Origin of the sequence: Curtobacterium salicis, from assembly GCF_011759505.1 — a bacterium.
GTDB lineage: Bacteria > Actinomycetota > Actinomycetes > Actinomycetales > Microbacteriaceae > Curtobacterium > Curtobacterium salicis.
In genome coordinates this window covers 230,687-286,681 of record NZ_JAAOYO010000003.1, presented here as the reverse complement: position 1 = coordinate 286,681, position 55,995 = coordinate 230,687, and the positions used below count along the sequence as shown (strand labels likewise).

Below are 55,995 nucleotides of genomic sequence, written 5' to 3'. Positions count from 1 at the left end.
CGAGATCCTGCGCGTGGTCGCGTAGCCAGGGGGACGAACACATGACCGACTCCGTGTACGACCTGACCCCCGCCGGTGACGAACCCGTCGCCGGCTGGCACCCCGGCAGCCCCGGACAAGAGGTCGGCGGCCGCCGTGCCGCGCGCCTCGCCCAGGCCGCGCAGCAGCCCCCGGTGACGGCTCCGTCCGCGACCGGCGTCCCCCGGGCCACGCCGTCCCTGCCCGCCGTGCCGGTCTACGACCTCAGCGACGACCTCGCCGGGTGGCCGACGCCGAGCGGTGCGCCCGTCGCCGTCCCGGTCGCGCAGCCGCAGGCCGTGCCGGCCACCCCGCCGGCCGCGGTCCCGCCCTCGACGGCGAGCTACGGCTACGAGGCGACCGAACGGCTGCCGGTGCCGCCTGCGGTCGCGACCACGAGCCTCCCGGCGGCCGCCCCGACGATCCGGATGGCCGCCCCGACCGGCAGCGCCGAGATCAACTTCACGCGCCACGCGCGCGAGGACGCGGACGCCGACCTCGTCACCGCGCTGGCGCAGGTCGTCTACCAGGGTGCGTCCGACCTGCACGTCACTGCCGACGCGCCGCCCACCGTCCGCGTCGACGGCTCGCTCCGGCCCGCCGTGCCGGGAGGTCCGTGGGCGCGCAACAAGGTCATCGCCGCACTCAAGACGCTCATGTCCGTCGAGCAGGCCGCCCAGTTCGACCAGGAGCAGGAACTCGACTTCGCGTACTCGCTGTCGCCGGAGTTCCGCTTCCGCGTGAACTACTACCAGCAGCGCGGCAACTGGGGCGCCGCCTTCCGCATCATCCCCACGAAGATCAAGACCCTCAAGCAGCTCGGCATCCCGGAGTACGTGGGGGACTTCGCCAAGCTGCCGCGCGGCCTCGTGCTCGTCACCGGACCCACCGGTTCCGGCAAGTCGACCACCCTGGCCGCGCTGATCGACCTGGTCAACGAGACCCGGGCTGACCACATCGTGACGGTCGAGGACCCGATCGAGTTCATGCACGAGCACAAGAAGGCGATCATCAACCAGCGTGAGGTGGGCGCGGACACACACTCGTTCGCCCGAGCGCTGAAGCACGTGCTGCGCCAGGACCCCGACGTCATCCTCATCGGTGAGCTCCGCGACCTCGAGACGATCTCCGTCGCCCTGACCGCCGCCGAGACCGGCCACCTGGTCTTCGCCACCCTGCACACGCAGAGCGCGCCCGGCACGATCGACCGTGTCATCGACGTGTTCCCGCCGCACCAGCAGGGACAGATCCGTACGCAGCTCGCCGCCACCCTCGAAGGCGTCGTCTGCCAGACGCTCGTCCCCAAGGCCAACGGCACCGGACGGATCGTGTCGACCGAGATCATGAAGACCACGCCCGCCATCGGCAACCTCATCCGCGAGGGCAAGACGTACCAGATCACCTCGGCCATGCAGGCCGGGCGCGACTCGGGGATGCACACGATGGACCAGGACCTGGCCGAACTCGTCAACGTCGGCACCATCACCCGCAAGGCGGCACTCGAGAAGGTGCACGACCTCGAGGGCTTCGACCGGCTCGTCCAGCGTGTCGAGTCGCCGTCCGACGCCTCCGCCGACGCCATCGCCGCGAGCGGGATCGACTTCGGCGACAAGTTCTCCGGAGGCTACTGATGTCCCTCGCATTCGACTACCGCGGCCGCGACGGCGCCGGCAAACTCGTCAAGGGCCGGGTCGACGCCGCCTCGGAAGGTGCCGTCGTCCAGCGTCTCCGCGGCATGGGCGTCTCACCGATCGCCATCACCGAGGCGAAGGCCGGCACCGGGCTGCAGACCGAGATCAAGATCCCGGGCTTCGAGAAGGGCGTGGGGCTCAAGGACCTGGCGATCATGTCGCGGCAGGCCTCGACGATGTTGTCGTCCGGGCTGTCGTTGCTGCGCGCCTTGTCGATCCTGGCCGACCAGACCGAGAACAAGAAGCTCAAGGACATCCTGGGCAAGGTGCGCGACGAGGTCGAGCAGGGCGTCTCGTTCTCCGACGCCGTCGGCAAGTACCCGGTCGACTTCCCGCCGATCATGATCAACATGATCCGCGCGGGCGAGACCGGCGGGTTCCTCGACCAGGCCATGGACTCGATCGCGACGAACTTCGAGAAGGAGCACAAGCTCCGGTCGACGATCAAGTCGGCGATGACCTACCCGGTCGTGGTGCTCTGCATGTCGCTGGCATCCGTCGTGATCATGCTCGTCTTCATCGTGCCGATCTTCCAGGACATGTTCTCGAGCCTCGGCGGGCAGCTGCCGCTGCCGACGATGATCCTGGTGCAGCTGTCGCACGCGATGCGATGGGGAGCGCCGGTCCTCGCCGTCGTCATCGCCGTCGGGTGGTTCTGGTACCGGGCGAACAAGAACACCGATCGTTTCCGCGCATTCCGTGATCCGATCATGCTGCGTCTGCCGATCTTCGGTTCATTGACGAAGAAGATCGTCATCGCGCGGTTCGCGCGGAACTTCTCGAACATGATCGGGGCCGGCGTGCCCATTCTGCAGGCATTGAAGATCGTCGGCGAAGTGTCGAACAACTTCGTCGTGCAGAAAGCCCTCGACCGCGTTTCCGAAAGCGTGCGGAAAGGCGAATCCATCGCCGAACCCCTGGCGCAGGAGAAAGTGTTCCCGACGATGGTGGCGCAGATGGTCGCGGTCGGTGAAGACGCCGGATCGCTGGAGACCATGCTCGAGAAGATCGCCGTGTTCTACGACTCGGAAGTGGAATCCACCACCGAGGCGCTGACCTCGCTGATCGAACCACTCCTCATCGCGTTCCTCGGTGTCGTGGTCGGCGGCATGATCATCGCGCTGTACCTGCCGATCTTCCAGATCACATCACTCGTGCACTGAGTAGAACTCGTGTTCAACACCCCCTCCACGGGGGTGTTCTGCCGTTTTCTGCCCCCGATTCTGGGGGTGTTTCACTCAGGGGTTGGCCCCCGTTCTCGGGATTCCGACGGAGAAACGCGCCCAATACGCTGATGACCGGCGACGAGCACAAGCCGGAACCACACCACCCCACCATTTCCCGGATGAAGGAACAACAATGTACTTCCGTCTCATGGGCAAGCTTGACGCTCGCCGCAAGGGTCTCCTCAACGAGAACGAGAAGGGCTTCACCCTGATCGAACTCCTGGTCGTCGTGATCATCATCGGCATCCTCGCCGCGATCGCGATCCCCGTGTACCTCAACGTGCAGAACAACGCGAAGGACGCCTCGGTCAAGTCCGACCTCGCGAACGCGAAGACCGCCGTCATCGCCTACCAGACCGACAACAACGGCAAGCTGCCGGCGGCGACGGACTTCACCTCGGCGACCCTTGGCCAGTACGGCTACACGCAGAGCGACGGCAACACCCTGACGTACAAGGGTGTCAGCACCACCGCCTTCTGCATCGCCGGAGTCGGCGCGACGACCACGAGCTACAAGATCACGGAGTCAGTGGCGGCCATCAAGGGCACGTGCTGATCTCCTAGCGCGAGTCAAAGGGCGGTTCGTCTCGGACGAGCCGCCCTTTCAGTCGAAACGCATCATTCATTGAGGTGGTGACCATGGTCAAGCGTTTGCAGCGGCTGCTGCGCCCGGCCGAGCTCGCGCAACGTGAGGCGGGCTTCAGCATCATCGAGGTGATGGTCGCGATGATGGTCTTCGCCGTCATGTCGGTCGGCATCGCCTACGGCATCGCCAACACCCTCCAGCTCACGCAGACGAGCCGCGGTCGCGAGACCGCCGTGGCCCTGGCCTCGCAGGACATCGACATGCTGCGCCAGACCGCGGCGGCGTCGACGACCGGGATCTTCGACGTCGTCAGCGCGCGCGGGGACGACAACTCCTCCACCATCGGCGGGATGAAGTACCAGGTCGACCGGAAGGTGGCCTGGGTCCAGAGCGACGGCGCGAGCGGCGCGTGCGGCACGTCCAACGGCAAGCTCGCGTACAAGAGCGTCGTCGAGACGGTGTCGTGGCCGAATCCCCGCGGCGGCTCGAGCTCGACGTCCGTGACCTCCGCCATCGCTCCCAGCGACGCCGTCACCGACCCCGGCTACGGGACCATCATCATCTCGGTGGCCGATGCGTCGGGCGCTCCGTACCCCGGCGTCTCCATCAGCGTCACGCCGGTCGGGGGCGGGACGGGGTCGGCGCTGACGAAGAGCCCGCTGCCCACGGACGCCCAGGGCTGCTCCTACGCGGTCAACGTGGTGCAGGGCGACTACACGGTCACCGCGAACACGCCCGGTGGCATCGACACCGACCAGCAGCAACCCTCGAAGCAGTCGCCGATCTCGGTCACCGCCGGGGCCAGTGCGCCGGTGCCGTTCGTCTACGACCAGGCGAGCACGATGCGGTTCCAGTACGCACCGACGTACAACGCCACCGTGCCGACGAACATGGTGACCACGCTGTCCAGCTCCGTCGGCGGTCTCGATCCGGTGTCGCCGTGGGACACGACCAGCAAGACCCTGCAGATCACCTCGACGACGAACCCGCGCCCCTCCGCGGCGGTGTTCCCCTTCACGTCCGGGTACACCGTCCTGGCCGGTCCGTACTCGAACAGCCTCGACGGCACGAAGAACTGCCTGAGCCCCAGCCCCGCGTCGTGGACGACCCCGAACCCGACGGGCGACGTCGGCGTGGGCACGCCGGTGGTACCGGCACCGGCGGGCACCCCCGCGGATGCGCCGGTGATGATGGGCGTCGCCACCGTCAAGGGCGTCAAGGGCCGCTACCTCACCGCCGTGTCGTCGTCGACCCCGGGCCCGGGGGACCCCGGGTGCGCGGCGGGCATGACGATGAAGTTCCCGGTCGCCGGTGCCGACGTGGCCACCATCGCGTTGCCGTTCGGCACGTGGACCATCTCGTCCGGAACGACCTTCGGGTCGACGACGAGGAACGAGATCGCCTCGAACGCCTCGAACGTCGCCCCCGTCACCAACGGCTCCGTCAACCGGAAGACCGCCCTGGTGGTCATCAGCTACGACAACACCCTGACCCTCGACCCCCGGGGGCAGATCCGATGACGCGGTTCCTCCGCCGACTGCACCGCGGTCAGTCCGGCATCAGCCTCAGCGAGCTCCTCGTGTCGATGAGCGTCGCCTCCATCATCATCATCGCCGTCGGTGGGTTCTTCGTGGCCACGCTCCGTGCGGGCTCGACGAACTCGACGTCCGACCAGAACTCGCGGGTCGCGTCGAGCGTCATGAACTCCGTCACGCGCTACGTGCACGCCGCCAGCCTGCTGCCGAAGGCCGACGGGTCGTCGGTGCCGGCCGTCGTCGAGGCCACCCCCACGAAGCTCACCTTCACCGCGTTCATCAACCTCGACGGGAACACGACGGACAAGCCGGTGCTGGTCCGTTACTCGATCAACAGTGCCCAGCGGATCGTGTTCGACCAGTGGGACGGCACGGCGACGAACGGCTTCTACTCCTTCCCGGCGCCCACGCAGACGCCGACCAGGAGCTTGGTGGTCGGTGGCCCGATCGCGTCCCCGACCAGTGACGGGGACGCGCTCTTCACGTACCTCGGTGCCGACGGGAAGGCCGTGGCCACTCCCGCGTCCGGCATCGTCCCGGCGACCGGTCTCGGGACGATCCGGGCGGTCCAGGTGAACCTGGAACTCGGGTCGACCACGGCCGGCAAGCCCGCGAACACGCACCTCCAGAACACCCTGTACCTGTTCAACGTCGTCTACGGCACGTCGGTCGGAACGACGCCGTGATCCGCCGGCTGATCCGGGCACTCCGGCGGACGCACGAGGACGAGCGCGGTGTCGTCCTCGCCAACGTGCTGATCTTCGGCACGGTGATGATGCTCCTCGTCGCGACGATGATCGCCGTCTCGACCTCCGGCGCCGTGAAGTCCGCCGCCGACCGCAACTTCCAGAACGCCATGGCGGCCGCGTACGCAGGCCTCGCCGACTACCAGGCGAAGCTGTCGAACGACAACGGGTACGCGCTGTACGGCAACGCGAACGCCCAGTTCAGCAAGGCGACCGGGTCCTCGTTCACCGGCAACGACTCGAACATCGCCTTCACCAACACCGGGTCGCAGTGGGCGCCGGTGGTCGGTTCATCCGACCAGTCCTTCCGCTACGAGGTCGACAACTCGGACTACTCGGCGAAGGGCGTGCTCCGTGTCCGCGTCACCGGGAAGTCCGGTGCGAGCGTGCGCTCCCTCGTCGCGAACCTCAAGGGCGACGGGTTCATCAACTACCTGTACTTCACCAACTACGAGTCGTCGAACCCCGCGTTGACGGGATCGTCGTGCACGACGGCGTACCAGTGGCAGACCGGTGTCAGCGGCAAGTGCTCGCCGGTGCAGTTCGCCGGCAGTGACGTCCTGAACGGCCCGATCCGCACGAACGACGTGTTCACCGCGGCGTGCTCGACCACCTTCACGGGCTCGGTCGAACAGCACGACGCGACCGTGCGGTCCTCCGGCGGCGGCTGCAGCGGGGTGTTCAAGGGCGGAGCGCCGTCCATCGTGCCCTACCTCGGACTCCCCGCGCTGAACTCCAACATGTCGCAGGAGACCCGCACCGACATCCCTGCGACGGTCCCGCGGCCAGGGTGCCTCTACACCGGTCCGACCCGTGTCTCCTTCCTGGGGAACGGGAACATGACGGTGTGGTCGCCGTGGTCGAAGGCGACGCAGGTCAAGGTCTCGAGCTCGACCGGGGAGGTCGTGAAGAGCGACGACATCGCGAAGGCGGCGTCGCTCTGCGGGACCATCGACGCACTGCAGAGCGCGGCGGGTGCCACCATCCCGACCCTGCCCGCGAACCTGATGTACGTGCAGGACATCCCGTCGGCGGCGAACAACGTGAACACCTGGCCGTCCGGCACGATCCCGTCGAAGTACTCGAACACGTACTGCTCCACCGCCGTCACCGTCCAGGGCGGGAAGGTGTCGACCAAGTCGAACCAGCCGTTCAGCAACGGTCAGGGCTTCCCGGCCGCGAACGAGTGGATCAACACCGGCTCTTCGAACAACTACCGCACCGGCTCGGTGTCGGACACGTACTCCTGCACCGCTGGCGACCTCTTCGTGAGCGGGGGTTTCTCCGGGGCGATGACGATGGTCGCGTCGGGAACCATCTGGGTGACCGGGGACATCACGTACGGCGACCCGACGAACGACATCCTCGGCCTCGTCGGGCAGAACGCGGTCGAGATCTACAACCCTGCGCAGTGCTCCGCGTACCCGACGTCGTCCGGAACGGTCGACTACTCGCGCTGCACCAGCGGCGGAGTCGGCCTCCTCAACCGCGGCTACGGCGCCAAGATCACCATCAGTGCCGCGATCGCCAGCAACGCGGGCACGTTCTGGAACCAGAACTACGACATCGGCTCGCAGCTCGGCGTCCTCAAGGTCATCGGCTCGATCGCGCAGAACTGGCGTGGTGCGGTCGCGACGACCGGTGGCACCGGTTTCGTCAAGAACTACGTGTACGACCAGCGCCTCCTCACCACGGCTCCGCCGAAGTTCCTCCAGCCGGTGTCGACCTCGTACGGCGTCACGACCCAGGTCGAGGTCCAGTCCGCGTACAAGACCGACGGCTCGTGTGCCACGACCACGACCGGGGTGTGCCGATGACCGCGGCCACGACGGACCTCACGCCGCTCGTCGTCGTCTTCAGCGGGATCCTCGGCATCGTCATCGGCTCGTTCCTCAACGTCGTCGTCTACCGGGTGCCCGCCGGCCGATCCGTGGTGGCCCCCGCGAGCGCCTGCCCGCAGTGCGGCCACGCCATCCGCCGTCGGGACAACGTCCCGGTCCTGTCGTGGTTGGTCCTCCGCGGTCGCTGCCGTGACTGCGGGGCGCCGATCTCGGTGCGCTACCCGGCTGTCGAACTGGGCACCGGCCTGCTCTTCGCCCTGGTCGCCGTCGTCGCGTCCCCAGCGACGACCACCACCGCGCGGGACACCACGGGGGCGGTGCTCGTGTTCGTCGGGCTCCTCTTCCTGATGGCCGTGAGCGTCGCGCTGGCGTTGATCGACCTGGACACCCACACGTTGCCGAACGCGATCGTGTACCCGGCTGCCGCCGTGCTCGTCGTCGTGCTCCTCGGTGCCTCCGTCGCGCACGGTGACCTCTTCCCGTTCCTGCGTGGTCTCATCGGCGCAGCCGTCCTGGGGGGCGCCTACCTGGTCCTCGCTCTCGCCGTGCCCGGCGGGATGGGGCTCGGCGACGTGAAGTTGGCCGTCGTCCTCGGACTCGTGCTCGCGTACCTCGGATGGGGACCCCTCGCAGTGGGAGCTTTCGGCGCGTTCCTCGTCGGCGGTACGGTCGCGATCGTCCTCCTCGCGCTCGGTCGTGTGCAGCGGCGGGGCGGGATCCCCTTCGGGCCGTCGATGCTCGTCGGAGCGTGGCTCGGGATCGCCTTCGGAGCGCCGCTCTGGCAGGGCTACCTGGGGCTCCTGGGCCTCGCCTGACCGCTTCGACACTGACTCCCTGACCCGACCGAACCACACCAGAACCGAGAGCAGCAGCATGAGCAAGAGCATCGTGGGCGTCGACATCGCCGGATCGTCGATCCGTGCAGTCGAGGTGGCTGACGCGGACCGTGCGCGACCGACCCTGGTCCGGTTCGCCGAGGTGCCGACACCGGAGGGTGCCGTCAGCCGCGGCGAGGTCCTCGAACCGAACACGGTGGCGGCAGCGCTCCGGCAGCTCTGGAGCATCGGGCGGTTCCGGTCGAAGAACGTGGTGCTCGGGATGGGCAACCAGCGTGTTCTGTCCCGCGACCTCACGGTCCCGCAGGCGCCGCTCGCGCAGATCCGCGAGAGCCTGCCGTTCCAGGTGCAGGACATGCTCCCCGTGCCCGTCGGTGACGCGATCCTCGACTTCTACCCGACGTCCGAGAGCCAGAGCGAGAACGGCCCCGTGGTGCACGGCCTGCTCATCGCCGCGATCAAGGACGCCGTCCTCGCGAACGTCCGCGCGGTCCAGTTGGCCGGGCTGAACCCGGTCGGCGTGGACCTCATCCCCTTCGCCCTGACGCGGGTGCTGGTCGGCCGCCAAGGGCGTCCGGGAACCGTGGCGCTCGTCCAGCTGGGTGCCGACACCACCAGCGTCGTGCTCGCGACGAACGGCATCCCCCAGTTCGTGCGCATCATCCCGAGTGGCGGGAACGACATCACCAAGGCGCTGTCGGGGCGGATCGAGATCCCGTTCGACCAGGCGGAGGCGGTCAAGCGGCACCTCGGCCTGGGCCCCGGCGGGCGGACGGTCGACGACGCGCGTGCCGTCGCGGCGACCCATGACGCGGCCAGTGAACTCATCGCGAGCCTCCGGAACACGATCAACTACTTCGCCAACACCCGGCCGGCGGAACCGGTCACCCAGATCGTCCTCGTCGGTGGTGGGGCGCGGCTCCTCGGGTTCCCCGAGGCCCTGGCGGAGCAGACACGCATCCCCGTCGACCTCGGCAGTGCCTTCGCGGGGGTGGCGACGGCACGGTCCCTCCGGCCGGAGGACGTCGCCGACCACGGTGACGCGATCTGTGTCGCCTTCGGACTCGCAGTCGGGAGCAGAGCAGCATGACCAGCGCGCAGAACAGACCGATGACCCTGCCGTTCTCCAAGCGGGCGGGGCGCGCGCGGTCGCGGCCGACCGACGACGCGACCAGGCCCGTCCGGCAGGACGTCCCGAAGAAGCGGCCGGCCGTGTCCGGGCCGCCGATCCGGGAACCCCGTGTCAACCTGTTGCCGATCGAGGTGCACGTCGATCGGCGGGAGCGGACGACAGCTCGTCGTGCCTGGATGGGTGTCCTCGTGGCCCTCGCCGTGGTCGTCCTCGCGACCGGGGCTGCCATCGCCCACCAGCTCGACTCCGCGTCGTCCCTCTCCGCTGCGCAGGAGGCGACGTCGTCCCTGCTCGCGCAGCAGCAGCGGTACTCCGAGGTGCGGAGCGCGGAGGCCGACACCAAGGTCCTCCAGTCGGCCCAGGCCGTCGGCGGATCGACCGAGATCGACTGGGACTCGGCCCTGTCCGGCATCCGCGGGGCGCTCCCCGAGGGCGTCAGCATCTCGGCGATGACGATCGACTCCGCCAGTCCGACCCAGGCCTTCGAGCAGTCGAGCGTGCCGCTCCAGGGCCAGCGCGTCGCGACGCTCTCGCTCACCGTGCGGACTGCGACGATCCCCTCGGTCCCGGACTGGAACGACCGACTGTCCGCCCTCCCGGGTTACGCCGACTCGACGATCGCGTCGATCTCCCTGAACGCAGACACCGGTGAGTACAGCGCGGTGGTGCAGGTCAACCTGGACGCCGACGCGTACGACGGCAAGTACACGAAGGCGGACGACTGATGAACAAGAACAAGCTCTCGCTCGTCATCGCGCTCGTGATGACGGTCGCCGTGCTCGCCGGCGGGTGGTTCCTCGGTGTCCAGCCACAGCTCGCTCAGGCTGCCGCCAACGGCACCCAGCAGGAGACGATCGACAGCACGAACCGGACGAACCAGCTGGAGCTCGCCCGGTTGGCCAAGGCGGCCGACTCGCTGAGCACGACGAAGTCCGAACTCGCGACACTGCGGGCTTCCGTTCCCGCGACCATGGACACGACGCCCTTCCTCAAGGCACTGGACGGCTACGCGTCGGCTGCCGGGGTCGTCGTCACGACGATCACCCTCGGCGATGCCGCACCCTACGAGGCGCCGGCCGCCGCCGCTGCTCCGTCGGACGCGTCCTCGGCGACGCCCTCGGCGACACCGAGTGCGACCCCCAGCCCGACCAGCAGCCCGTCGGCCACCCCGGCCGTCCCCAGCGCGCCCGCACCCCTCACCGACGCGGCGATCACGGGCACGGACTTCACGGTGATCCCGGTCACCGTCGCCGTCACCGGCTCCTACGACCAGGCACTCGCCTTCACGAAGTCCGTCCAGACCGGTGAGCGTCTGTTCCTCGTGAACCGCATCGCGGCCACTGACGTCGACGAGAGCGGTCCTCCGATGACGAGCCAGGCGTGGTCACTGTCCGGATCCGTGTACGTCCTCAGGGGCACCTCGGACGACGCCGGCAAGTAGCCGGACGGACCGTCCCCACCACCCCCGCACCGGGGCCACCCCGCCACGCCGCTCGCACTTCCGTCGCGCCGTCGGAGCCGCCTACGATGCTGCTCGGGCCCGCGCTCGCGGCCGCCCATCTCCCTCTCGGACGCCCCTCGAAACGGGGGCTCCTCGTCGTGCCCGGAGTCGCGCGTGTTCGTCGGTGTCATCGAGTTCCTCGGCTGGTTCGGAGCTGTAACCGTTTTGGCAGGTTACCTGCTCTTCTCGCTCGGGAAGCTCCCGAACGGGCCCGTCTACCAGCTCGTCAACCTCGTCGGAGGCGTGTCCGTGGCCGTGAACGTCGCCGCGCACCACGCCGTGCCGTCGACGATCGTCAACGCGATCTGGGCGGGCGTCGCGGCGGTCGTCCTGGTGCGGATGCTCGGACGTCGCCGCCGTCCGGACGAGCCCGCCGTCCTGTCAAGTGGGCACATCGAGCCTCCGACCACGACCGCGGTCCTTCCGGTGGTCGGCCCGGCGCTGCGCGACCACGAGACCGTCACGGCGAAGCCTGACGAGGCCGACACAGCCGGAACCGTGGAACCGGCACCGAGCCTCCAGGACGTGTCCGGAGCGGCCGCGGACGCCCCCGCGCCGATGACGGAGACCGTGCCCGTCATCACCGCGACCATCGCGCTCGCGCTGGTGCGTGCCGCCGCCGAGCAGCACGCCACACAGCAACACGCGACGCAGCAGCACGCCACACAGCAGCGTCTGGACACCGCCGCCGAGCCGGAACGCGCCGACGCCCCGTAGTCCCGCCGCCGCCCGTCAGAGGGGGAGCGCTACGATCGGCGCATGTCCCGGTGGTTCGTGGCGACGATGACGTCCGTCCTCTTCATCGCGCTCGTCATCGCCGTGGCGGGCTTCGAAGCGCTGCTCGCCGACGTCGAGGCGATCCGTCAGCCCGACGCGACCCCGTACCTCGGTCCTGCGATGGTCGTCGGCGCAGCGATCGTGGTGTTCCTCGCCACCGCGATGGGCGCGCGCGAGGGCAACCCCGGAGTCACCGGCCTGGTCGCCGCCGCGACGACGTACCTCGTGATGCTCGGCGTGGGTGCGGTCGGCTACGCGCTGGTGCGCTCGGACGCCGCTGAGCTGCTCGTCTTCCCCGCCGGGTACTCCCTCAGCCCGTTCGTGGTCGGCGCGGTCGTCGTCGCGCTGCTGACCGTCGTCGCCGGCATCTCCGCGGTGCGGTGGCAGGCGACGCATCCACAGACACCGCAGCAGCCGCCGGTCCGTCCACAGGACTGACGGGAGGCGCGGGTCGCCCCCGCCCCGGCCGGTACCATCCCAGGGACACGCGTGACCGACACGCCTGCGCGTGATCGAGCTGAACTCGTGTTCGGAAGTGGGGGACCGATGACCGACGGAGCTGACCGCGCGCCCGGTTGGGAGTCGGTGCCGGACGCGGACTCGCTGCACGGCGATCGCGGACTCCCGCCGGCGATGACCGCGACGGTCGGCACCGCTCCCGGCCGCGATGCGACCTCGCGTCGTCGCCCGCGGCGCCGGACGGCGGTCGTCGGACTGGTGGCTGGCATCACCGCGTCGGTGCTCCTGCTCGTGGTTGCCGGCATCGGGTGGACGACCGGATCGGACGACCACTCGGCGGAACGCCCCGTGCAGTCGTTCCTCCGGGACGTCGAGGACGGACACCTCGCCGACGCCCTCGAGACCGCGGGCATCCACCGGGGGCACGACGACGTCCTGCTCACGGATGCGGTGTACGCGCGTGCCGGGGACAGGATCACGGCGCACCGGATCACATCGGTCGAGCAGGGGTCGGACCGTGCCGTCGTCCGCGCGGTGGTCACCCAGGCCGGTCGGGGCGTCCCCGCGACGTTCGAGCTCGAGCGCACCGGGACCGACTGGGGGGTCTTCCCGGTGTGGTCCCTGCGGCCGCCGGCGCTCGGCTCCGTCCAGGTCGCGGTGCAGGGGCCGCCCCGCAGCACCGTCCAGGTCGCGGGTGCGGACGTGCGGACCGACGCCGGCGGCGCGGCAGAACTGCGGGCCTTCCCGGGGTCCTACGGCGTGCACCTCAGCGGTGGCGAGTGGTTCACGGCGGAGGACACCCGCGCCGCGGTGCCCGGCTTCGGCGCTCCCGCCACGCCGGTCGTGGTCACGACGACGCTGACCGACGCCGGGTCGCGGGCGGCGTCCGCGGCCGTGGACGCATGGGTCGACGGCTGCGTCGCGTCGGCGCTGCCTGCCCCGGCCGGCTGCAGCTTCTCCGCCTCGGGCGAGGACCCGGCGAGCACGTGGACGGACCAGAAGTGGACGCTCGGCGCCCGACCGTCCGTGGTGATCGGTGGCTGGGCGTCGAAGGGCTGGGCCGTCCAGACCCGTTCGCCCGGCTCGGCGACCTTCACCGCCAGGTTCTCCGGACCGACGGGCCAGGGCACGGCGACCGCCGGTCCGATCGACGTCAACGCCTCCGGCTGGATCACGACGTTCGGTGCGGACGGTGCGACGTTCGTGCCGGCCGTCGCCAACGGGCAGAGCGACTCCGGTTCGTGACACGGTGACGCGGGGTCTCGCCCTGAGCGGACAGGCGCCGACGGGCCTACCACGGATTGATTTCGCCCGTCACGACGGCTAGGCTCTCCTGGGTGTGCGCCTTCGGGCGCGCCCAGATCCTGCAGGCCCACGGCCTCCTGATCACTCCATCCCCCATCTCCCTCCGCCGTCAGGCGTTGGTCCGCGTGGGATGAGGAAGCCGGCGGACCGCGTCGGCCAGAGAGCACGAGCGAAGAACCAGGAGAACAGTTGCCTACCATCCAGCAGCTCGTTCGCAAGGGTCGTACGCCGAAGGTCGTCAAGACCAAGGCGCCGGCACTGAAGGCGAACCCCCAGCAGCGTGGCGTGTGCACCCGCGTCTACACCACCACCCCGAAGAAGCCGAACTCGGCACTGCGCAAGGTCGCTCGTGTCAAGCTCTCCAACGGCACCGAGGTCACGGCCTACATCCCCGGTGAGGGCCACAACCTGCAGGAGCACTCGATGGTGCTCGTCCGCGGCGGTCGTGTGAAGGACCTCCCGGGTGTGCGCTACAAGATCATCCGCGGTGCCCTGGACACCCAGGCCGTCAAGAACCGTAAGCAGGCTCGTAGCCGCTACGGTGCGAAGAAGGGTTGAGTTAGATGCCTCGTAAGGGTCCCGCCCCGAAGCGTCCCGTCGTCGCCGATCCGGTCTACGGCGCTCCCGTCGTCAGCCAGCTCGTCAACAAGATCCTCCTCGACGGCAAGAAGGGCCTCGCCGAGCGCATCGTCTACGACGCGCTCGAAGGTGTCTCGTCGAAGAACGGCCAGGACGCCGTCGTCACGCTGAAGAAGGCGCTCGACAACGTCCGTCCGACCCTCGAGGTCCGGAGCCGCCGCGTCGGTGGCTCGACCTACCAGGTCCCGGTCGAGGTCAAGCCGCACCGCGCGAACACCCTCGCGCTCCGCTGGCTCACCTCGTACGCCAAGGGCCGTCGCGAGAAGACGATGACCGAGCGTCTCATGAACGAGATCCTCGACGCGTCGAACGGTCTCGGTGCCGCGGTCAAGCGCCGCGAGGACACCCACAAGATGGCCGAGTCGAACAAGGCCTTCGCGCACTACCGCTGGTAGTCATCCGGCACCGTCCGGGTGCCTCGGCCAAGAGCCCAGGCACCCGGACGGCCGCCACCCTCTCCTACAACTCTCCCGGAGGAACCTGTGGCACAGGACGTGCTCACCGACCTGAACAAGGTCCGCAACATCGGCATCATGGCGCACATCGATGCCGGCAAGACCACGACGACCGAGCGCATCCTGTTCTACACGGGCATCACGCACAAGATCGGTGAGGTCCACGACGGCGCTGCCACGATGGACTGGATGGCGCAGGAGCAGGAACGCGGCATCACGATCACGTCGGCCGCCACCACCTGCTTCTGGGACAACAACCAGATCAACATCATCGACACCCCGGGTCACGTGGACTTCACGGTCGAGGTGGAGCGTTCGCTCCGCGTCCTCGACGGTGCGGTCGCCGTCTTCGACGGCAAGGAGGGCGTCGAGCCCCAGTCCGAGACCGTGTGGCGTCAGGCGGACAAGTACAACGTCCCGCGCATCTGCTTCGTCAACAAGATGGACAAGCTCGGTGCCGACTTCTACTACACCGTCGACACCATCGTGAACCGCCTCGGCGCGGAGCCCCTCGTGCTCCAGCTGCCGATCGGTTCCGAGAGCTCCTTCGAGGGCATCGTCGACCTGGTCGAGATGCGTGCACTGACGTGGCGCGGTGACGCCAAGGGTGACGTCGAGATGGGTGCGAAGTACACCATCGAGGAGATCCCGGCCGACCTGGCCGACCGTGCCGCCGAGTACCGCGAGAAGCTCATCGAGCGCGTGGCCGAGGCGGACGACGTCCTCATGGAGCGCTTCCTCGACGGTGACACCGACTTCTCGGTCGCCGAGATCAAGGCGGCCATCCGTGCCCTCACGGTGAGCAGCACGCTCTACCCGATCCTCTGTGGCTCGGCGTTCAAGAACCGTGGCGTGCAGCCGATGCTCGACGCGGTCATCGACTACCTCCCGTCGCCCCTCGACGTCCCGCCGATGATCGGCCACGACGTCAAGGACGAAGAGAAGGAGATCATCCGCAAGCCGGAGTCGTCCGAGCCCTTCTCGGCGCTCGCGTTCAAGGTCGCGGTGCACCCGTTCTTCGGTCGCCTCACCTACGTCCGCGTGTACTCCGGTCACATCGACTCCGGTGCCCAGGTCATCAACTCGACCAAGGGCAAGAAGGAGCGCATCGGCAAGATCTTCCAGATGCACTCCAACAAGGAGAACCCGGTCGACTCGGTGACCGCCGGTCACATCTACGCGGTCATCGGCCTCAAGGACACGACCACGGGTGACACCCTGTGCGACCCGTCGAACCAGGTCGTCCTCGAGTCGATGACGTTCCCGGAGCCGGTCATCGAGGTCGCCATCGAGCCGAACACGAAGGCCGACCAGGAGAAGCTCTCCGTCGCCATCCAGAAGCTCGCTGAAGAAGACCCGACGTTCCGCGTCGAGCAGAACGCCGAGACCGGTCAGACGACGATCAAGGGCATGGGCGAGCTCCACCTCGACATCCTCGTCGACCGCATGAAGCGCGAGTTCAAGGTCGAGGCGAACGTCGGTAAGCCGCAGGTGGCCTACCGCGAGACCCTGACCAAGGTCGTCGAGCGCTACGACTACACCCACAAGAAGCAGACCGGTGGTTCCGGTCAGTTCGCCAAGGTGCAGATCGCGCTCGAGCCGATGCCCGTCACCGCCGAGAAGGTGTACGAGTTCGTGAACGGCGTGACCGGTGGTCGCGTCCCCCGCGAGTACATCCCCTCGGTCGACGCCGGCATCCAGGACGCGATGCAGGTCGGCGTGCTCGCCGGCTTCCCGACCGTCGGTGTCAAGGCGACCCTCAAGGACGGCGCGGCGCACGACGTCGACTCGTCCGAGATGGCGTTCAAGATCGCCGGCTCGATCGCGTACAAGGAAGCCGCCCGCAAGGCCGGTCCCGTGCTCCTCGAGCCGATCATGGCCGTCGAGGTCCGTACGCCCGAGGAGTACATGGGCGACGTCATCGGCGACCTGAACTCGCGTCGTGGCCAGATCTCCGAGATGACGGATGCTTCCGGCGTCAAGGTGGTCCGTGCAAGCGTCCCGCTGTCCGAGATGTTCGGCTACGTGGGCGACCTGCGCTCCAAGACCTCTGGTCGTGCTGTCTTCTCCATGGTGTTCGAGACCTACAACGAGGTCCCGCGCAACGTGGCTGACGAGATCATCCAGAAGAGCACCGGGGCCTGACGCTCCCGCGTCATCCCCAGGCGAGGGTGCCCGGCGACGGGCCCCTCGCCACCAAGTAAAGTAGAGACACACACACCGCGCGCCAACAGCGCAGGGCCGACCAAGGTCCTGTCGGGGGCGACGCACCCGAGTCCTGAGGAGGACCCACAGTGGCCAAGGCCAAGTTCGAGCGGACCAAGCCGCACGTCAACATCGGAACCATCGGTCACGTCGACCACGGCAAGACCACGCTCACGGCGGCGATCACCAAGGTTCTGCACGACCAGTACCCGGACCTCAACGAGGCCCGCGACTTCGCGCAGATCGACAACGCTCCCGAAGAGCGCCAGCGCGGCATCACGATCAACATCTCGCACGTCGAGTACCAGACGGAGAAGCGCCACTACGCGCACGTCGACGCTCCTGGTCACGCTGACTACGTGAAGAACATGATCACCGGTGCGGCCCAGATGGACGGCGCGATCCTCGTGGTCGCCGCCACCGACGGCCCGATGCCCCAGACGCGTGAGCACGTGCTGCTCGCCCGCCAGGTCGGCGTCCCGTACATCGTCGTCGCGCTGAACAAGGCCGACATGGTGGACGACGAGGAGATCCTGGAGCTCGTCGAGCTCGAGGTCCGCGAGCTCCTCGGCTCGCAGGAGTTCGACGAGGACGCACCCGTCGTGCAGGTCTCGGCGCTCAAGGCGCTCGAGGGCGACGAGAAGTGGGTCAAGTCCGTCCAGGACCTGATGGCCGCCGTCGACGAGAGCGTTCCGGACCCGGTGCGCGCCACCGACCAGCCGTTCCTGATGCCGATCGAGGACGTCTTCACGATCACCGGTCGTGGCACCGTCGTCACCGGTCGCGTCGAGCGTGGCGAGCTGGACCTCAACTCCGAGGTCGAGATCGTCGGCATCAAGGCGACCCAGAAGACCACGGTCACGGGCATCGAGATGTTCCGCAAGCTGCTGGACAAGGCAGTCGCCGGTGACAACACCGGTCTGCTCATCCGTGGCCTCAAGCGCGAAGACGTCGAGCGCGGCCAGGTCGTCGTGAAGCCGGGTTCGGTCACGCCGCACACCGAGTTCACCGCGAACGCGTACATCCTGAACAAGGAAGAGGGCGGTCGTCACAACCCGTTCTACGCGAACTACCGTCCGCAGTTCTACTTCCGCACCACCGACGTCACCGGCGTCATCACGCTGCCCGAGGGCACCGAGATGGTCATGCCCGGTGACACGGTCGCCATGACGGTCGAGCTGATCCAGCCGATCGCCATGGAAGAGGGCCTCCGCTTCGCCATCCGTGAGGGTGGTCGTACGGTCGGCGCCGGCACGGTCGAGAAGATCATCAAGTAACTCCGGTTGCCTGCGTCAGCGGGGTCGGACCTTCGGGTCCGGCCCCGCTTTCGTCTGTCCCGAGGACGGTGGTCCACCACGCGCACCGGGGGACGTTCCTGCTCCGTCAGGCAGCCCCGATGGTGTTGCATCGGGGACGTGACACGTCTTCGCCGCTCCTCGACCAAGGGTCGTGGGTACCACCGCATCCGGAGCGGGAAGGGCTTCACCTACCGCGACCCCCATGGCACCACGGTGACCGACCCGGAGGTCCGGAAGCGGCTCGAGGACCTCGTGATCCCTCCTGCTTGGGACGACGTGTGGATCTCACCGTACGAGAACGGGCACATCCTCGCCACGGGCATCGACGGTGCGGGACGTCGGCAGTACATGTACCACCCGTCCTGGCGCGACCGGATGGACAAGATCAAGTACGACCGCGCGCTCGCGCTCGCAGAGTCCCTGCCGGGAGCCCGGCGGATGGTGACGCAGGACCTCCGCCGGCCGGAGCCTGACCGTCGCCGCGCACTGGCAGCCGCGTTCCGGATGCTCGACCAGGGGTCGCTGCGCGTCGGTTCGGAGCGCTACGCCACCGAGCACGGCAGCCATGGCCTGTCGACCCTCCTCTGTACCCACGCGCACATCTCCGGGGACGACATCGAGCTCGAGTTCCCCGGCAAGAGCCACCAGGCGTGGTCCTCCACCATCCACGACGCGGACCTGGCGCGGGTCCTCGTCGGCATGAAGCGCCGGGGTCCCAACGCCCGCCTGCTCTCGTTCCGTGAGCGACGAGGCGACGAGTGGGAGCCGGTCACGGCCGAGGACATCAACGCGTACGTGAAGGAGCGTGCGGGGGAGGACTTCACGGCGAAGGACTTCCGGACCCTGCACGGGACGGTCGCGGCGGCCGTCGACCTGGCCGAGACGGGCGTGCTGTCGAGCCAGGCGAAGCGGAAGAAGGCGATCTCGCACGCGGTGAAGGCGGCCAGCGAGGTCCTGGGCAACACACCGACCGTCGCCAGACAGAGTTACATCGACCCCAGGCTGCTCGATGCGTACGAACACGGCGAGACGATCGACCCGGAACGACTCCACGCAGCCGAGTCCGAAGTCAGGGCTCTGCTCTACCGGCAGTGACGCGGTGAGCTGACGATCGGTCGTGGGGCGTTCCGGGATGACGTAGCGTTGGTGGTCGTGCCCGCCCACCCCACGAGGCACGGAAGGACCCATCAGTCGTGACCGACGAGTGCATCCACGGTTTCCCCATCGAACTCTGCGACATCTGCTCCCCACGGCAGCGTGATCCGGAGGACATCATCAAGACCCCGACGCCGCGTCGGACGCGTGTGACGACGTCGCTGCGGTCCACCCCGTCGACGCCGGGCGGCAAGGTCCCCGAGCAGGTACTGCCGGCGACCCGTGACTTCGGTGCGCTGCGCGCGCACCACGTCACACACATCGACAACCTCGCCGCCATCGTCGCGGAGGGCGCGATCCTCGCGTCCGACCAGGCGAAGCCGGCGGTGGACGTCAGCTCGGCAGCCACCCGGGAGGCGCGTGGTGCGGCCACGGCCCCCGACGGTTCCAGCGTGGCCGGGCACGTGCCGTTCACCCTCTCGCCCGATGCCGGGCGCTGGGACGAGCTCCGTTCCGGCGCGGAGGAGGACCGCTGGTCCGATGCCGCCCGCCGCACGCGAGCGACCGAGTTCGTCGTGCTCGTCGTCCCCACGACCGCGTTCGGTGCGTCCGTGATCCTGGCCGACACCGACGCCGACGACCCGGACGTGCGCTTCGCGGTCGGACCGGATGCCGCCACCAACCTGCTCCGTCGGACCGACATCACCGACCCGTCGATGCGCGGTGTCGAGCTGCTCGCCGGCCCGCGGGTGCCGATGTCCGCGGTCGCCCTGGTGGGTGTGCCGAACGACCGGGTCCGCCAGCAGGTGAAGGCCGTGTTCGCCGAGCAGGGCGGGCCCGCGCCGCGCGTCGCCGTGTTCCCGCCGTGGTTCGTCCCGCCGCTGCCCGAGGACTGACCCCCGGACGTGCAGAACGCCCCGGACCGCACGAGCGGTCCGGGGCGTTCTCGCGTGCCGGCGCGTCCTGGCCTCAGGCGCTGCGGCGACTGCGGGCGTAGAGGACGATGCCGGCGACGACCGACACGTTGAGCGACTCGACCCGGCTGTCGATGGGGACCGAGACGGTGTCCGCCGCGAGGTCCTGCAGCACGTCGGACGCGCCGGTCTTCTCCGCGCCGAGCAGCAGCGCGACGTCGCCGTCGAGCGCTCCGAGCGACTCGGGGGAGAGGGACCCGTCCATGTCGACGTCGACCACGCGCAGGCCGGACTCGCCGAGCCACCGGGCGACCCGCTCCCGGGTCTCGAGCAGGACGGGGACGGAGAACACGTGGCCGCGGCTTGCCCGGACGACGCGCCGGTCCGCGATGGTGGGCAGGTCGCTGTCGACGAGGACCACGCCGCGGGCGCCGAGGCCGACGGCGGTGCGGACGATCGCGCCGATGTTGCCGACGATCTTCACGCCGTCCAGGACCAGCACGTCGCCGGTGCCCTCCGTCAGCGCGGAGAACCGGGCGGGTGCCGGGATGTTCGCCACCCCGAAGACCTTCGGCCGCTTCTCACTGCGGAACACCTTGGTGAGCACGGCCGGTTCGACGAGTCGCACGGGCACGCCGAGTTCGGCGCAGAGGGCAGCCAGGTCACCCGGGAACTCCCGCGTGGACTCGCCGTAGACCTCGACGAACCGGACACCGGCACGGAGGGCCTGCACGAGCGGTTCCTGGTCCTCGACGATCGCGGTCCGGACCGTGCCGCGCGCGGGCTTGGCGAGGTCGCTGAGCCGCTGGACGGCCGGGTCGGAGGGGTCGGCGAGCACATCGAGATCGGGCATGCGCGAAGGCTAGCAGCGGCGCTCCGAGGGCCTGACGGGGGCCGACCTGGCGGACGCGGGCCGTGCCTCCAGTCCGGGTCCGGACCGGTGGTGGGAGCCCGGCCGGGAGGCGCGTGGCGCGCTCCGCAACACGCCGTCGAGATCGCGACACGCCCGGGTTGCACGGAGGCATGGCCTATGCGAGACTTGTCCGGTTCCGAAATTCTGCGGGCGTTCGCGCCCGTGGGGTCACTGCTCTGGCAGTGCACAACCCCCTTGTCCAGCAGGGCTGGGTTGGGCCGCAGGCAGCAGAACACGTTCGACATCCGCCAGCACCACGGTGCGCGGGTGACGACATGCCCACGCGTGTGCCCCGGGTACTCGCGCGGTTGACAGGAGAACAGCGGTCATCCCCTGCGGATGGAGCCGGTGGTTCACGTAAACAGCCGGGCACGCGACAGCGGAGCCCCGGCGGCGTCAGGCGGCCTGAGGGTGCGCGGCGCAGAGAGGACAGGAAAACACATGGCGGGACAGAAGATCCGCATCCGGCTCAAGTCGTACGACCACGAGGTCATCGACACGTCGGCCCGGAAGATCGTCGACACGGTGACCCGTGCCGGTGCGACCGTGGTCGGCCCGGTGCCGCTCCCCACCGAGAAGAACGTGATCCCCGTGATCCGTTCCCCTCACAAGTACAAGGACTCGCGCGAGCACTTCGAGAAGCGCACGCACAAGCGGGTCATCGACATCGTCGACCCGACGCCGAAGGCCGTCGACTCGCTCATGCGTCTCGACCTCCCGGCCGACGTCAACATCGAGATCAAGCTGTAAGGGGGCTGGAACTCATGGCGAACTCAACCAAGACCGTCAAGGGCCTCCTCGGCAAGAAGCTCGGGATGACCCAGGTGTGGGACGAGAACAACAAGTTCATCCCCGTCACCGTGATCGAGGTCGGCCCGAACGTGGTCACCCAGATCCGCAACATCGAGCGCGACGGCTACGAGGCGATCCAGATCGCCGCGGGCCAGATCGACCCGCGCAAGGTGAACAAGCCGGCCGCCGGCCACTTCGAGGCCGCCGGTGTCACGCCGCGTCGCACCCTCACCGAGATCCGCACGAACGACTCCGCGGAGTACTCGCTCGGTCAGGAGCTGACCGTCGACACGTTCGAGGCCGGCCAGAAGGTCGACGTCGTCGGCACCAGCAAGGGCAAGGGCTTCGCCGGTGTCATGAAGCGTCACAACTTCGCCGGTGTCTCCGCCTCGCACGGTTCGCACCGCAACCACCGCAAGCCCGGTTCGATCGGCGCCTCCTCGACCCCGTCGCGTGTCTTCAAGGGCATGCGCATGGCCGGTCGTATGGGTGGCGACCGCGTGACCGTCCTCAACCTCACGGTCCACGCCGTCGACGCCGAGAAGGGCCTGCTGCTCGTCAAGGGCGCCGTCCCCGGTGCACGTGGCCGTTCCGTCTTCGTCCGCACCGCCGTGAAGGGTAAGTGATCATGGCCACCACGACCGCAACCACGATCGACGTCCTCGACGCCTCGGGCGTGAAGTCGGGCTCCGTCGAGCTCCCCGCAGCGATCTTCGACGTCGAGACCAACGTCCCGCTCATCCACCAGGTCGTCACCGCGCAGCTCGCCGCCGCGCGCCAGGGCACCCACAAGACCAAGAACCGCGGCGAAGTCCGCGGCTCCGGTCGCAAGCCGTTCAAGCAGAAGGGCACCGGCCGCGCCCGTCAGGGTTCGGTCCGCGCCCCGGAGCACACCGGTGGTGGCGTCGTCCACGGCCCGACCCCGCGTGACTACTCGCAGCGCACCCCGAAGAAGATGATCGCCGCAGCCCTGCTCGGCTCGCTCTCGGACCGCGCCCGCGGTGGCCGCATCTCCGCCGTGGAGGGCTTCGTCGAGGCAGAACTGCCGTCGACCAAGACCGCCCGCACGCTCCTCGCGAAGGTCGCTCCCGTCAAGCACGTGCTCATCGTGCTCGAGTCGGGCGACGAGCTCACGCTCAAGAGCGTCCGCAACCTGCCGAACGTCCACGCGCTCTCGTACGGCCAGCTGAACGCCTACGACGTCCTCCGTGCGGACGCCGTCGTCTTCAGCAAGAGCGCCCTCGACGCCTTCATCGCGTCGAAGACCGCGAAGGAGATCACCGCATGAGCGGCTTCAACAAGGACCCGCGCGACATCATCATCTCGCCGGTCGTGTCGGAGAAGAGCTACGGCCTCATCGACCAGGGCAAGTACACGTTCCTCGTGGACCCCCGTGCGAACAAGACCGAGATCAAGCTCGCGATCGAGAAGATCTTCGACGTCAAGGTCGCCGGCATCAACACGCTGAACCGTCCGGGCAAGACCCGCCGGACCAAGTTCGGGATCGGCAAGCGCAAGGACACCAAGCGCGCCATCGTGACGCTCAAGTCCGGTTCGATCGACATCTTCACGGCTGTCGGCTGAGGACCAGAGGGATAAATCATGGCTATTCGTAACTACAAGCCCACGACCCCAGGTCGTCGCGGCTCCTCGGTCTCCGACTTCGCCGAGATCACCCGTTCGACCCCGGAGAAGTCCCTGCTCCGTCCGCTGCCGAAGACCGGTGGCCGGAACAGCTCGGGACGCATCACGACGCGTCACATCGGTGGTGGCCACAAGCGCCAGTACCGCGTGATCGACTTCCGTCGTGCCGACAAGGACGGTGTCGACGCCAAGGTCGCACACATCGAGTACGACCCGAACCGCACGGCGCGCATCGCGCTCCTGCACTTCGTGGACGGCACCAAGCGCTACATCATCGCGCCGAACAAGCTCAAGCAGGGCGACGTCGTCGAGACCGGCCCCGGCGCTGACATCAAGCCCGGCAACAACCTGCCGCTCCGCAACATCCCGGTGGGTACGGTCGTGCACGCGATCGAGCTCCGCCCCGGTGGCGGCGCCAAGCTCGCCCGCTCCGCCGGCGCCTCGGTGCGTCTCGTCGCCAAGGACGGCCCCTACGCGCAGCTCCGTCTGCCGTCGGGTGAAGTCCGCAACGTCGACGCCCGTTGCCGCGCCACGATCGGCGAGGTCGGCAACGCCGAGCAGTCGAACATCAACTGGGGCAAGGCCGGCCGCATGCGCTGGAAGGGCGTCCGCCCGACGGTGCGTGGTGTCGCGATGAACCCGGTCGACCACCCGCACGGTGGTGGTGAAGGCAAGACCTCCGGTGGCCGTCACCCGGTCAGCCCCTGGGGCCAGGCCGAAGGTCGCACGCGCAAGCCGAACAAGCCGAGCGACAAGCTCATCGTCCGTCGCCGTAACGCCGGCAAGAAGCGCAAGTAGGAGTTCCGAAGATGCCACGCAGTCTGAAGAAGGGCCCCTTCGTCGACGAGCACCTGCTCCGCAAGGTCGTCACGCAGAACGAGGCCAACACCAAGAACGTGATCCGCACGTGGTCGCGACGGTCGATGATCGTCCCGAACATGCTCGGTCACACCATCGCGGTGCACGACGGCCGCAAGCACATCCCGGTGTTCGTCACCGAGTCGATGGTCGGTCACAAGCTCGGCGAGTTCGCGCCGACCCGCACCTTCCGCGGCCACGTGAAGGACGACAAGAAGGGCCGTCGCCGCTAAGGCGGCGACGAAGAGGAGGAACGAAATGGTGGAGTCGATCGCACGCGTGCGACACATCCGCGTCACGCCTCAGAAGGCCCGTCGCGTCATCCAGCTGATCCGCGGCAAGCAGGCCCACGAGGCGCTCGCCATCCTGAAGTTCGCCCCCCAGGGCGCTTCGGAGCCCGTGTACAAGCTGGTCGCCTCGGCGATCGCGAACGCACGGGTCAAGGCGGACTCGACGAACAGCTTCCTCGACGAACGCGACCTCTACGTGAGCAGCGTCTTCGTCGACGAGGGCACGACCCTGAAGCGGTTCCAGCCGCGCGCCCAGGGCCGCGCCTTCCGCATCAACAAGCGCACGAGCCACATCACGGTCGTCCTCGCGACGCCCGATGAGGCCGAGGCCGCCGCGACGAGCAAGAAGGCGAGCAAGTAATGGGCCAGAAGGTCAACCCGTACGGCTTCCGTCTCGGGATCACGACGGACCACATCTCCCACTGGTTCGCCGACAGCACGAAGAAGGGTCAGCGCTACGCCGACTTCGTGGCCGAGGACATCAAGATCCGTCAGTTCCTGACGAAGAGCCTCGACCGCGCGGGCGTCGCCCGCATCGAGCTGGAGCGCACCCGTGACCGCGTCCGCGTGGACATCCACACGGCGCGCCCGGGCATCGTCATCGGTCGCCGCGGCGCCGAGGCCGAGCGCATCCGGAGCGAGCTCGAGAAGCTCACCAAGAAGCAGATCCAGCTCAACATCCTCGAGGTCAAGAACCCCGAGACCGAGGCCCAGCTCGTCGCGCAGGGCATCGCCGAGCAGCTCTCCGCTCGTGTCGCGTTCCGTCGCGCCATGCGCAAGGGCCTGCAGGGTGCACAGCGCGCCGGTGCCAAGGGTGTCCGCATCCAGGTGTCGGGTCGCCTCGGCGGTGCCGAGATGTCCCGTTCGGAGTTCTACCGCGAGGGCCGCGTGCCCCTGCACACCCTCCGCGCGAACATCGACTACGGCTTCTACGAGGCCCGGACCACGTTCGGCCGTATCGGCGTGAAGGTCTGGATCTACAAGGGCGACATCACGAACAAGGAGCTCGCTCGCGAGCAGGCGAACCAGCGTTCGTCCCGCCCGGAGCGTCGTGGCGGCGGCAACGACCGTCGTGGCGGCGGCCCCCGTGGCGACCGCAACGACCGCGGTGGCGACCGTCGCGAGCAGCAGGCCCCGCAGGACGCGCCGGCCGGCGCAGGAGTTGAGGCGTAACCATGCTTATCCCCCGTCGAGTCAAGCACCGCAAGCAGCACCACCCGAAGCGTTCGGGTCAGGCGACCGGTGGCACGAAGGTCTCCTTCGGTGAGTACGGAATCCAGGCGCTCACCCCGGCCTACGTGACCAACCGTCAGATCGAGTCCGCTCGTATCGCCATGACGCGTCACATCAAGCGTGGCGGCAAGGTGTGGATCAACATCTACCCGGACCGCCCGCTGACCAAGAAGCCCGCTGAGACCCGCATGGGTTCCGGTAAGGGTTCGCCCGAGTGGTGGGTCGCCAACGTCAAGCCGGGTCGCGTGCTCTTCGAGCTCGCCGGTGTGAGCGACGAGGTCGCTCGCGAGGCACTGACCCGTGCAATTCACAAGCTGCCCCTCAAGGCACGCATCATCAAGCGCGAGGAGGGCGACGCATAATGGCGATCGGTTCCAAGGAGCTCCGTCCGACGGAGCTCGACACGTTCGAGAACGAGCGTCTCGCTGACGAGCTGAAGAAGGCCAAGGAGGAGCTGTTCAACCTCCGCTTCCAGTCGGCCACCGGCCAGCTGGAGAGCCACGGCCGTCTCCGTGCCGTCAAGCGCGACATCGCGCGCATCTACACCGTGCTCCGTGAGCGCGAGCTCGGCATCCGTGCCACGCCCGCGCCCGTCGAGACCGCCCCGAAGGCCAAGAAGTCGTCGAAGAAGGCCGAGAAGCCGGCTGAGTCGACCGAGGCCGCGACCGCCGAGGAGAACTGATGGCCACCGAAGAGAAGGACTCCGCCGCCGTCACCCGCGGCTACCGCAAGACCCGTCGTGGCTACGTCACGAGCGACAAGATGGACAAGACGATCGTCGTCGAGGTCGAGGACCGCGTGAAGCACCCCCTCTACGGCAAGGTCATCCGTCGCACGTCGAAGGTCAAGGCCCACGACGAGCAGGGTTCCGCCGGCATGGGCGACCTGGTCGTCATCAGCGAGACCCGTCCCCTCAGCGCCACGAAGCGCTGGCGCCTGGTCGAGATCCTCGAGAAGGCCAAGTAGGCCTCGGCCCGCTTCGGAATAGGAGACAGCAGTGATTCAGCAGGAATCCCGCCTGAAGGTGGCTGACAACACGGGCGCCAAGGAGATCCTCACCATCCGTGTTCTCGGCGGCTCGGGTCGTCGCTACGCCGGCCTCGGTGACGTCATCGTCGCCACGGTGAAGGACGCCATCCCCGGCGGCAACGTGAAGAAGGGTGACGTCGTCAAGGCGGTCATCGTTCGCACCAAGAAGGAGACCCGTCGTGCAGACGGCTCCTACATCAAGTTCGACGAGAACGCGGCAGTGATCCTCAAGGCTGACGGCGACCCGCGCGGCACGCGCATCTTCGGGCCGATCGGTCGCGAGCTCCGTGACAAGAAGTTCATGAAGATCATCTCGCTCGCGCCGGAGGTGCTGTAAGCCATGGCGAACATCAAGAAGGGTGACCTGGTCCAGGTCATCACCGGTGCCACGCAGGAGCGTGGCGGCGACCGCGGCAAGCAGGGCAAGGTCATCGAGGTCCGCGGCGACCGTCTGGTCGTCGAGGGCATCAACTTCGTGACCAAGCACGTCCGCGTCGGTCAGACCCAGCGCGGTTCGAAGACCGGTGGCATCGAGCAGCACGAAGCTCCGATCCACGTGTCGAACGTCGCGATCGTCGACCCGAAGACCAAGAAGCCGACCCGCGTCGGTTTCCGCAACGAAGAGGTGGAGAAGGACGGCGTCACCAAGACCGTCCGCGTCCGCTACGCCAAGAAGTCTGGTGAGAAGCTCTGATGACCGACACGACTGCCGCGACTGCTGAGAAAGTTCAGCCGCGCCTCAAGCAGAAGTACCGCAACGAGATCAAGGCGACGCTGACCGAGCAGTTCGGTTACGGCAACGTCAACCAGGTCCCCGGCCTGGTCAAGGTCGTCGTCAACACCGGTGTCGGTGAGGCCGCGCGCGACTCGAAGATCATCGAGGGTGCCATCAAGGACCTCACGGCGATCACCGGTCAGAAGCCGCAGGTCACGCTGGCCCGCAAGTCCATCGCGCAGTTCAAGCTGCGCGAGGGCCAGGCCATCGGCGCACACGTCACCCTCCGCGGTGACCGTGCGTGGGAGTTCCTGGACCGCCTGCTGTCGCTGGCGCTGCCGCGCATCCGCGACTTCCGTGGTCTGAGCGACCGCCAGTTCGACGGCAACGGCAACTACACCTTCGGTCTCTCCGAGCAGAGCGTGTTCCACGAGATCGACCAGGACCGCATCGACCGCGTGCGTGGCTTCGACATCACTGTCGTCACCACCGCGAAGACGGACGACGAAGGCCGCGCGCTGCTCCGCCAGCTCGGCTTCCCGTTCCGTTCGGGCGAGCAGACGGTCTAAGCTACTCCGGGCGGCGCGGGCCGGAGGAGTTCATCTCCTCCGGCCCGCACGCACGAAGTCACACCGATCCCGGGGAACCGCCCTGGGATCACCTCGATCGTCGAGGTCGGCACTCGTGGAACGGGTGATCGAAACCGGACGAAGAACGGATACGCATCATGACGATGACTGATCCGGTCGCAGACATGCTGACCAGATTGCGGAACGCGAACTCGGCGCACCACGACGCCGTCTCGCTTCCGAGCTCCAAGCTCAAGCAGACCATCGCTGACATCCTCAAGCGCGAGGGTTACATCAGCGAGTGGAAGGTCGAGGACGCCCGCGTCGGGCAGACCCTGACCATCGAACTCAAGTACGGCCCCGAACGCGAGCGTTCGATCGCCGGCATCAAGCGCGTCTCGAAGCCGGGCCTCCGCGTCTACGCGAAGTCGACCGAGCTGCCCCGCGTCCTCGGTGGCCTCGGCGTGGCGATCCTGTCGACCTCCTCGGGGCTCCTGACCGACCGCGAAGCCGAGCAGAAGGGCGTGGGTGGGGAAGTCCTCGCCTACGTTTGGTGATCGATCATGTCTCGTATCGGACGTCTCCCCATCGACATCCCGGCCGGAGCGACCGTCTCGGTCGACGGCCAGAACGTCGCCGTCAAGGGCCCGAAGGGCGAGCTCACGCTCGTCATCGCTGAGCCCATCCAGGCCACCGTCGAGGACAACCAGGTCCTCGTCAGCCGCCCGGACGACGAGCGTTCCTCCCGCGCACTGCACGGCCTGACCCGGTCGCTCATCGCGAACCAGATCATCGGCGTCACCCAGGGCTACTCCAAGGGCCTCGAGGTCGTCGGCACCGGTTACCGCGTGGCAGCCAAGGGCAGCGACCTCGAGTTCGCGCTCGGGTACTCCCACTCGATCACGGTCAACCCGCCGGCAGGCATCAGCTTCGCCGTCGAGGGCAACAACAAGGTCACCGTGAACGGCATCGACAAGCAGCTCGTCGGTGAGGTCGCGGCCAACATCCGCAAGCTGCGCAAGCCCGAGCCCTACAAGGGCAAGGGTGTTCGCTACGCCGGCGAGATCGTGCGCCGCAAGGCCGGAAAGTCAGGTAAGTGATCATGGCCATCGGAACTCGTACTCGAGGCAAGAGCAAGGCGGCCGCCAAGGCCCGCCGCCACAACCGTCTCCGGAAGAAGATCACCGGGACCGAGACCCGTCCCCGCCTCGCCGTCACCCGTTCGTCACGTCACGTGTTCGTCCAGGTCATCGACGACGCGAAGGGTCACACCCTCGCCAGCGCATCGACGATGGAGGCCGACCTCCGCTCGTTCGACGGCGACAAGACCGCCAAGGCCCGTCGTGTCGGCGAGCTCGTCGCCGAGCGTGCGAAGTCGGCTGGCGTCGAAGCCGTGGTCTTCGACCGCGGTGGTAGCAAGTACGCCGGTCGCGTCGCCGCGATCGCCGACGGTGCCCGTGAAGGAGGGCTGAACCTGTGAGCGACATCGCGAACACCAACGACGACGCCGAGGTCAAGGCCGAGGCCACGACCGACGCCGAGGTCGAGACGACCACCGAAGCTGCGACCGAGGCGGACACCGCCGCGGAGAGCACCGACGCGGCCGAGACCACCGAGACGACCGACGCAGACGCCAAGGCCCCCGCGGCCAAGGAGCCTGAGGTCCCCGTCGTCGAGCGCCCCGTCGAGACCGCCGCGGGTTCGGCTTCGAACAACCGCGACTCCGTCGACAACCGTGGCCGCCGTGGTGGCGGCAGCGGTGGCGGCCGTGACCGCCAGCAGGGTGGCCGCGGCGGCAACGACCGGAGCGGGCGAGGTGGCGACAGCCAGTTCCTCGAGCGCGTCGTCACCATCAACCGCGTCTCCAAGGTCGTCAAGGGTGGTCGTCGCTTCAGCTTCACCGCACTCGTCGTCGTCGGTGACGGCAACGGTCTGGTGGGCGTCGGCTACGGCAAGGCCCGCGAGGTCCCGACCGCCATCTCGAAGGGCGTCGAAGAGGCCAAGAAGAACTTCTTCCGCGTCCCCCGCGTCGGCAACACGATCCCGCACCCGGTGCAGGGTGAAGCCGCCGCTGGCGTCGTCCTCCTGCGTCCGGCCGCGGCCGGTACCGGTGTCATCGCCGGTGGTCCGGTCCGCGCCGTGCTCGAGTGCGCCGGCATCCACGACGTCCTGAGCAAGTCGCTCGGTTCGTCGAACACCATCAACATCGTGCACGCCACGGTCGAGGCCCTCAAGCAGCTCGAGGAGCCCCGCGCCGTCGCAGCACGTCGTGGTCTCCCCGTCGACCACGTCGTGCCGGCTCGCCTGCTGCACGCCGAGGCAGCCGCGCGTGCCGCCGCGAACGAGAAGGCAGGTGCCTGATGGCCATGCTGAAGATCACGCAGACGAAGTCCGTCATCAGCGAGAAGCAGTACCAGCGCGACACGCTCCGCAGCCTGGGTCTCAAGCGCATCGGCCGTACGGTCCTGCGTGAGGACAACGCCCAGAACCGCGGGTACGTCGCAACGGTGGCGCACCTCGTGAAGGTCGAGGAGGTCGACGCATGAGCGACGAGAAGAACGAGCGCGTCCAGATCCTGAAGGTGCACCACCTTCGTCCGGCCGCAGGCTCGAAGAAGGACCGCACCCGTGTGGGTCGCGGTGAGGGCTCGAAGGGCAAGACCGCGGGCCGTGGTACCAAGGGTCAGAAGGCCCGTTACCAGGTCAAGGTCGGCTTCGAGGGTGGGCAGATGCCGCTGCACATGCGCACCCCGAAGCTCCGCGGGTTCAAGAACCCGTTCCGAGTCGAGTACCAGCCCGTGAACCTGGAAAAGATCGCGGAGCTCTACCCGAACGGTGGCGACGTCACCGTCGCGGGCCTGGTCGCCAAGGGCGCCGTCCGCAAGAACGAGAAGGTCAAGGTTCTCGGTCAGGGTGACATCAGCGTGAAGCTCACGGTCACGGTCGACAAGGTCTCGGCATCCGCCGAGGAGAAGATCGTGGCGGCGGGCGGCACCGTCACCAAGTAGTCCCCGTCGGCGGCCCGCGCATTGCGCGCGGGCCGCCGTTACGGTTTCCTTGATGGCAGGCCCGAGAAGACGGCGTCGTTCGACGTGCGTCACCGGGCCACGGGGTCGGCGCTTCCGGCCACGGGCATCCTGCCCGGCTCGACCGGTCGGACCGGTCACAGAAGTTCGGAGTAACTCGTGTTCAGAGCGGTCGCGCGCATCATGCGCACCCCAGATCTTCGCAAGAAGATCGGCTTCACCCTGGCGATCATCGCGCTGTTCCGCCTGGGCTCGTACATCCCCGCACCGTTCGTCGACTACGCCAGCGTCCAGGCATGCCTGGCGTCCGCGTCGTCCTCCGGCGGCCTCTACGACCTGATCAACCTGTTCTCCGGCGGAGCGCTGCTGAAGCTCTCCGTGTTCGCGCTCGGGATCATGCCGTACATCACGTCGTCGATCATCGTGCAGCTCCTGCGCGTGGTGATCCCGCACTTCGACTCCCTCTACAAGGAGGGCCAGTCCGGTCAGGCGAAGCTGACGCAGTACACGCGCTACCTCACCATCGCGCTGGGCGTGCTGCAGTCCACCACCCTGATCACCGTCGCCCGCTCGGGCGCCCTGTTCGGCACGAGCGCGTCGGCGTCCTGCACGTCGATCATCTCGAACGACAGCTGGTACGCGATCCTGCTGATGGTCATCACCCTGACCGCCGGTACCGGCCTCATCATGTGGATGGGCGAGCTCGTCACCGAGCGCGGCATCGGCAACGGCATGTCGCTGCTCATCTTCACCTCGATCGCCGCGCAGTTCCCGTCCGCTCTCTGGGCGATCGAGCAGTCGCAGTCCTTCGAGCTCTTCCTCTTCGTCATCCTGGTCGGTCTGGTGATCATGATGGCGGTCGTGTTCGTCGAGCAGTCGCAGCGGCGGATCCCGGTGCAGTACGCCAAGCGCATGGTCGGGCGGCGCACTTACGGCGGCAACAACACGTACATCCCGATCAAGGTGAACATGGCCGGCGTCGTGCCCGTCATCTTCGCGTCGTCGCTGCTCTACCTGCCGGCGCTGATCGCCCAGTTCAACCAGCCCTCGGACGGCTCCGCGCCGGCGCCGTGGGTGACCTGGATCCAGAGCAACCTGACCTCGGGTGACAACTGGTTCTACATGGTCCTGTACTTCCTGCTCATCGTCGGCTTCACGTACTTCTACGTCGCGATCACCTTCAACCCCGAAGAGGTCGCCGACAACATGAAGAAGTACGGCGGGTTCATCCCGGGCATCCGTGCCGGGCGCCCGACCGCTGAGTACCTCGACTACGTCCTCACCCGGGTGACGTTGCCCGGCGCGCTCTACCTCGGTCTCATCGCGCTCATCCCGCTCGCAGCACTGGCGCTGTTCGGGGCGAACCAGAACTTCCCGTTCGGTGGTGCCAGCATCCTGATCATCGTGGGTGTCGGCCTCGAGACGGTGAAGCAGATCGACTCGCAGCTGCAGCAGCGTCACTACGAAGGGCTCCTCCGTTGAGCGCACGTCTCATCATCGTCGGACCTCCCGGAGCCGGGAAGGGCACGCAGGCCGGCCGGATCGCGTCGACGTTCGGGATCCCCGCGATCTCGACCGGCGACATCTTCCGCAAGAACGTCTCCGAGGGCACCCCCCTGGGACAGCGTGCGAAGGCGATCATGGACGCGGGCGAGTACGTCCCCGACGACCTGACGAACGAGCTGGTGCGCGACCGTCTGGCCGAGTCCGACGCCGCTGACGGCTTCCTGCTCGACGGGTACCCGCGGACGCCCGCCCAGGTGGAGTACCTGGATGCACTGCTCGCCGAGCACGGCACCGGCATCGACGCGGTCGTGCAGTTGGTCGCCGAGCAGGACGCCCTGGTGAGCCGGTTGCTGAACCGCGCGGCCGAGCAGGGTCGTGCCGACGACAACGAGCAGACGATCCGACGTCGGCAGCAGGTCTACCTGGAGCAGACCGCGCCGCTCGTGGCGGTCTACCAGGAGCGCGGACTGGTCGTGGACGTCGACGGTCTGGGCGGTGTCGACGAGGTCGGCGACCGGATCGCCGAGGCGCTCTCCGCGCGCGGCCTCGCCGCCTCGGTCTGACCAGGAGCTCCGTGTCCCGCTTCCGGAAGCCCTCGATCTACAAGACCCCGGAGGAGCTCCGCGCCATGGTGCGCCCCGGGCTCCTGACGGCCCAGGCCCTCGATGCCGTCCGCGCCGCGATCCGGCCGGGCATCACCACCGGCGAGCTCGACGCGATCGCGGAACGCACGATCCGGGACGGCGGCGGGGTGCCGAACTTCCAGCTGGTGCCCGGGTACCGGCACACGCTGTGCGTGTCGGTGAACGACGAGATCGTGCACGGGATCCCCGGCCACCGTGTCCTCGAGCCCGGCGACATCGTGTCGGTCGACGCCGGCGCCGAGGTGGACGGGTGGAACGGCGACAGCGCCTTCACCGTGGTCGTCCCCGGTGGCGACACGGCCACGGCAGCGGCCCGCCAGAAGCTCTGCGACACCACGGAACGCTCGCTCTGGCACGGCGTGGCCGCGCTCGCCCACGCGAAGCACCTGCACGAGGTCGGTGCGGCGGTCGAGGACGCCATCGACGAGACCGGCGAGTGGGGCATCGTCGAGGACTTCACCGGCCACGGCATCGGACGCTCCATGCACGAGGAGCCGCCGGTCTTCAACCACCGTGTCCGTGGCGCCGGCCCGGCGGTCAAGCCGGGTCTGGCCGTCGCGATCGAACCGATGGTGACCGCGGGCACGATCGACAGTTCGACCGACGCCGACGAGTGGACCGTGCGGACACTCGACGGGTCCGACGCCGCTCACTGGGAGCACAGCGTCGCGGTGCACGCCGGTGGCATCTGGGTCCTGACGGCCGCCGACGGCGGCGCCGCGGCGCTCGAGCCGCTGGGCGTGACGCCCGTCCCGGTCCCGTAGCCGACCCGGTCGTCGGGCCGCCTCGCCGCGACCACATGACGGGAGGCCCGTTGCCAGCTGGCAACGGGCCTCCCGTCACGTCGTGGCCCGTCGCCGGACCGCGGCGGCGTCAGTTGCCCACGGAGCAGGTCTGCTCGGCGGCGCTCTGCCCCGTGATCGACGAGGGCAGCGGGGTGGAGGACGGGCTGCTCGTCGTCGTGGTCTCGGGCGCCGGCGTCCCGGGTTCGGCGGTCGCGGTCGGCGTCGACGGGGCGGACGGTGCGGTCGTCGCGGACGGGCTCGCGGTCTCCGACGACTCCTGTGACGCCCGACCGGTCGCGGAGTCACTGAGGGTGGTGCGTTCGTCCGTCTGCAGGGCCACGTTGAGGGTGTGGGCGTTCGCTTCGTCGACGACGACCCGTGCGGCGTCCGCCGGGTCGTCGACCACGGGGTACTGGACGAAGAGCATGCTCGACGTGCTCATGCCCCGGAGCGTGGAGGCGAGCCCGACGAGGGTGCGGGTCCGGGCGAGGCCGTCCGAGAGGGTCATGTTCGAGAGCGCGGCGCCGGCCAGCTTGTAGAGCGTGATCGGGTTCGAGAGCGTCCCGTTCGACGTCACCTGTCGGAGGAGCGCCGACAGGAAGACCTGCTGCGAGCTGATCCGGGCCAGGTCGCTGCCGTCGCCGACGCCGTGCCGCGACCGCAGGAAGGCGAGGGCGTCCGTGCCCTGCAGGGAGTGCGCCCCCGCGGTGAGGTGGAGCCCGGTGAAGGTGTCGTCGATGGGCGACGCGACGCAGACGTCGACGCCACCGAGCGCGTTCGACATCTCGATGACCCCGTCGAAGGTGATCAGACCGGCGTAGGGGACGGTCAGGCCGGTGAGGTTCTCGACGGTGTCGACGACGCACGAGACGCCGCCGTTGCCGAGGGCGGTGTTGAACTGCGCCGAGGTCGCGGCCGGGTACGTCGTGCCGGTCTCCGGGTTGGTGCAGGCCGGGATCGGGACCATGAGGTCGCGGGGGAAGCTGACCGCGGTGAGCTGCTGGTGGTCCTCGGACACGTGGATGAGCATCGTGACGTCGTTGCGGGCGCCCTCGACGTCCTCGTCGGAGTCGAACTGCCCGACGCGGGTGTCGCTGCCGATGAGCAGGATGTTCGCCCCGCCCTTGATCGCGGTGACGTCCGCGGTCTTGGCGGTGCTCTGGTCGTCGGTGCTCAGCGCGACGGTCTGCGGCGCGGCGGCGAGTTGCGCGCCGGCGATGGCGGCGACGCTCGTCCCGCTGACGAGGAGCACGGCGGCTGCGGAGGCGACGACGGACAGCAGGGTCGTCCAACCGCGTCGGCGGGGGAGTCGACCGTGTCGCGCGACGGGGCGCGCGCGGCCGGGGGCGTCGGGCACGGGGGTCTCCTTCGGTCACTGCTCTCGTCACCGTACGGCTCCGGGCTCGGTGTGTGCGACGGTCGAGCCAGGAGATCCCTGTGGAACAGCGCATCTGCGGCCTTCCGTCCCCTGCACTGGGGTCCACAGCCGGTGCTGGTCCGGACTCCGACGCGCGCAGCGCGGAACCCGCACTTGGCAATCTGCGGTCTACCACATAAGATCGATCTTTGGTGTGCCATGCCTTCTGGCGTGGCGCCCGACCCGCAGACCGGCTCGGGGATCACACCGGTAATCCAACCAAGCGACAGTGAGGCTATGGCCAAGAAAGACGGCGTCATCGAGATCGAAGGCTCGGTGCTCGAAGCTCTGCCCAACGCGATGTTCCGCGTTGAGCTGACCAACGGACACAAGGTCCTCGCGCACATCTCCGGGAAGATGCGCCAGCACTACATCCGCATCCTCCCCGAGGACCGCGTGATCGTGGAGCTGAGCCCGTACGACCTGACCCGCGGCCGGATCGTCTACCGCTACAAGTGATCCGCGAGCTGGAAAGGAACGGCAAGGCGAACCCGCCGAGCACGAAGCCAGCGAGCACGAGGAACGAACAATGAAGGTCAACCCCAGCGTCAAGGTCATCTGCGAGCACTGCCGCGTCATCCGCCGCAAGGGCCGCGTCATGGTGATCTGCAAGAGCAACCCGCGTCACAAGCAGCGCCAGGGCTAGTCCCTGACGGACCAGCGAGAGCTGCTCCGGGACGGACTCCGGTCCGGCTGCACGACCGGGGCCGCCAGTCGCGAGACTGCCAGCGGCTCGAGCACGACCCACAACTGAACATCGACAACGCAGTGTCAGATCCCGTCCGCACCAGCGGTCGGGGGACACCTCGGGTCGGAGGCCCGGGCACCGGCACTGCGCCACACCTCCATCGACAACAGGAGCAGCCAGCACAATGGCACGTCTAGCAGGCGTCGACATCCCGCGCGAGAAGCGCGTGGAGATCGCACTCACCTACATCTACGGGGTCGGCCGTACCCGCGCCGTCCAGACGCTCGCGGAGACCGGCATCTCCGGCGACATCCGCGTCAAGGACCTCACCGACGACCAGCTCGTCGCCCTCCGTGACTTCATCGAGGGCACCTTCAAGGTGGAGGGTGACCTCCGCCGTGAGGTCGCCGCCGACATCCGCCGCAAGGTCGAGATCGGTAGCTACGAGGGTCTCCGCCACCGTCGCGGTCTCCCGGTGCGCGGTCAGCGCACCAAGACGAACGCTCGTACCCGCAAGGGCCCGAAGCGCACCGTGGCAGGCAAGAAGAAGGCTCGATAGGAGATCACGATGGCTACCCCCAAGACCGCCGCGCGCAAGCCGCGCCGCAAGGAGAAGAAGAACGTCGCTGTGGGCCAGGCCCACATCAAGAGCACGTTCAACAACACCATCGTCAGCATCACCGACCCGTCGGGTGCCGTCCTCAGCTGGGCGTCCTCCGGGGCCGTCGGCTTCAAGGGCTCGCGCAAGTCGACGCCGTTCGCGGCGCAGCTCGCCGCCGAGTCGGCTGCCCGCCAGGCAGCGGAGCACGGCGTCAAGAAGGTCGACGTCTTCGTCAAGGGACCGGGTTCCGGTCGTGAGACGGCGATCCGTTCGCTCCAGGCCGCTGGCCTCGAGGTCGGTTCGATCAACGACGTGACGCCGCAGGCGCACAACGGGTGCCGCCCGCCGAAGCGCCGCCGCGTCTGACGCGAGGAGCAACCGGCCGTTCCCCGCTCGTTCCCTGACCGGGACGAGCGGGGGCGGCCATTCCTGGTCGTTCGATCGCGCACTCCTGTGCGCGTGATCACAACTGAAACAGACCCGTCGGGGCCCGGCCGGCCCCGTCGTACCGCCAAGTGTCATATAGCGGACACTTCGCCGAAAGGAATTCCACAGTGCTCATTGCACAGCGCCCCACCCTGAACGAGGAGTCCATCTCCGAATTCCGCTCGCGCTTCGTCATCGAACCGCTCGAGCCGGGCTTCGGGTACACCCTCGGCAACTCGCTGCGCCGCACGCTCCTCTCGTCCATCCCCGGTGCTGCAGTCACGAGCATCCGCATCGACGGTGTCCTCCACGAGTTCAGCACCGTTCCCGGTGTCAAGGAAGACGTCACCGAGATCATCCTGAACATCAAGAGCCTGGTCGTCTCCAGCGAGCACGACGAGCCGATCACCGCCTACCTGCGCAAGCAGGGTGCCGGTCAGGTCACCGCCGCGGACATCTCCGCGCCGGCCGGTGTCGAGATCCACAACCCGGACCTCGTCATCGCGACCCTGAACGACGCCGCTCGCTTCGAGCTCGAGCTGACGATCGAGCGTGGCCGCGGCTACGTCTCGGCGACCCAGAACCGCTCGGAGTTCAGCGAAGCCGGTCAGATCCCGATCGACTCGATCTACTCGCCCGTGCTCAAGGTCACCTACCGCGTCGAGGCGACGCGTGCCGGTGAGCGCACGGACTTCGACCGCCTGGTCGTCGACGTCGAGTCGAAGCCCGCGATCACGCCGCGCGACGCCATCGCGTCGGCCGGTCGCACGCTGGTCGAGCTGTTCGGGCTCGCCCGCGAGCTCAACACGGCGGCTGAAGGCATCGAGATCGGCCCCGCGCCTGTCGACGCCGTGCTGTCGAACGAGCTGCAGACGCCGATCGAGGACCTCGACCTGTCGGTCCGGAGCTACAACTGCCTGAAGCGCGAGGGCATCAACACGGTGTCCGAGCTCGTCGCCCTCTCGGAGACGCAGCTCATGAACATCCGCAACTTCGGCCAGAAGTCGGTGGACGAGGTCAAGGACAAGCTCACCGAGCTCGGCCTGTCCCTCAAGGACACCGTCCCCGGATTCGATGGTGCCCACTTCTACAGCGGGTACGACGAGGACGAGTCCAGCAACTGACCTCGCGCTGACGCGCACGCGCTCCTGACACGGGGCGCACCACCATCACCACTGGAGAACTGACATGCCGAAGCCCACCAAGGGCCCCCGCCTCGGTGGCGGTCCCGCCCACGAGCGCCTGCTCCTGAGCAACCTCGCCAACGCCCTGTTCACGCACGGCCGCATCACCACGACCGAGACGAAGGCCAAGCGCCTCCGCCCGGTCGCCGAGCGGCTCATCACGTTCGCGAAGCGCGGCGACCTGCACGCGCGTCGTCGTGTGATCGCAGCCCTGCGCGACAAGACCGTCGTGCACACGCTGTTCACCGAGATCGCGCCGCAGGTGGCCGACCGCCAGGGCGGGTACACCCGCATCACGAAGCTCGGCTTCCGCAAGGGCGACAACGCACCGCTCGCCTCGATCGAGCTCGTCCTCGAGCCCGTCTCGAGCACGCCGGCCCCGGTCTCGCGCACGGCAGCTCCGGCCGCCGCTGCGCCGGCCGCACCGGTCGAGGCCGAGACCACGGAGGCCCCGGTCGACGAGACCGAGACCACCGAGGAGTCGACCCCGGTCGCCGAGGAGACCACGACCGACGCTGCTGCCGAGGTCGAGGCCGACGCCGCCGCCAAGTCGGACGACGCCGCGGACTCGTCCAAGTAGTCGCACCGCACCACACAGGAGGGCCCTCGCAGCGCAGGCTGCGGGGGCCCTCCCGTGTTCGCCCGTGACCCCACCTGGCCGGGAGGCACGCCCAGCGTCCGCCACCACGGAGCCGGCCGACGAGACGAGAGGTCCCATGCAGTTCCAGCACATCGCCGGGGTCGGCACGCGCCTGTGGCGCTGGAGCCGGAGTTCGGGCACGCAGCCGCGCCTCCTGCACGCCGGGAAGGCCGCCGCCGCTGCAGCCCTCGCCTGGGTCCTCGCCCGGCACGTCCCGGGCGTCGCGTCCGACTACCCGTACTACGCCCCGCTCGGCGCGGTGGTGGCCATGCAGACGACGGTGTTCGCCGGCCTCCGGAGCGGCGTGCAGACCCTGGTCGGCATCGCGCTGGGGATCGCGGTGGCCGCGTTCACGATGTGGGTGGGGGAGCCGGGTGTCCTCGCCGTCGCACTGGCCGTCGGCGTCGGCGTGCTGGTCGGCGGCTTCCGGATCCTCGGCGAGGGGAGCTCGTGGGTGTCGACGGCAGCGCTCTTCGTCCTGCTCGTCGGCGGAGCCCATGCCGAGGGGTACTCGCTGGGGTACCTCGTGCAGATGGCGGTCGGTGTGGTGGTCGGCCTGCTGGTGAACTTCCTGGTGTTCCCCCCGCTGCGGTTCTGGGACGCCGAGCGTCGCATCGACCAGGTGAACGGCGTGCTCGCCGAACACCTGGACGGGTTGGCGGACGTCCTCGAGCACGGTGACCGGGACGAGCGGGCGTGGGACCGGGCGCAGGACCGGCTGGACCGGGCGATCGCCGACGTCCGGAGCCGGGTCTCCATCGCGCAGGAGAGCCGGCGGATCAACCCGCGCGGCGCGCTCCGCGGCTCCCGTGCACGGCTGCAGCGTGACGGTGCGCGGTTCCGGGCCCTGGAGCGGGTCGCCTGGTACACGACGGACCTCACCGAACTCGTGGCCCGCTCCGGCCCGGTGTCCGCGAACCTGGGCCGCCCCGACGAGGCGTTCACCGGCCCGCTGGTGACGGCGATCCGGCAGGTCGCGGCGATGGTGCGCGGCGACCACCCGCCGGACGAGGGCGACCGGGCGATCTCGGCACTCGAGCAGGCCCTCGACGCGTCGCACGAGTACCCGTCCGACGTGGCGGTGACGTCGTCGGCGCTGGTGTCGCTCCGAGGCATCGTCGAGTCGGAGCGGCGGGCGACGCAGGACGTCGACACCGAGACAGGTCCGGCGGCGGGTCCGGCACGGTCCGGCCTCCGCGCGCGTCTCGGGCGCGGGCGACGCGCCTAGACTCGCCCACGTGTCCGCGCCGCGCATCGCCGTCCTCGGTCCGGTGCTCGCCGAGGACCCGACCGGAGCCCTCGTGCCGGTGCCCGGCGCGCTCGCCCGGACATTCCTCACCGCCCTCGTGCTGGCCGGGGGCCGTGCGGTGACCGCCGAGTCGCTGATCGACGACCTGTGGGGCGACGAGCAACCGCGCGGTGCCCGAGCGGCGCTGCAGACGCTCGTCTCGCGGCTCCGTCGCTCCGGTGCCGAGGGGATCGTCGTCTCGACCGCCTCCGGGTACGCCCTCGGCGTCGACGGCGTGAGTACCGACCTCGGAGCCGTGGAGCGCGTCCTCGACCGGGGCACGGCCGACGCCGCGACCCTGCGCGCGGCGCTCGACCGCTGGCGCGGGGAGCCCGGCGGCGACGTCGAGGGGCCGGTCGCCGGAGCGCTCGCCGAGCGGGCTGCCACGGTCCGACGTGACCTCCGCCGTCGACTCGCCACGGCCCTCCAGTCCACCGGCGATCCCGACGCGGCGGCGGTGCTCTGGCGCGAGGAGGCCGCGGCGGACCCGTTCGACGAGGCCGCCGTCGCCGGGCTCGTCCGGGCCCTCGCCGACGCCGGCCAGTCGGCGGAAGCGCTCGCCGTCTTCGCCGCCCACCGGGACCGCCTGTCCGACGAGCTCGGTGCCGACCCGTCCGCCGACCTGGTCCGGCTGAACGCCGAGGTGCTCCGCAGCGCCGGCCCCGCCACCGGTGCAGCACGCCGGGTCGGGCTGCGGGCGGCCCCGAACGCGCTCATCGGACGGGAGGCCGACCTCGCCACCGTCACGCGCCTCCTGTCCCAGGCACGGCTGGTGACCATCCTCGGTGCCGGCGGGCTCGGCAAGACCCGCCTCGCCCAGGCGGCCGCTGCGACGGTCCCGGCCGGCTGCGGCGTGGTGGTGGTCGAGCTCGCGCCGCTCACCACCGGCGAGGACGTGGTGCCCGCGATCGGCGCACTGCTCGGGATCGCCGAGGTCCGCAGCGCGCGGAGCCTCCGGGACGCGGTCATCGCCGACCTCCGCACCCGGGTGACCCGGGCGCTCGGTGAGGAACCCACCGTGCTCGTGCTCGACAACTGCGAGCACATCCTGGAAGCGGTCGCCGCGTTCACCTCCGACCTGCTCGCGGAACTGCCCGACCTGCGGGTCCTCACCACCTCGCGTGCCCCGCTCGCGGTCGCCGGCGAGGTCGTGGCCCCGCTGGCCCCGCTGCCCGTGGAGGCCGACGGCGCCGCCGTCCGGCTGTTCACCGACCGGGCACGCGCCGCACGACCGGGCGCGGTGCTGCCGGTCGACGCCGTCCGTCGCATCTGCACCCGGCTCGACGGGTCGCCACTGGCGATCGAACTCGCGGCCGCCCGGATCCGCGGGATGAGCGTCGACGAGATCGAACGACGACTGGACGACCGCTTCGCGCTGCTCCGCGGCGGGGACCGGTCGGCGCCCGAGCGGCACCGCACCCTGCTCGCCGTCATCGAGTGGAGCTGGCGCCTGCTCGACGACGGCGCACGCGACCTGCTGACCCGCCTCGCACTGTTCCCGGACGGCCTGTCGGTCGAGGCCGTCGAGGCGGTCGCCGCACCGGACCGGGGCGACGGCGCGCTCGACGACCTGGCCGACCTGGTCGAGCAGTCGCTCGTGCAGCTCGTCGAGCGCGAGGGCGACCCGATCCGCTACCGCCTGCTCGAGACGGTCCGCGAGTTCGGTGCCGCACGGCTCGAGGAGTCCGGCGCGACGGCGGACGTCCGTGCGGCGATGACCCGGTGGGCCTGCCGCGTCGCCACCCGGCACGACCTGTTCATCGTGCGGTCCACCGACCAGGTCGCGCGGTTCCGGGTCCTGGAGCGCGAGGCCGACAACCTCGTCACGATGCTGCGCTGGAACCTCCGCGCGGCGGACCCGGTCGCCGTCGCTCCGCTCTTCTCGGCGCTCGCCGGGTACTGGTCGTTCCGCGGGGCGCACGGCGAGGTCGCGGCGATCGCGCCGGACGTCGTGGCCGTCCTCCGCGCCGTCGATCCCGCCGTCGGCGACGACCAGGCGTCGGGCGTCCGCACCGCCGCGGTCCTCGGACTCGTCATCGCCTGCGCGACCGCCGCGTTCTCCGACCGGCGGACCTCGGTGCGCGCACGCGCCGCGCTCCGCCGCCTGCGCCGGGCCGGCATGACCGGCGTCCCGGTGGTCGACGCCCAGGCAGAGCTGCTCCTCACCCTCGGCCGTCGGGCCGCGGGTGAGGCCGCCCTGACCCGACTCCGCGACGACCCGGACACCGGGGTGGCGTGCCTGGCACACCTGCTCAGTGCCCCGTTGACCGAGAACGACGGTGAGCTCGAACGCGCCCTCGGCTTCTCGACCCGAGCGCGGCTGCTCGCCGAGCAGGCCGGTGACGTCTGGACCTCGGGTACCGCGGCCGTCTCGGTGACGCAGCTCGCCGGACAGCTCGGTCGGTACGAGCAGGCACTCGCCGCGGCGGACACGGCCCGGGAACGGCTCGAGCAGTTCGGCGCCGAGGACGACCTGGTCGAGGTCGGCTGGAGCGTCGGGCTGAGCGCCGCGGCGACCGGGGACGTCGACCGTGCCCGCTCGTTGGCGGCCGAACTCGCTGCGCTCCCGGCATCCCCCGGTTCCGGGCCGATCGGTGGCCCGGCCGGTGGCCCCGGTGGGGAACGCGCACAGATGACGCTGCTCGCGCACGCGGTCCGGGCCGAGGTCGCGCGTGCCGAGGGGGACCCCGCCCGTGCGGTCCTCGAGTACCGGCGTGCATGGGACCAGGTGCTGCCGCACCGGCGGCAGGCGAGCCAGTGGGTGATGATCGTCGGCGCCGCCCTGTTGGCCGCGCAGGACGAAGCCGCGGCGCGCGGAGGCGCGCAGGACGAGGCGGACGCGGGCCGACCTGCCGGCGCCGGGGCGGGCCTCCAGGACGGCCGGGAGGCACGTGCGGACATCGCGCGGCAGATCCGGGTGAGCGCCCTGGTCGCCCTCCGCACCCCGTCGCTGTGGAACGACCTGCCGGTGGTCGGGACCGCGGTCCTCGCCGCCGTGCTCGAGGCGATCAGCCGCCGCGCCGACCCGACCCTGGTCGCCGCAGCCTGGGGCAGCGCGCTCCGGCTCGGCGCCCGACAGGACTTCGCGGTCCTCGGTCACGGACGTCTCCGTCCCCTCGTCGTCGCCGCGGTCGGCGAGGACCGGACGGCGGACGCCGAGACGGCCTCGGCCGGGGTGTCCCGGGCCGAGGCCGTCGCAGCCGCGCGTGCGGTGCTCGAGGCGATCAGGCCTTCCGCATGTACGCCCGGACGGTGAGCGGGGCGAACACCGCGACGATGACCGCCGCGCCGAGCAGGCTCAGCCACAGGTCGCCGCCGACCGTGCCGTGGTTGACCAGGTCGCGGACCGCCGTGATGAGGTGCGAGACCGGGTTCACGTCGGAGAACCAGTGCAGCCAGTCCGGCAGGGTGTCGGCGGGGACGAACGCGTTCGACAGGAACGTCAGCGGGAAGAGCACCAGGTTCGAGATGCCCGAGACGCTCGACGCCGTGCGGGCGACGACCCCGAAGTAGGCGAAGACCCAGCTGATCGCCCAGGCCACGACGACCACGAGCAGGCCGGCGAGGAGCACCGAGCCGATGCCGCCCGCGGGACGCAGCCCCATGATGAAGCCGACCGTGAACGTGATCGTGGTGGCGATCGCGTAGCGGACGGTGTCGGCGAGCAGCGCGCCGGCGAGCGGGGCGATCCGGGCGATCGGCAGCGAGCGGAACCGGTCGAACACGCCCTTGTCCATGTCCTCACGGAGTTGCACGCCCGTGACGATCGACGACGTGATGTTCGTCTGCACGAGGATGCCCGGGATGATGATCGGCAGGTAGCTGCTGACGTCGCCGGCGATCGCACCACCGAAGATGTACGTGAACATCACGGTGAACACGATCGGCATGAGCGTCACGTCGAAGAGCTGCTCCGGGGTGCGCCGGACCTTGATCAACCCGCGGTACGCCATCGTCAGCGACTGCCGGACGGTGGCGGCGAGGCCGGAACCGCCGACACCGGGCCGCGGGGTGATGCGCGGTGCGCCGGACGTGGCCGAGGCCAGGTCGGGGGTGGTGAGCGTGGTCATGCGTTGCTCCCTTCGAGCGCGCGGTCGGCGGGTGCGGGCGAGGCCTGGCCCACCCCTTCGCCGGTGATGGTGAGGAAGACCTCGTCGAGCGTCGGCTTCTGCACGCTCATCTCGGTGAGGGAGATGCCCGCGTCCCGGAAGGACACGAGGAGGTCGGTGACGCGGTCGGGGTCCGCCATCGGCGCGGTCAGCCGGGAACCCTCGGGGCTCGCGACCGCCGCGGTGCCGAGCACGCGGAGGACGAGGTCGGAGGCCTCGGCCAGCCGTGCCGGCGTCGAGTCCGCCAGTCGGAGCTGCAGCGACGCGGTGCCGATCGAGGCCTTGAGCTCGTCGCTCGTGCCCTCCGCCACCACCCGGCCGTGGTCGATCACCGCGATCCGGTCCGCGAGCTGGTCGGCCTCGTCCAGGTACTGGGTGGTCAGCAGGACCGTCGACCCGGTCGCGACGAGCTCCCGGATCGTGTCCCACATCTGCGCCCGGGTGCGCGGGTCGAGGCCCGTGGTCGGTTCGTCGAGGAAGATCAGCGGCGGCTGCGCGATGAGGCTCGCCGCCAGGTCCAGCCGCCGACGCATACCGCCGGAGAAGCCGCGGAGCGGACGTCGGGCGGCCTCGCTCAGCCCGAAGCGCTCGAGCAGCTCGGTGGACTTCCGCTTCGCCTCGGATCGGGACAGCCCGAGCAGCAGGCCGAAGACGACGAGGTTCTCGGTGGCGCTGAGGGTCTCGTCGACGCTGGCGTACTGGCCGGTCACGCCGATGAGCTGGCGCACCACGTGCGGCTCCCGGCGGACGTCGTGACCGAAGACCCGTGCCTCGCCACCGTCCAGGCGGAGCAGGGTCGCGAGCATGCTGATGGTGGTGGTCTTGCCGGCGCCGTTCGGCCCGAGCACCCCGTAGACGGTGCCGGCCTCCACACGGAGGTCGACCCCGTCCACGGCCCGGTTGCTGCCGAACGTCTTCACGAGGCCAGTGGCCTCCACCGCGAGCGGTGTCGTGGTCATCGTCGTGTCCTTCCGTCGACGTCGTGTACGGGGACGACACTGCCGAGCCCCGCTCACGCGGCACTGACGCGGCGCTGACATCGGTACCGTGGAGGACGTGAGCGAGACGGCCCGGACACCAGAGGACACCGGCGCAGGCGACACCGGCGTGCGACTGCGGATCGACCTGTCGTACGACGGCTCCGGCTTCTCCGGCTGGGCCCGCCAGCCCGCACTCCGGACCGTGCAGGGCGTGCTCGAGGACGCCCTCGCCACCGTCTTCACCCGGTGGGGCGAACCGCCGCAGTTGACCGTCGCCGGCCGCACCGACGCCGGCGTGCACGCCACCGGACAGGTCGCACACCTCGACCTCAGCCCCGACCAGTGGGCCGCCCTGACCCGGCCGAAGCGCCCCAGCGCCGACGGCACCGTCCGCGACGCCTTCGCCGGGCTCGTCCGACGGCTGAACGGGCTCGCCGGCGCCGACGGTGACGTCGTCGTCCGCAGCGTCACCGTCGCCCCGGCCGGCTTCGACGCCCGGTTCTCCCCGCTCTGGCGGCGGTACCGGTACCGGGTCGCCGACGTCGACGCGCTCCGCGACCCACTCCGCCGCGGGCACACGACCTGGTACCCGGGGCGCCTCGACCCGGCAGCGATGGAACGGGGTGCGCTGCGGCTGCTCGGGCTGCACGACTTCGCGGCGTTCTGCAAGCCGCGCGTCGGCGCGACCACGATCCGGACCCTGCAGGAGTTCCGCTGGCACCGTGAGCCGGACGGCGTGCTGGTGGCGAGCCTCCAGGCCGACGCCTTCTGCCACTCCATGGTGCGCGCGATGGTCGGCGGCACCCTCGCCGTCGGCGAGGGCCGGCTGACGGCCGACGAGCTCGACGACCTGCGGGTCGCCGCGGCACGCACCAGCGCCTTCACCACCGCGCCCGCCCGTGGACTCACCCTCACCGAGGTCGGGTACCCGGACGACGACGCCCTGGAGGCGCGGGCCGTCCAGACACGCGCCCGTCGCGACGCGGAGGGGCACCGGCCCGGCGACCTGCCGGACGAGGACGGGCGGTAGCGTCGGGGGATGGCTCCTCGTGCTCCGCGCTCCGTCGTCTCCGTCGCACCCGGTGTGGTCTTCGTCGAGGGGCCGGTGTCGAACTGGGTCGTCCTGGCGGAGGAGGACGGCGTCGCCCTCATCGACGCGGGCTACCCGGCCGACACCGACCTGGTGCTCGACAGCGTGCTGCTCGCCGGACACGACCTCGACGAGCTCCGCCGCGTCTACGTGACGCACGGACACGTCGACCACGTCGGGGGCCTGCCCGGCATCCTCGAGCGCTTCCCGCACGTCGAGGTCCTGGCGCACGCCGACGAGCTCGACAACGTCCGTGGACCGTCGCGCCAGCAGGTGACGCCGGCCGAGATCGGTGGACGTCTGGCCGCACCCCGTGTGCTCCGCTGGCTCGGCCGTGCGATCGCCTCGGACGCGCTCCGCCCGACGACCGTGCCGAGCGCCCGCGCCTTCACGGCCCACGACTTCGAGGGTCGAGCGATGACGCCGTTGCCCGCGCCCGGGCACACCGACGGCTCCACCGCGTACCTGCTGCCCGCCGCCGACGCGATCGTCACCGGGGACGCCGTCGTCACGCACCACGACACGCAGCCCGCGTCATGGGCACCGCGACCGCGGCTGATCACGCCGTTCTTCACGGCCGACCAGGCGCTCGCCGCGGAGTCCGCGCGGGTGCTGCCGTACCCCGCGATCGTGCTGCCCGGGCACGGGCCCGCGGTGCACCGGGTGGGGTCGGAGTGGGTGCCGATCCAGGCGTGAGCGGCGTCGGACCCGGTGGGTCCGCGGTGGACCGGCGGAACGGGCGGTCGACCCTCGTCCGGGGGCGAGGTTTCACCTCGTCGTAACCTGAGCGACCCCGCAGGCCCGTACGGTTCTGGAGCCCCGCCCGACTCCGAACCGAAGGTCCCCATGCCACGATCCGTCGGACGCACCCTGCTGTGCGCCACGGCTGCCGCGACCCTCCTCGCCGCACCGCTCGTCACCGTCACCGCCGCGACCGCGAACCCTGCGGGCGCCGGACTCGTCATCTCCGAGGCGTACCTCAAGGGCGGCAGTGCCAACCAGCCGTTCACCAACCGGTTCATCGAGGTCGGCAACCCGACCGGCACCGCCGTGTCGGTGAACGGGTGGTCGCTGCAGTACCGCTCGGCGACGAGCACGGGAGCATCGAGCACCGTCGTGCCGCTCACCGGGTCCGTGCCGGCGAACGGGACGTACCTCGTGCAGGGTGCCTCGAACGGGACGGTCGGCGCCGCGCTGCCCACGCCGGACGTCGTCTCGACGCTGAACGCGTCCGGTGCGAGCGGCACGCTCGTCCTCTCCGACCAGTCGACGGCGCTCGCGCTGCCGGCCGGTGCGGTCACGGCCGGCACGCCCGGCGTGGTCGACCTGCTCGGGTACGGCACCTCGAACACCTCCGAGACCGCTCCTGCCACGAACCCGTCGGGCGCGAACGGCACCCCGGACGCGCTCGTCCGGCAGGGGACGGCGGACACCGACGCGAACCTCGCGGACTTCACACTGTCGCGGACGATCACGCCGCGGAACGCCGCCGGCGAGACCGTGGCAGGTGGCACCGCACCGACTCCCGGTGGCGGTGGCACCACCCCGCCGACCACGCCCGCCGTCGCCGCGACGATCCCCGAGATCCAGGGCACGACCGACACCTCGCCGCTCGTCGGCGCGACGGTCACCACGAGCGGCGTCGTGACCGCGGTGTACGCCACCGGCGGGCTCAACGGGTACACGATCCAGACGCCGGGCACGGGAGGCGCGACCGACCCCGCCACGCGGACCACCTCCGACGGTCTGTACGTCTACTCCGCCGCGACGGCCGGCCTGGTCGCGATCGGCGACCACGTCCAGGTCACCGGCGCGGTCTCCGAGTTCAACGGGCTCACCGAGCTGACGGTCGCCAGCACCACCGGGCTGACGGAGCTCACCACCCCGGCCGTCGCCCCGCTGCCCGCGGCCGTGGCCTTCCCCCGGACCGACGCGCGGCGTGAAGCGCTCGAGAGCATGCTCGTCGCGCCGCAGGGCGACTACACGGTCGCCGACAACTACACGACGAACCAGTACGGCGAGATCGTCCTGGCGACGGGCTCCGGCCGCCTGCTGCAGCCGACCGAGGTCGCGCGTCCGGGCAGTGCCGAGGCCGCCGCGGTCGTCGCCGACAACGCCGCCCGCGCTGTCACGCTCGACGACGGTGCGAGCACGAACTTCCTGCCGCGCGACGGGTCCGACCAGTCCGCCCGGTCGATCCCGGTGCCGTGGCTGACGAACGCCGGCCCGGTCACCGTCGGCGCCACCGCGACCTTCTCCGCACCGGTCGTCCTGGACTACCGGAACAACGCCTGGAAGTTCCAGCCGACGACTCCGATCACCGGGGCGACGGCGGCGGCCGACCTGCCCGCGTCGTTCTCGGACGTCCGCACCACGACGCCCGCCGCAGTCGGCGGCGACCTGAAGCTCGCCGGGTTCAACGTCCTGAACTACTTCCCGACCACGGGCGACCAGCTGACCGGCTGCACCTACTACACGGACCGCACGGGTGACCCGATCACGGTGAACTCCGGCTGCGACGCCCGTGGGGCCGCCGAGCAGGAGGACCTGGCACGCCAGCAGGTGAAGATCGTCAAGGCGATCAACGGTCTGGACGCCGACGTGGTCTCCCTCGAGGAGATCGAGAACTCGGCCCGCTTCGGGCTCGACCGCGACGCCGCGGTGGCCACCCTCGTGACCGCCCTGAACGCCGCGACCGGTACCGACACCTGGGCGTACGTGCCGTCGCCGTCGGTGGTGCCGGCGAGCGAGGACGTCATCCGCCTCGCGCTCATCTACAAGAAGGACCGCGTCGCGCCCACGGGCGAGTCGACGATCCTGCTCGATCCGGCCTTCACGAACGCCCGCCAGCCCGTCGCGGACGCGTTCCGTCCGGTCGGCGGCACCGCGGACGACGAGTTCCTGGTCATCGCGAACCACTTCAAGTCGAAGGGCTCCGGCACCGGGGAGAACGCCGACCAGGGTGACGGGCAGGGCGCTTCGAACGCCGACCGCGTCCGGCAGGCTCGCGCCCTCGCGACCTTCTCCACCGCGATGCAGGCGCAGTACGGCACCGAGAAGGTCTTCATGCTCGGCGACTTCAACGCCTACAGCGAGGAGGACCCGATGGTCGTCCTCCGTGACGCCGGCTACACCGACCTCGCACCGGCCCGCGACCGTACCGAGTACTCCTACGTGTTCAGCGGTCTGAGCGGCTCCCTCGACCACGTGCTCGCCTCGCCGGCGGCACTCGCGAGCGTGCAGGGCGTGGACATCTGGAACATCAACTCGACCGAGTCGGTGGGTCTGGAGTACAGCCGGTACAACGTGAACGTCTCCGACCTGTACACGGACGACGTGTACCGCGCGAGCGACCATGACCCGATCCTGGTCGGCTTCGACCTGGCCGAGGCCGAGGTGCCGGGCGACCCGACTCCGGAACCCACCCCGGCTCCGACGCCCGACCCGACGCCGGCTCCGACACCCGACCCGACACCCGCTCCGACCCCGGGGACCGATGAGCCGACGCCGAGCCCGACGCCGATCGCCGGTGCCGGTGGCTCGGGCCTGCTCCCGGGTGCGGGTGGCACGACCGGCACGCCCACGACGGGTGGCGGTGGCCTCGCCTTCACCGGAGCCGAGCTCGGGGGTGGCCTCGCGGCGGCGCTCGCCCTCCTGGCCGCCGGTGGCGGACTCCTCGCCCTCCGTCGCCGCCGGACGACGGGTGGCAGCGCCGAGTGACCGGGCACTGAGCGCGACCACCGGACGGGAGGCTTCCACCGGGCACGGCCGGACCGCCGCTGGCGGCGCTCCGGAACCGGCCTGCGTGGGCCGAGGTGCGGGTCCGACCCGCACCGCGCCTCCCGTCCGGGGCGTCGGGGGGAGCTGCGCCTGGTTGACCCGGGGGATCGGCGTCGGCTAGGCTCATCTCTTGGTCTGCGCGCTCTGTTGCGCCAGACAGTCAGATGGGCCCTCCACCGGGTCGTTCAGCGGACATCTGCCCGCGCGAACGCCCACCGGAGTGGGATTCACGGACTCCTCACCTCGACACGAAAGCAGCACTCCTGTGACTCGTACGTTCTCCCCGAAGCCGGCAGACGTCCAGCACGACTGGATCGTCATCGACGCGACCGACGTCGTGCTCGGCCGCCTCGCTTCGCACGTCGCCGCCCTCCTCCGCGGCAAGCACAAGGCCACCTTCGCCCAGCACATGGACATGGGTGACTACGTCATCATCGTGAACGCCGACAAGGTCGCCCTGACCGGGTCGAAGCTCGCCAAGAAGGTCTACTACCGTCACTCCGGTTACCCGGGCGGCCTCACGGCCACCAGCTACCCGGAGATGCTGGAGAAGCACCCGACCCGCGCCGTCGAGAAGGCGATCCGCGGCATGCTGCCGAAGAACACCCTCGGTCGCGAGCAGCTCAAGAAGCTCAAGGTCTACGCAGGCGCTGAGCACCCCCACGCGGCGCAGCAGCCCAAGCCGTACACCTTCGACCAGGTCTCGCAGTAACAGCGGCCACGACGACTTCCAGGAACGAGAAAACACTCATGGCTCAGATCGCTGACTCCATCGACCAGACCCCGGAGACCTTCACCACCGAGAGCGCACCCGTCGCGTCGGAGGCGGCTCCCCGTCAGATCCTCAACGTCTCGGGCGGTGCCGTCGGTCGCCGCAAGGAGGCCATCGCCCGCGTCCGTCTCGTCCCCGGCTCCGGCACGTTCGTCGTGAACGGCCGCACGCTCGAGGACTACTTCCCGAACAAGCTGCACCAGCAGCTCATCAACGACCCGTTCAAGGTGCTCGAGCTCCTCGGCTCGTACGACGTCACCGCCCGCATCACGGGTGGCGGCCCCTCGGGTCAGGCCGGCGCGCTGCGTCTCGCCATCGCCCGCACCCTGAACGAGATCGACCGCGAGAACAACCGCGCGACCCTCAAGAAGGCCGGCTTCCTCACCCGTGACGCCCGCGTCATCGAGCGCAAGAAGGCCGGTCTCAAGAAGGCCCGCAAGGCGTCGCAGTTCTCGAAGCGCTGATCGCCTGACGGCGGGAGATCGCATGCCGCGTCTGTTCGGTACCGACGGCGTTCGTGGCCTCGCCAACGGCGAGTTGACGGCCGCGCTCGCACTGGGTCTTGCCCAGGCGAGCGCGGCCGTGCTCACGCACGGACACCATGCGGACGCTCGACGAGCGTCCGGTCGCACGCGCCCCAAGGCCGTGCTGGCGCGCGACCCGCGCGTCTCCGGCGAGTTCCTGGGTGCCGCAGTGGCAGCCGGCCTCGCCTCTGCCGGCGTCGACGTCCTCGACGCCGGGGTCATCCCCACCCCCGCAGCGGCGTACCTCGTCGCGGACATCGACGCCGACTTCGGCGTGATGATCTCCGCGTCGCACAACCCCGCGCCGGACAACGGGATCAAGTTCTTCGCCGCTGGCGGTCGCAAGCTGCCGGACGAGGTCGAGGACCGCATCGAAGCGGCCATGCACGACCAGTCCGCGCCGACCCCCACCGGGGCCGAGGTCGGCCGCATCACACGGTTCGCCGACGCTGAGGACCGCTACGTCGTGCACCTGCTCGGCACGCTGCCGCACCGGCTCGACGGCATCCACGTCGTGCTCGACTGCGCCAACGGGGCGGCGTCCGGGGTCTCACCCGAGGTGTTCGTCAACGCGGGCGCCAAGGTCACGCTCATCGGTGCCGACCCGAACGGCATCAACATCAACGACGGTGTCGGCTCGACCCACATCGACAACCTGGCCCGCGCGGTCCTCGAGGCCGGAGCCGACGTCGGCATCGCCCACGACGGCGACGCGGACCGGTGCCTGGCGGTGGACGCCGACGGCAACGCGGTGGACGGCGACCAGATCATGGCGATCCTCGCGCTGTCCCTCAAGGAACGCGGTCGACTGGTCGACGACACCCTCGTCGCGACCGTGATGTCGAACCTCGGCCTGAAGCGGGCGATGGCGGACGCGGGCATCACCGTGATCGAGGCTGGCGTCGGCGACCGGTACGTGCTCGAGAAGATGACCGAGGGCGGGTTCTCGCTCGGCGGCGAGCAGTCCGGCCACATCATCTTCAACGACTACGCGACCACCGGTGACGGGGTCCTGACGGGCCTGCACCTCGTCGCGGAGATGGCGCGCACCGGCAAGACGCTCGGCGAGCTCGCCGCGTGCATGACCGTGTTCCCGCAGGTGCTGCTCAACGTCAAGGGCGTCGACCGGCACGGGCTGCAGGACCAGGGCGTGCAGGACGCCATCGCCGCCGCCACGCTCGCGCTCGGTGACACCGGTCGGGTGCTGCTGCGTCCCTCCGGTACCGAGCCGGTCGTCCGCGTGATGGTCGAGGCCGCATCGCAGGAGGACGCCCAGCGCGTCGCCGAGGAGCTCGCCGACGTCGTCCGCGAGCGCCTGACGCTCGAAGCGGCCTAGCCCGCCAGCGGGGCCCGCCCACGGGGTCGGCCCCGCCCGCGGGGCCCGGCCCCGCCGGGCCCCCCTCAGCTCGCGGAACACCGGTGTTCGTCCTCCACACACGCGCATGGCGCGGTGTGGCCGACGAACACCGGTGTCCTGCGGCCCGCCGTCAGATCTTGCGGAGCAGGACGCTCGTCACCTTGTGGTCCGCGGCCTTCTTGAGCACGAGGGTCGCCCGCGAGCGCGTCGGCAGGACGTTCTCGAGCAGGTTCGGCTCGTTGATCGCGCGCCACACCTGGGTCGCCGTCGCCACCGCGTCCGGACGGGAGAGCGCGGCGAACCGGTGGAAGAACGAGTCCGGGCTCGAGAACGCCTGTTCCTGCAACGCCAGGAACCGGTCGACGTACCAGGACTCGATGTCCTTCGTCTTCGCGTCGACGTAGATCGTGAAGTCGAACAGGTCCGAGAGCGCGAGCCGCCCGTGCACCGGCGGCGCGAGGACGTTGAGCCCCTCGACGATGAGGATGTCCGGCTGCCGCACGACGATCTCGGCGTCCGGGACGATGTCGTAGACCAGGTGGGAGTAGTACGGCGCCCGGACCTCGGTCGCGCCGCTCTTCACCTGGCTGACGAAGCGCAGCAGGGAGCGGCGGTCGTAGGACTCCGGGAAGCCCTTCCGGTCCATGATGCCGCGGCGCTCGAGCTCGGCGTTCGGGTAGAGGAACCCGTCCGTCGTCACGAGTTCGACGCGCGGGGTGTCCGGCCAGCGCTTCGTGAGCTCGCGGAGCAGACGGGCGACGGTGCTCTTGCCGACGGCCACCGACCCGGCGACACCGATCACGAACGGCGTCCTCCGGGCCCGCTCACCGAGGAACCGGCTCGTCGCCGCATGCAGGTCCCGAGCCCCGGCCGCGTACAGCGTCAGCAGGCGGGACAGCGGCAGGTAGACGTCCTGCACCTCGGTGATGTCCAACCGGTCGCCGAGTCCGCGCAACTGCACGATCTCGGTCTCGGTGAGCGAGAGGTGCTCCTTCGGCGCGAGCTGCGACCACTCGTCCCGGGGGATCTCCACGAAGGGGGTGGGGTGCGCGACGGTCGTCTCCGGGATCGGCATGGGGTCGAGCGTACTCAGCCGGGAGGCGCGCCACCGGTCAGCGACGTCGCCGACGGTGGACGGGCCTCCCGTCAGCGAGCGGGTGCACCCGCCGATCAGGCGGGGAGCGCCGCCTCGATCGCGGCGACGACCTCCGGTGCGTCCGGCTTCACCGTCGGGCGGAAGCGCGTGACCGTGCCGTCGGGAGCGACGAGGAACTTCTCGAAGTTCCAGATGACGCGCCCGGCCTTGCCCGAGGCGTCCGGAGCCTGGGTGAGCTCGCGGTACAGCGGGTGCGCCGAGCGGCCGTTCACCTTCACCTTCTCGGACATCGGGAAGCTGACGCCCCAGGTGGTGGAGCAGTACTCCTCGATGGCCTCGGACGAACCGAGCTCCTGCAGGAACTGGTTGCTCGGGAAGCCGAGCACCGTGAAGCCCCGCGGCCCGTACGTGCGCTGCAGTTCCTCCAGCTGCTCGTACTGCGGAGCGAGGCCACAGCGGGAGGCGACGTTCACCACGAGCACCGCCTTGTCGCCGAAGCTGCCGAAGGTGGTGGTCTCACCCTTGATGGTGGTGATCTCGATGTCGTCGAAGCGTCCCATGACCGGAGGCTATCCCCACCCGCCGGTCGGTTCGCAGGGTGCTCCCGGCGCTGCCCGTAGGATCGATCCCATGTGTGGAATCGTCGGCTACGTCGGCAGCAACAGCAGCACGGACGTCCTCCTCGGTGGCCTCCGTCGCCTCGAGTACCGCGGCTACGACTCGGCGGGCATCGCCGTGGTCGACCCGTCCGGGGACCTGACCTCGGCGAAGAAGGCCGGCAAGCTCCAGATGCTCGTCGACGAGCTCGACGCGAACCCCATCGCGGACGGCGGCACCGGCATCGGACACACCCGGTGGGCGACGCACGGCGGCCCGACCGACGAGAACGCACACCCGCACCTGGCGGACGGCGGCAAGCTCGCGCTGATCCACAACGGCATCATCGAGAACTTCGCCCCGCTGAAGGACGAACTGCTCGCCGAGGGCGTCGTGTTCCACAGCGAGACCGACTCCGAGGTCGCTGCGCACCTGGTCGCCCGCGAGTTCCGCGACACCCACGACCTGACCGAGGCGATGCGTCGCACGGTCGCCCGACTCGACGGTGCGTTCACGCTCCTCGTCGTGCACTCCGACCAGCCCGGTGTCGTCGTCGGCGCCCGGCGCAACTCGCCCCTCGTGGTCGGTCTCGGCGACGGCGAGAACTTCATGGGCTCCGACGTCGCGGCGTTCGTGGCGTACACGCAGCGCGCGCTGGCGATCGGCCAGGACGAGATCGCCACGATCCGCCCGGACGGCGTCGACGTCATCCACTTCGACGGCACCCCGGCCGAGCCGAACGAGTTCGCGGTGGACTGGGACGCCTCCGCCGCCGACAAGGGCGGCTGGTCCTCGTTCATGGCGAAGGAGATCAGCGAGGAGCCCGAGGCGGTCCGCAACACGGTCCTCGGCCGCGTGCACGGGGGCGCGGTCACCCTGACCGACCTCGACCCGATCGCGGAACGCCTGCAGCAGGTCGACCGTGTGGTCGTCATCGCCTGCGGCACCGCGGCCTACGCCGGCATGCTCGGCAAGTACGCCATCGAGCAGTGGGCCCGCGTGCCCGTCGAGGTCGAGCTGGCCCACGAGTTCCGGTACCGCGACCCCGTGCTCGACGAGCGCACCCTGGTCGTCTCGATCAGCCAGTCCGGCGAGACCATGGACACGCTGATGGCCGTCAAGTACGCCCGCGAGCAGGGCGCGCAGGTCCTGTCGATCTGCAACACGCAGGGTGCGACGATCCC

The 55,995-nt window shown here is 69.7% G+C and carries 64 protein-coding genes (2 of these 64 only partly in view); 58 read left to right on the top strand and 6 right to left on the bottom strand.

The window, feature by feature from the left end:
- The 20 genes from E9228_RS09895 to E9228_RS09800 form a co-directional block, all read left to right on the top strand.
- Window positions 1-25, top strand: the end of a protein-coding gene (locus tag E9228_RS09895; RefSeq protein ID WP_166780401.1) for a GspE/PulE family protein. 1,643 nt of this gene lie to the left of the window's left edge; the window shows 25 of its 1,668 coding nt (coding positions 1,644-1,668); its start codon lies off the left edge, out of view; the stop codon is at window positions 23-25.
- A 16-nt stretch (window positions 26-41) separates the two neighbouring features.
- Window positions 42-1,649: a type IV pilus twitching motility protein PilT gene (locus E9228_RS09890; RefSeq protein ID WP_166780400.1), complete on the top strand. Its 1,608-nt coding sequence runs from the start codon at window positions 42-44 to the stop codon at window positions 1,647-1,649.
- Window positions 1,649-2,872 carry a type II secretion system F family protein gene (locus E9228_RS09885; protein ID WP_166780399.1) on the top strand — a complete coding sequence of 408 codons (1,224 nt, stop codon included), beginning with the start codon at window positions 1,649-1,651 and terminating at the stop codon, window positions 2,870-2,872. The genes E9228_RS09890 and E9228_RS09885 overlap by 1 nt, the downstream gene beginning before the upstream one ends.
- Window positions 2,873-3,068: 196 nt before the next feature.
- Entirely contained in the window at window positions 3,069-3,491 is a 423-nt protein-coding gene (locus E9228_RS17340) for a type II secretion system protein (protein ID WP_166780398.1), read from the top strand.
- 83 nt (window positions 3,492-3,574) lie between these two features.
- Complete coding sequence (locus E9228_RS09875; RefSeq protein WP_166780397.1) at window positions 3,575-5,041, top strand: prepilin-type N-terminal cleavage/methylation domain-containing protein; 1,467 nt, start codon at window positions 3,575-3,577, stop codon at window positions 5,039-5,041.
- Entirely contained in the window at window positions 5,038-5,742 is a 705-nt protein-coding gene (locus E9228_RS09870; RefSeq protein WP_166780396.1) for a PulJ/GspJ family protein, read from the top strand. Before E9228_RS09875 ends, E9228_RS09870 begins: the two co-directional genes overlap by 4 nt.
- On the top strand, window positions 5,739-7,619 hold the full coding sequence (locus tag E9228_RS09865; RefSeq protein WP_166780395.1) for a hypothetical protein: 1,881 nt from the start codon (window positions 5,739-5,741) through the stop codon (window positions 7,617-7,619). Before E9228_RS09870 ends, E9228_RS09865 begins: the two co-directional genes overlap by 4 nt.
- Window positions 7,616-8,458 (top strand): prepilin peptidase, encoded by an 843-nt coding sequence (locus E9228_RS09860; RefSeq protein WP_166780394.1) that lies wholly within the window; start codon window positions 7,616-7,618, stop codon window positions 8,456-8,458. The genes E9228_RS09865 and E9228_RS09860 overlap by 4 nt, the downstream gene beginning before the upstream one ends.
- Before the next feature lie 58 nt (window positions 8,459-8,516).
- Window positions 8,517-9,569, top strand: coding sequence for a type IV pilus assembly protein PilM (pilM, locus tag E9228_RS09855; RefSeq protein ID WP_166780393.1), 1,053 nt, complete (start codon window positions 8,517-8,519; stop codon window positions 9,567-9,569).
- Window positions 9,566-10,336 (top strand): hypothetical protein, encoded by a 771-nt coding sequence (locus E9228_RS09850; RefSeq protein ID WP_166780392.1) that lies wholly within the window; start codon window positions 9,566-9,568, stop codon window positions 10,334-10,336. Before pilM ends, E9228_RS09850 begins: the two co-directional genes overlap by 4 nt.
- Entirely contained in the window at window positions 10,336-11,052 is a 717-nt protein-coding gene (locus tag E9228_RS09845; protein ID WP_166780391.1) for a hypothetical protein, read from the top strand. Before E9228_RS09850 ends, E9228_RS09845 begins: the two co-directional genes overlap by 1 nt.
- A gap of 174 nt (window positions 11,053-11,226) precedes the next feature.
- Window positions 11,227-11,829, top strand: coding sequence for a CBU_0592 family membrane protein (locus tag E9228_RS09840; protein WP_166780390.1), 603 nt, complete (start codon window positions 11,227-11,229; stop codon window positions 11,827-11,829).
- A 42-nt stretch (window positions 11,830-11,871) separates the two neighbouring features.
- Window positions 11,872-12,327, top strand: coding sequence for a DUF6121 family protein (locus tag E9228_RS09835; RefSeq protein WP_166780389.1), 456 nt, complete (start codon window positions 11,872-11,874; stop codon window positions 12,325-12,327).
- 108 nt (window positions 12,328-12,435) lie between these two features.
- Window positions 12,436-13,593 (top strand): hypothetical protein, encoded by a 1,158-nt coding sequence (locus E9228_RS09830; protein WP_166780388.1) that lies wholly within the window; start codon window positions 12,436-12,438, stop codon window positions 13,591-13,593.
- A 249-nt stretch (window positions 13,594-13,842) separates the two neighbouring features.
- On the top strand, window positions 13,843-14,211 hold the full coding sequence (gene rpsL, locus E9228_RS09825) for a 30S ribosomal protein S12 (protein WP_058728453.1): 369 nt from the start codon (window positions 13,843-13,845) through the stop codon (window positions 14,209-14,211).
- 5 nt (window positions 14,212-14,216) lie between these two features.
- Window positions 14,217-14,687, top strand: a complete 471-nt coding sequence (gene rpsG / locus E9228_RS09820) for a 30S ribosomal protein S7 (protein WP_110903576.1) — start codon at window positions 14,217-14,219, stop codon at window positions 14,685-14,687.
- An 87-nt stretch (window positions 14,688-14,774) separates the two neighbouring features.
- A complete protein-coding gene (fusA, locus tag E9228_RS09815; RefSeq protein WP_166780387.1) occupies window positions 14,775-16,892 on the top strand; it encodes an elongation factor G in 2,118 nt (705 codons plus the stop codon).
- A gap of 149 nt (window positions 16,893-17,041) precedes the next feature.
- On the top strand, window positions 17,042-18,229 hold the full coding sequence (gene tuf / locus E9228_RS09810) for an elongation factor Tu (protein ID WP_166780386.1): 1,188 nt from the start codon (window positions 17,042-17,044) through the stop codon (window positions 18,227-18,229).
- 138 nt (window positions 18,230-18,367) lie between these two features.
- Window positions 18,368-19,345, top strand: a complete 978-nt coding sequence (locus E9228_RS09805; RefSeq protein WP_166780385.1) for a DNA topoisomerase IB — start codon at window positions 18,368-18,370, stop codon at window positions 19,343-19,345.
- Window positions 19,346-19,443: 98 nt separating this feature from the next.
- Window positions 19,444-20,241: a DarT ssDNA thymidine ADP-ribosyltransferase family protein gene (locus E9228_RS09800; protein ID WP_166780384.1), complete on the top strand. Its 798-nt coding sequence runs from the start codon at window positions 19,444-19,446 to the stop codon at window positions 20,239-20,241.
- Between the two features lie 73 nt (window positions 20,242-20,314).
- On the opposite strand, the gene E9228_RS09795 is transcribed toward E9228_RS09800, so the two are convergent.
- Entirely contained in the window at window positions 20,315-21,112 is a 798-nt protein-coding gene (locus tag E9228_RS09795; protein WP_166780383.1) for a TrmH family RNA methyltransferase, read from the bottom strand.
- A gap of 501 nt (window positions 21,113-21,613) precedes the next feature.
- Here E9228_RS09795 and rpsJ point away from each other — a divergent pair.
- From rpsJ to map, 23 genes are all read left to right on the top strand, one after another.
- Entirely contained in the window at window positions 21,614-21,922 is a 309-nt protein-coding gene (gene rpsJ / locus E9228_RS09790; RefSeq protein ID WP_110824248.1) for a 30S ribosomal protein S10, read from the top strand.
- Window positions 21,923-21,936: 14 nt separating this feature from the next.
- Window positions 21,937-22,590, top strand: coding sequence for a 50S ribosomal protein L3 (gene rplC, locus E9228_RS09785; protein ID WP_110903570.1), 654 nt, complete (start codon window positions 21,937-21,939; stop codon window positions 22,588-22,590).
- Between the two features lie 2 nt (window positions 22,591-22,592).
- Window positions 22,593-23,252: a 50S ribosomal protein L4 gene (gene rplD, locus E9228_RS09780; RefSeq protein WP_166780382.1), complete on the top strand. Its 660-nt coding sequence runs from the start codon at window positions 22,593-22,595 to the stop codon at window positions 23,250-23,252.
- Entirely contained in the window at window positions 23,249-23,548 is a 300-nt protein-coding gene (gene rplW / locus E9228_RS09775) for a 50S ribosomal protein L23 (RefSeq protein ID WP_110824245.1), read from the top strand. Before rplD ends, rplW begins: the two co-directional genes overlap by 4 nt.
- Before the next feature lie 18 nt (window positions 23,549-23,566).
- Window positions 23,567-24,406, top strand: a complete 840-nt coding sequence (rplB, locus tag E9228_RS09770) for a 50S ribosomal protein L2 (RefSeq protein ID WP_111073937.1) — start codon at window positions 23,567-23,569, stop codon at window positions 24,404-24,406.
- Between the two features lie 11 nt (window positions 24,407-24,417).
- Complete coding sequence (rpsS, locus tag E9228_RS09765) at window positions 24,418-24,699, top strand: 30S ribosomal protein S19 (protein WP_017885529.1); 282 nt, start codon at window positions 24,418-24,420, stop codon at window positions 24,697-24,699.
- 25 nt (window positions 24,700-24,724) lie between these two features.
- Window positions 24,725-25,117: a 50S ribosomal protein L22 gene (rplV, locus tag E9228_RS09760; protein WP_110903567.1), complete on the top strand. Its 393-nt coding sequence runs from the start codon at window positions 24,725-24,727 to the stop codon at window positions 25,115-25,117.
- Entirely contained in the window at window positions 25,117-25,929 is an 813-nt protein-coding gene (rpsC, locus tag E9228_RS09755) for a 30S ribosomal protein S3 (RefSeq protein ID WP_166780381.1), read from the top strand. Before rplV ends, rpsC begins: the two co-directional genes overlap by 1 nt.
- Before the next feature lie 2 nt (window positions 25,930-25,931).
- Entirely contained in the window at window positions 25,932-26,351 is a 420-nt protein-coding gene (rplP, locus tag E9228_RS09750) for a 50S ribosomal protein L16 (RefSeq protein ID WP_111073935.1), read from the top strand.
- The gene (gene rpmC / locus E9228_RS17335) at window positions 26,351-26,671 is read left to right on the top strand and encodes a 50S ribosomal protein L29 (RefSeq protein ID WP_110903564.1); all 321 of its coding nucleotides are present in this window, start codon (window positions 26,351-26,353) and stop codon (window positions 26,669-26,671) included. Before rplP ends, rpmC begins: the two co-directional genes overlap by 1 nt.
- Window positions 26,671-26,955: a 30S ribosomal protein S17 gene (gene rpsQ / locus E9228_RS09740; RefSeq protein WP_166780380.1), complete on the top strand. Its 285-nt coding sequence runs from the start codon at window positions 26,671-26,673 to the stop codon at window positions 26,953-26,955. The genes rpmC and rpsQ overlap by 1 nt, the downstream gene beginning before the upstream one ends.
- 31 nt (window positions 26,956-26,986) lie before the next feature.
- A complete protein-coding gene (gene rplN, locus E9228_RS09735; RefSeq protein WP_110903562.1) occupies window positions 26,987-27,355 on the top strand; it encodes a 50S ribosomal protein L14 in 369 nt (122 codons plus the stop codon).
- A gap of 3 nt (window positions 27,356-27,358) precedes the next feature.
- A complete protein-coding gene (rplX, locus tag E9228_RS09730; protein WP_111073933.1) occupies window positions 27,359-27,712 on the top strand; it encodes a 50S ribosomal protein L24 in 354 nt (117 codons plus the stop codon).
- Window positions 27,712-28,302 carry a 50S ribosomal protein L5 gene (gene rplE, locus E9228_RS09725; protein ID WP_166780379.1) on the top strand — a complete coding sequence of 197 codons (591 nt, stop codon included), beginning with the start codon at window positions 27,712-27,714 and terminating at the stop codon, window positions 28,300-28,302. The genes rplX and rplE overlap by 1 nt, the downstream gene beginning before the upstream one ends.
- Before the next feature lie 158 nt (window positions 28,303-28,460).
- The gene (gene rpsH / locus E9228_RS09720; protein ID WP_166780378.1) at window positions 28,461-28,859 is read left to right on the top strand and encodes a 30S ribosomal protein S8; all 399 of its coding nucleotides are present in this window, start codon (window positions 28,461-28,463) and stop codon (window positions 28,857-28,859) included.
- A gap of 6 nt (window positions 28,860-28,865) precedes the next feature.
- Complete coding sequence (gene rplF, locus E9228_RS09715) at window positions 28,866-29,402, top strand: 50S ribosomal protein L6 (protein WP_166780377.1); 537 nt, start codon at window positions 28,866-28,868, stop codon at window positions 29,400-29,402.
- Between the two features lie 2 nt (window positions 29,403-29,404).
- Window positions 29,405-29,782 (top strand): 50S ribosomal protein L18, encoded by a 378-nt coding sequence (gene rplR, locus E9228_RS09710; protein ID WP_110824233.1) that lies wholly within the window; start codon window positions 29,405-29,407, stop codon window positions 29,780-29,782.
- A gap of 5 nt (window positions 29,783-29,787) precedes the next feature.
- Window positions 29,788-30,663, top strand: a complete 876-nt coding sequence (rpsE, locus tag E9228_RS16765) for a 30S ribosomal protein S5 (RefSeq protein ID WP_425248377.1) — start codon at window positions 29,788-29,790, stop codon at window positions 30,661-30,663.
- A complete protein-coding gene (gene rpmD, locus E9228_RS09700; protein ID WP_022906355.1) occupies window positions 30,663-30,848 on the top strand; it encodes a 50S ribosomal protein L30 in 186 nt (61 codons plus the stop codon). The genes rpsE and rpmD overlap by 1 nt, the downstream gene beginning before the upstream one ends.
- On the top strand, window positions 30,845-31,309 hold the full coding sequence (gene rplO / locus E9228_RS09695) for a 50S ribosomal protein L15 (protein ID WP_166780375.1): 465 nt from the start codon (window positions 30,845-30,847) through the stop codon (window positions 31,307-31,309). Before rpmD ends, rplO begins: the two co-directional genes overlap by 4 nt.
- A gap of 177 nt (window positions 31,310-31,486) precedes the next feature.
- Window positions 31,487-32,809, top strand: coding sequence for a preprotein translocase subunit SecY (secY, locus tag E9228_RS09690; RefSeq protein WP_110824231.1), 1,323 nt, complete (start codon window positions 31,487-31,489; stop codon window positions 32,807-32,809).
- On the top strand, window positions 32,806-33,396 hold the full coding sequence (locus E9228_RS09685) for an adenylate kinase (protein WP_166780374.1): 591 nt from the start codon (window positions 32,806-32,808) through the stop codon (window positions 33,394-33,396). The genes secY and E9228_RS09685 overlap by 4 nt, the downstream gene beginning before the upstream one ends.
- 65 nt (window positions 33,397-33,461) lie before the next feature.
- On the top strand, window positions 33,462-34,241 hold the full coding sequence (map, locus tag E9228_RS09680) for a type I methionyl aminopeptidase (protein WP_208385956.1): 780 nt from the start codon (window positions 33,462-33,464) through the stop codon (window positions 34,239-34,241).
- A 109-nt stretch (window positions 34,242-34,350) separates the two neighbouring features.
- Here the strand turns inward: map and E9228_RS09675 are convergent, their stop codons facing one another.
- Entirely contained in the window at window positions 34,351-35,619 is a 1,269-nt protein-coding gene (locus E9228_RS09675; protein WP_166780372.1) for an LCP family glycopolymer transferase, read from the bottom strand.
- A 297-nt stretch (window positions 35,620-35,916) separates the two neighbouring features.
- Here E9228_RS09675 and infA point away from each other — a divergent pair, with 297 nt between their 5' ends.
- The 8 genes from infA (at window position 35,917) to E9228_RS09635 (ending at window position 43,762) form a co-directional block, all read left to right on the top strand.
- Window positions 35,917-36,138, top strand: a complete 222-nt coding sequence (infA, locus tag E9228_RS09670) for a translation initiation factor IF-1 (protein ID WP_017885509.1) — start codon at window positions 35,917-35,919, stop codon at window positions 36,136-36,138.
- Between the two features lie 70 nt (window positions 36,139-36,208).
- Complete coding sequence (rpmJ, locus tag E9228_RS09665; RefSeq protein WP_111073925.1) at window positions 36,209-36,325, top strand: 50S ribosomal protein L36; 117 nt, start codon at window positions 36,209-36,211, stop codon at window positions 36,323-36,325.
- A gap of 226 nt (window positions 36,326-36,551) precedes the next feature.
- Window positions 36,552-36,926 (top strand): 30S ribosomal protein S13, encoded by a 375-nt coding sequence (gene rpsM, locus E9228_RS09660; RefSeq protein ID WP_110903552.1) that lies wholly within the window; start codon window positions 36,552-36,554, stop codon window positions 36,924-36,926.
- 9 nt (window positions 36,927-36,935) lie between these two features.
- Entirely contained in the window at window positions 36,936-37,334 is a 399-nt protein-coding gene (gene rpsK / locus E9228_RS09655) for a 30S ribosomal protein S11 (protein ID WP_110824227.1), read from the top strand.
- A 188-nt stretch (window positions 37,335-37,522) separates the two neighbouring features.
- Window positions 37,523-38,518: a DNA-directed RNA polymerase subunit alpha gene (locus E9228_RS09650; RefSeq protein WP_110903551.1), complete on the top strand. Its 996-nt coding sequence runs from the start codon at window positions 37,523-37,525 to the stop codon at window positions 38,516-38,518.
- Between the two features lie 64 nt (window positions 38,519-38,582).
- Window positions 38,583-39,158, top strand: coding sequence for a 50S ribosomal protein L17 (gene rplQ / locus E9228_RS09645; RefSeq protein ID WP_166780371.1), 576 nt, complete (start codon window positions 38,583-38,585; stop codon window positions 39,156-39,158).
- 136 nt (window positions 39,159-39,294) lie between these two features.
- Window positions 39,295-40,446, top strand: a complete 1,152-nt coding sequence (locus tag E9228_RS09640) for an aromatic acid exporter family protein (protein WP_166780370.1) — start codon at window positions 39,295-39,297, stop codon at window positions 40,444-40,446.
- A gap of 10 nt (window positions 40,447-40,456) precedes the next feature.
- A complete protein-coding gene (locus E9228_RS09635; RefSeq protein ID WP_166780369.1) occupies window positions 40,457-43,762 on the top strand; it encodes a BTAD domain-containing putative transcriptional regulator in 3,306 nt (1,101 codons plus the stop codon).
- Here the strand turns inward: E9228_RS09635 and E9228_RS09630 are convergent.
- A complete protein-coding gene (locus E9228_RS09630; protein ID WP_166780368.1) occupies window positions 43,731-44,576 on the bottom strand; it encodes an ABC transporter permease in 846 nt (281 codons plus the stop codon). The genes E9228_RS09635 and E9228_RS09630 overlap by 32 nt on opposite strands.
- Entirely contained in the window at window positions 44,573-45,574 is a 1,002-nt protein-coding gene (locus tag E9228_RS09625) for an ATP-binding cassette domain-containing protein (protein ID WP_166780367.1), read from the bottom strand. Before E9228_RS09625 ends, E9228_RS09630 begins: the two co-directional genes overlap by 4 nt.
- 97 nt (window positions 45,575-45,671) lie before the next feature.
- On the opposite strand from E9228_RS09625, the gene E9228_RS09620 reads away from it, so the two are divergent.
- From E9228_RS09620 to glmM, 6 genes are all read left to right on the top strand, one after another.
- On the top strand, window positions 45,672-46,625 hold the full coding sequence (locus tag E9228_RS09620) for a tRNA pseudouridine synthase A (RefSeq protein WP_425248376.1): 954 nt from the start codon (window positions 45,672-45,674) through the stop codon (window positions 46,623-46,625).
- 9 nt (window positions 46,626-46,634) lie between these two features.
- Window positions 46,635-47,381, top strand: coding sequence for an MBL fold metallo-hydrolase (locus tag E9228_RS09615; RefSeq protein WP_166780366.1), 747 nt, complete (start codon window positions 46,635-46,637; stop codon window positions 47,379-47,381).
- Window positions 47,382-47,531: 150 nt separating this feature from the next.
- Window positions 47,532-50,405 (top strand): ExeM/NucH family extracellular endonuclease, encoded by a 2,874-nt coding sequence (locus E9228_RS09610; protein WP_166780365.1) that lies wholly within the window; start codon window positions 47,532-47,534, stop codon window positions 50,403-50,405.
- Window positions 50,406-50,730: 325 nt separating this feature from the next.
- Window positions 50,731-51,177 (top strand): 50S ribosomal protein L13, encoded by a 447-nt coding sequence (rplM, locus tag E9228_RS09605; protein WP_111073916.1) that lies wholly within the window; start codon window positions 50,731-50,733, stop codon window positions 51,175-51,177.
- A 38-nt stretch (window positions 51,178-51,215) separates the two neighbouring features.
- Complete coding sequence (rpsI, locus tag E9228_RS09600) at window positions 51,216-51,701, top strand: 30S ribosomal protein S9 (RefSeq protein ID WP_111073915.1); 486 nt, start codon at window positions 51,216-51,218, stop codon at window positions 51,699-51,701.
- A gap of 22 nt (window positions 51,702-51,723) precedes the next feature.
- Window positions 51,724-53,097 carry a phosphoglucosamine mutase gene (glmM, locus tag E9228_RS09595; RefSeq protein WP_166780364.1) on the top strand — a complete coding sequence of 458 codons (1,374 nt, stop codon included), beginning with the start codon at window positions 51,724-51,726 and terminating at the stop codon, window positions 53,095-53,097.
- A gap of 151 nt (window positions 53,098-53,248) precedes the next feature.
- On the opposite strand, the gene coaA is transcribed toward glmM, so the two are convergent.
- Window positions 53,249-54,193, bottom strand: coding sequence for a type I pantothenate kinase (gene coaA / locus E9228_RS09590; RefSeq protein WP_166780363.1), 945 nt, complete (start codon window positions 54,191-54,193; stop codon window positions 53,249-53,251).
- Between the two features lie 95 nt (window positions 54,194-54,288).
- Window positions 54,289-54,774, bottom strand: a complete 486-nt coding sequence (locus tag E9228_RS09585; protein WP_111073912.1) for a glutathione peroxidase — start codon at window positions 54,772-54,774, stop codon at window positions 54,289-54,291.
- 70 nt (window positions 54,775-54,844) lie between these two features.
- Between E9228_RS09585 and glmS the strand changes: the two genes are divergently transcribed.
- On the top strand, window positions 54,845-55,995 hold the 5' portion of the coding sequence (gene glmS / locus E9228_RS09580) for a glutamine--fructose-6-phosphate transaminase (isomerizing) (RefSeq protein ID WP_166780362.1). The gene runs 697 nt beyond the window's last position; only the first 1,151 of its 1,848 coding nucleotides appear in the window; its start codon is at window positions 54,845-54,847; its stop codon lies beyond the right edge, outside the window.

Coding starts and splice junctions, on each gene's coding strand:
- E9228_RS09875 (WP_166780397.1), top strand. CDS start 3,575: ATGGTCAAGCGTTTGCAGCGGCTGCTGCGCCCGGCCGAGCTCGCGCAA.
- E9228_RS09890 (WP_166780400.1), top strand. CDS start 42: ATGACCGACTCCGTGTACGACCTGACCCCCGCCGGTGACGAACCCGTC.
- E9228_RS09850 (WP_166780392.1), top strand. CDS start 9,566: ATGACCAGCGCGCAGAACAGACCGATGACCCTGCCGTTCTCCAAGCGG.
- rpsH (WP_166780378.1), top strand. CDS start 28,461: ATGACGATGACTGATCCGGTCGCAGACATGCTGACCAGATTGCGGAAC.
- rpsC (WP_166780381.1), top strand. CDS start 25,117: ATGGGCCAGAAGGTCAACCCGTACGGCTTCCGTCTCGGGATCACGACG.
- rpsQ (WP_166780380.1), top strand. CDS start 26,671: ATGGCCACCGAAGAGAAGGACTCCGCCGCCGTCACCCGCGGCTACCGC.
- rplE (WP_166780379.1), top strand. CDS start 27,712: ATGACCGACACGACTGCCGCGACTGCTGAGAAAGTTCAGCCGCGCCTC.
- E9228_RS09860 (WP_166780394.1), top strand. CDS start 7,616: ATGACCGCGGCCACGACGGACCTCACGCCGCTCGTCGTCGTCTTCAGC.
- rpsM (WP_110903552.1), top strand. CDS start 36,552: ATGGCACGTCTAGCAGGCGTCGACATCCCGCGCGAGAAGCGCGTGGAG.
- rplQ (WP_166780371.1), top strand. CDS start 38,583: ATGCCGAAGCCCACCAAGGGCCCCCGCCTCGGTGGCGGTCCCGCCCAC.
- rplP (WP_111073935.1), top strand. CDS start 25,932: ATGCTTATCCCCCGTCGAGTCAAGCACCGCAAGCAGCACCACCCGAAG.
- rpmJ (WP_111073925.1), top strand. CDS start 36,209: ATGAAGGTCAACCCCAGCGTCAAGGTCATCTGCGAGCACTGCCGCGTC.
- rpsS (WP_017885529.1), top strand. CDS start 24,418: ATGCCACGCAGTCTGAAGAAGGGCCCCTTCGTCGACGAGCACCTGCTC.
- rpsG (WP_110903576.1), top strand. CDS start 14,217: ATGCCTCGTAAGGGTCCCGCCCCGAAGCGTCCCGTCGTCGCCGATCCG.
- rplR (WP_110824233.1), top strand. CDS start 29,405: ATGGCCATCGGAACTCGTACTCGAGGCAAGAGCAAGGCGGCCGCCAAG.
- rplW (WP_110824245.1), top strand. CDS start 23,249: ATGAGCGGCTTCAACAAGGACCCGCGCGACATCATCATCTCGCCGGTC.
- E9228_RS09835 (WP_166780389.1), top strand. CDS start 11,872: ATGTCCCGGTGGTTCGTGGCGACGATGACGTCCGTCCTCTTCATCGCG.
- rpsK (WP_110824227.1), top strand. CDS start 36,936: ATGGCTACCCCCAAGACCGCCGCGCGCAAGCCGCGCCGCAAGGAGAAG.
- rpmC (WP_110903564.1), top strand. CDS start 26,351: ATGGCGATCGGTTCCAAGGAGCTCCGTCCGACGGAGCTCGACACGTTC.
- rplV (WP_110903567.1), top strand. CDS start 24,725: ATGGTGGAGTCGATCGCACGCGTGCGACACATCCGCGTCACGCCTCAG.
- infA (WP_017885509.1), top strand. CDS start 35,917: ATGGCCAAGAAAGACGGCGTCATCGAGATCGAAGGCTCGGTGCTCGAA.
- map (WP_208385956.1), top strand. CDS start 33,462: ATGGTGCGCCCCGGGCTCCTGACGGCCCAGGCCCTCGATGCCGTCCGC.
- E9228_RS09795 (WP_166780383.1), bottom strand. CDS start 21,112: ATGCCCGATCTCGATGTGCTCGCCGACCCCTCCGACCCGGCCGTCCAG.
- E9228_RS09845 (WP_166780391.1), top strand. CDS start 10,336: ATGAACAAGAACAAGCTCTCGCTCGTCATCGCGCTCGTGATGACGGTC.
- E9228_RS17340 (WP_166780398.1), top strand. CDS start 3,069: ATGTACTTCCGTCTCATGGGCAAGCTTGACGCTCGCCGCAAGGGTCTC.
- E9228_RS09610 (WP_166780365.1), top strand. CDS start 47,532: ATGCCACGATCCGTCGGACGCACCCTGCTGTGCGCCACGGCTGCCGCG.
- coaA (WP_166780363.1), bottom strand. CDS start 54,193: ATGCCGATCCCGGAGACGACCGTCGCGCACCCCACCCCCTTCGTGGAG.
- E9228_RS09870 (WP_166780396.1), top strand. CDS start 5,038: ATGACGCGGTTCCTCCGCCGACTGCACCGCGGTCAGTCCGGCATCAGC.
- E9228_RS09885 (WP_166780399.1), top strand. CDS start 1,649: ATGTCCCTCGCATTCGACTACCGCGGCCGCGACGGCGCCGGCAAACTC.
- rplD (WP_166780382.1), top strand. CDS start 22,593: ATGGCCACCACGACCGCAACCACGATCGACGTCCTCGACGCCTCGGGC.
- pilM (WP_166780393.1), top strand. CDS start 8,517: ATGAGCAAGAGCATCGTGGGCGTCGACATCGCCGGATCGTCGATCCGT.
- rplO (WP_166780375.1), top strand. CDS start 30,845: ATGAGCGACGAGAAGAACGAGCGCGTCCAGATCCTGAAGGTGCACCAC.
- E9228_RS09640 (WP_166780370.1), top strand. CDS start 39,295: ATGCAGTTCCAGCACATCGCCGGGGTCGGCACGCGCCTGTGGCGCTGG.
- E9228_RS09585 (WP_111073912.1), bottom strand. CDS start 54,774: ATGGGACGCTTCGACGACATCGAGATCACCACCATCAAGGGTGAGACC.
- E9228_RS09625 (WP_166780367.1), bottom strand. CDS start 45,574: ATGACCACGACACCGCTCGCGGTGGAGGCCACTGGCCTCGTGAAGACG.
- E9228_RS09630 (WP_166780368.1), bottom strand. CDS start 44,576: ATGACCACGCTCACCACCCCCGACCTGGCCTCGGCCACGTCCGGCGCA.
- glmM (WP_166780364.1), top strand. CDS start 51,724: ATGCCGCGTCTGTTCGGTACCGACGGCGTTCGTGGCCTCGCCAACGGC.
- E9228_RS09830 (WP_166780388.1), top strand. CDS start 12,436: ATGACCGACGGAGCTGACCGCGCGCCCGGTTGGGAGTCGGTGCCGGAC.
- E9228_RS09615 (WP_166780366.1), top strand. CDS start 46,635: ATGGCTCCTCGTGCTCCGCGCTCCGTCGTCTCCGTCGCACCCGGTGTG.
- rpmD (WP_022906355.1), top strand. CDS start 30,663: ATGGCCATGCTGAAGATCACGCAGACGAAGTCCGTCATCAGCGAGAAG.
- rpsI (WP_111073915.1), top strand. CDS start 51,216: ATGGCTCAGATCGCTGACTCCATCGACCAGACCCCGGAGACCTTCACC.
- rpsJ (WP_110824248.1), top strand. CDS start 21,614: ATGGCGGGACAGAAGATCCGCATCCGGCTCAAGTCGTACGACCACGAG.
- rplC (WP_110903570.1), top strand. CDS start 21,937: ATGGCGAACTCAACCAAGACCGTCAAGGGCCTCCTCGGCAAGAAGCTC.
- rplX (WP_111073933.1), top strand. CDS start 27,359: ATGGCGAACATCAAGAAGGGTGACCTGGTCCAGGTCATCACCGGTGCC.
- rplB (WP_111073937.1), top strand. CDS start 23,567: ATGGCTATTCGTAACTACAAGCCCACGACCCCAGGTCGTCGCGGCTCC.
- rplF (WP_166780377.1), top strand. CDS start 28,866: ATGTCTCGTATCGGACGTCTCCCCATCGACATCCCGGCCGGAGCGACC.